The organism is Mycobacterium sp. E2238 (genome assembly GCF_001672665.1).
GTDB lineage: Bacteria > Actinomycetota > Actinomycetes > Mycobacteriales > Mycobacteriaceae > Mycobacterium.
This window is the reverse complement of the sequence record NZ_LZKF01000192.1, coordinates 1-56,632: the sequence shown is the minus strand read 5'-3', so window position 1 is coordinate 56,632 and position 56,632 is coordinate 1. Positions and strand designations below refer to the sequence as shown.

55 protein-coding genes are annotated in these 56,632 nt (G+C 68.9%); 35 read left to right on the top strand and 20 right to left on the bottom strand.

The window, feature by feature from the left end:
* Positions 1–47: 47 nt before the first annotated feature.
* The 3 genes from A5711_RS17830 to A5711_RS17820 form a co-directional block, all read right to left on the bottom strand.
* Complete coding sequence (locus A5711_RS17830) at positions 48–1,172, bottom strand: Vms1/Ankzf1 family peptidyl-tRNA hydrolase (protein ID WP_067948786.1); 1,125 nt, start codon at positions 1,170–1,172, stop codon at positions 48–50.
* A 122-nt stretch (positions 1,173–1,294) separates the two neighbouring features.
* Positions 1,295–3,136, bottom strand: coding sequence for a long-chain fatty acid--CoA ligase (locus A5711_RS17825; RefSeq protein WP_067948784.1), 1,842 nt, complete (start codon positions 3,134–3,136; stop codon positions 1,295–1,297).
* A gap of 146 nt (positions 3,137–3,282) precedes the next feature.
* Positions 3,283–3,546 (bottom strand): hypothetical protein, encoded by a 264-nt coding sequence (locus tag A5711_RS17820; RefSeq protein ID WP_067948781.1) that lies wholly within the window; start codon positions 3,544–3,546, stop codon positions 3,283–3,285.
* A gap of 328 nt (positions 3,547–3,874) precedes the next feature.
* Here A5711_RS17820 and A5711_RS17815 point away from each other — a divergent pair, with 328 nt between their 5' ends.
* Positions 3,875–4,858 (top strand): GNAT family N-acetyltransferase, encoded by a 984-nt coding sequence (locus A5711_RS17815; RefSeq protein WP_067948778.1) that lies wholly within the window; start codon positions 3,875–3,877, stop codon positions 4,856–4,858.
* 112 nt (positions 4,859–4,970) lie between these two features.
* On the top strand, positions 4,971–7,772 hold the full coding sequence (locus tag A5711_RS17810) for an AMP-binding protein (RefSeq protein WP_067948776.1): 2,802 nt from the start codon (positions 4,971–4,973) through the stop codon (positions 7,770–7,772).
* Positions 7,773–7,786: 14 nt separating this feature from the next.
* Here A5711_RS17810 and A5711_RS17805 read toward each other — a convergent pair whose 3' ends face one another.
* Positions 7,787–8,056, bottom strand: coding sequence for a hypothetical protein (locus A5711_RS17805; RefSeq protein ID WP_067948774.1), 270 nt, complete (start codon positions 8,054–8,056; stop codon positions 7,787–7,789).
* 221 nt (positions 8,057–8,277) lie between these two features.
* Here A5711_RS17805 and A5711_RS17800 point away from each other — a divergent pair, with 221 nt between their 5' ends.
* Both A5711_RS17800 and A5711_RS17795 read left to right on the top strand, forming a co-directional pair.
* Positions 8,278–9,531: a S9 family peptidase gene (locus A5711_RS17800; protein WP_067948772.1), complete on the top strand. Its 1,254-nt coding sequence runs from the start codon at positions 8,278–8,280 to the stop codon at positions 9,529–9,531.
* A 15-nt stretch (positions 9,532–9,546) separates the two neighbouring features.
* Positions 9,547–10,944: a wax ester/triacylglycerol synthase family O-acyltransferase gene (locus tag A5711_RS17795; protein ID WP_067948770.1), complete on the top strand. Its 1,398-nt coding sequence runs from the start codon at positions 9,547–9,549 to the stop codon at positions 10,942–10,944.
* 28 nt (positions 10,945–10,972) lie between these two features.
* Here A5711_RS17795 and A5711_RS17790 read toward each other — a convergent pair whose 3' ends face one another.
* Both A5711_RS17790 and A5711_RS17785 read right to left on the bottom strand, forming a co-directional pair.
* The gene (locus A5711_RS17790; protein ID WP_197500882.1) at positions 10,973–11,188 is read right to left on the bottom strand and encodes a hypothetical protein; all 216 of its coding nucleotides are present in this window, start codon (positions 11,186–11,188) and stop codon (positions 10,973–10,975) included.
* Positions 11,189–11,384: 196 nt separating this feature from the next.
* Positions 11,385–11,816: an Hsp20/alpha crystallin family protein gene (locus tag A5711_RS17785; RefSeq protein WP_067948765.1), complete on the bottom strand. Its 432-nt coding sequence runs from the start codon at positions 11,814–11,816 to the stop codon at positions 11,385–11,387.
* 136 nt (positions 11,817–11,952) lie between these two features.
* Here A5711_RS17785 and A5711_RS17780 point away from each other — a divergent pair, with 136 nt between their 5' ends.
* From A5711_RS17780 to A5711_RS17750, 7 genes are all read left to right on the top strand, one after another.
* On the top strand, positions 11,953–14,058 hold the full coding sequence (locus tag A5711_RS17780) for an adenosylcobalamin-dependent ribonucleoside-diphosphate reductase (RefSeq protein WP_197520132.1): 2,106 nt from the start codon (positions 11,953–11,955) through the stop codon (positions 14,056–14,058).
* A gap of 132 nt (positions 14,059–14,190) precedes the next feature.
* Entirely contained in the window at positions 14,191–15,351 is a 1,161-nt protein-coding gene (locus A5711_RS17775; RefSeq protein WP_067948763.1) for a site-2 protease family protein, read from the top strand.
* Positions 15,352–15,393: 42 nt separating this feature from the next.
* Positions 15,394–15,750 carry a ferredoxin gene (gene fdxA / locus A5711_RS17770; RefSeq protein WP_067948761.1) on the top strand — a complete coding sequence of 119 codons (357 nt, stop codon included), beginning with the start codon at positions 15,394–15,396 and terminating at the stop codon, positions 15,748–15,750.
* 7 nt (positions 15,751–15,757) lie between these two features.
* Positions 15,758–16,438 (top strand): metalloregulator ArsR/SmtB family transcription factor, encoded by a 681-nt coding sequence (locus tag A5711_RS17765; RefSeq protein WP_067948759.1) that lies wholly within the window; start codon positions 15,758–15,760, stop codon positions 16,436–16,438.
* Entirely contained in the window at positions 16,435–16,860 is a 426-nt protein-coding gene (locus A5711_RS17760; protein ID WP_067948819.1) for a hypothetical protein, read from the top strand. The genes A5711_RS17765 and A5711_RS17760 overlap by 4 nt, the downstream gene beginning before the upstream one ends.
* Before the next feature lie 31 nt (positions 16,861–16,891).
* Complete coding sequence (locus A5711_RS17755; RefSeq protein ID WP_067948757.1) at positions 16,892–17,236, top strand: cupin domain-containing protein; 345 nt, start codon at positions 16,892–16,894, stop codon at positions 17,234–17,236.
* A gap of 4 nt (positions 17,237–17,240) precedes the next feature.
* Positions 17,241–18,182, top strand: a complete 942-nt coding sequence (locus A5711_RS17750) for a nitronate monooxygenase family protein (RefSeq protein WP_067948755.1) — start codon at positions 17,241–17,243, stop codon at positions 18,180–18,182.
* Positions 18,183–18,189: 7 nt separating this feature from the next.
* Here the strand turns inward: A5711_RS17750 and A5711_RS17745 are convergent, their stop codons facing one another.
* Positions 18,190–18,894: a metalloregulator ArsR/SmtB family transcription factor gene (locus tag A5711_RS17745; protein WP_197520131.1), complete on the bottom strand. Its 705-nt coding sequence runs from the start codon at positions 18,892–18,894 to the stop codon at positions 18,190–18,192.
* A 77-nt stretch (positions 18,895–18,971) separates the two neighbouring features.
* Here A5711_RS17745 and A5711_RS17740 point away from each other — a divergent pair, with 77 nt between their 5' ends.
* Entirely contained in the window at positions 18,972–19,409 is a 438-nt protein-coding gene (locus A5711_RS17740) for a DoxX family membrane protein (protein ID WP_067948753.1), read from the top strand.
* 10 nt (positions 19,410–19,419) lie between these two features.
* Here the strand turns inward: A5711_RS17740 and A5711_RS17735 are convergent, their stop codons facing one another.
* A complete protein-coding gene (locus A5711_RS17735) occupies positions 19,420–19,920 on the bottom strand; it encodes a DUF1990 family protein (RefSeq protein WP_067948751.1) in 501 nt (166 codons plus the stop codon).
* 57 nt (positions 19,921–19,977) lie between these two features.
* Here A5711_RS17735 and A5711_RS17730 point away from each other — a divergent pair, with 57 nt between their 5' ends.
* Complete coding sequence (locus A5711_RS17730; RefSeq protein WP_067948749.1) at positions 19,978–20,862, top strand: aldo/keto reductase; 885 nt, start codon at positions 19,978–19,980, stop codon at positions 20,860–20,862.
* A gap of 31 nt (positions 20,863–20,893) precedes the next feature.
* Positions 20,894–21,520 carry a PaaI family thioesterase gene (locus tag A5711_RS17725; protein ID WP_067948747.1) on the top strand — a complete coding sequence of 209 codons (627 nt, stop codon included), beginning with the start codon at positions 20,894–20,896 and terminating at the stop codon, positions 21,518–21,520.
* Here A5711_RS17725 and A5711_RS17720 read toward each other — a convergent pair.
* The gene (locus tag A5711_RS17720; RefSeq protein ID WP_067948745.1) at positions 21,517–23,091 is read right to left on the bottom strand and encodes an MmgE/PrpD family protein; all 1,575 of its coding nucleotides are present in this window, start codon (positions 23,089–23,091) and stop codon (positions 21,517–21,519) included. The two genes, A5711_RS17725 and A5711_RS17720, sit on opposite strands and share 4 nt — an antisense overlap.
* Before the next feature lie 131 nt (positions 23,092–23,222).
* On the opposite strand from A5711_RS17720, the gene thrS reads away from it, so the two are divergent.
* Genes thrS through A5711_RS17690 form a run of 6 tightly spaced genes read left to right on the top strand, consistent with a single transcriptional unit; the run spans position 23,223 to position 29,569 of the window.
* Entirely contained in the window at positions 23,223–25,277 is a 2,055-nt protein-coding gene (gene thrS / locus A5711_RS17715; protein WP_067948743.1) for a threonine--tRNA ligase, read from the top strand.
* Between the two features lie 3 nt (positions 25,278–25,280).
* Positions 25,281–25,853, top strand: a complete 573-nt coding sequence (locus tag A5711_RS17710) for an HIT domain-containing protein (protein WP_067948741.1) — start codon at positions 25,281–25,283, stop codon at positions 25,851–25,853.
* A complete protein-coding gene (pgsA, locus tag A5711_RS17705) occupies positions 25,850–26,482 on the top strand; it encodes a phosphatidylinositol phosphate synthase (protein WP_067948739.1) in 633 nt (210 codons plus the stop codon). The genes A5711_RS17710 and pgsA overlap by 4 nt, the downstream gene beginning before the upstream one ends.
* Positions 26,446–27,420: a phosphatidylinositol mannoside acyltransferase gene (locus tag A5711_RS17700; protein WP_369829946.1), complete on the top strand. Its 975-nt coding sequence runs from the start codon at positions 26,446–26,448 to the stop codon at positions 27,418–27,420. The genes pgsA and A5711_RS17700 overlap by 37 nt, the downstream gene beginning before the upstream one ends.
* Entirely contained in the window at positions 27,420–28,544 is a 1,125-nt protein-coding gene (locus tag A5711_RS17695) for a glycosyltransferase family 4 protein (protein ID WP_067948737.1), read from the top strand. The genes A5711_RS17700 and A5711_RS17695 overlap by 1 nt, the downstream gene beginning before the upstream one ends.
* Complete coding sequence (locus tag A5711_RS17690; RefSeq protein WP_067948735.1) at positions 28,544–29,569, top strand: NUDIX hydrolase; 1,026 nt, start codon at positions 28,544–28,546, stop codon at positions 29,567–29,569. Before A5711_RS17695 ends, A5711_RS17690 begins: the two co-directional genes overlap by 1 nt.
* Before the next feature lie 5 nt (positions 29,570–29,574).
* On the opposite strand, the gene A5711_RS17685 is transcribed toward A5711_RS17690, so the two are convergent.
* Positions 29,575–30,858: a PE-PPE domain-containing protein gene (locus tag A5711_RS17685; RefSeq protein ID WP_067948733.1), complete on the bottom strand. Its 1,284-nt coding sequence runs from the start codon at positions 30,856–30,858 to the stop codon at positions 29,575–29,577.
* Positions 30,859–30,872: 14 nt separating this feature from the next.
* Positions 30,873–31,991: a PPE family protein gene (locus A5711_RS17680; protein ID WP_067948731.1), complete on the bottom strand. Its 1,119-nt coding sequence runs from the start codon at positions 31,989–31,991 to the stop codon at positions 30,873–30,875.
* A 290-nt stretch (positions 31,992–32,281) separates the two neighbouring features.
* On the opposite strand from A5711_RS17680, the gene pdxS reads away from it, so the two are divergent.
* From pdxS to A5711_RS17660, 4 genes are all read left to right on the top strand, one after another.
* On the top strand, positions 32,282–33,130 hold the full coding sequence (gene pdxS / locus A5711_RS17675) for a pyridoxal 5'-phosphate synthase lyase subunit PdxS (RefSeq protein WP_231972140.1): 849 nt from the start codon (positions 32,282–32,284) through the stop codon (positions 33,128–33,130).
* An 8-nt stretch (positions 33,131–33,138) separates the two neighbouring features.
* Positions 33,139–33,975, top strand: coding sequence for an acyl-CoA thioesterase II (tesB, locus tag A5711_RS17670; RefSeq protein WP_067948727.1), 837 nt, complete (start codon positions 33,139–33,141; stop codon positions 33,973–33,975).
* Positions 33,972–34,568: a pyridoxal 5'-phosphate synthase glutaminase subunit PdxT gene (gene pdxT / locus A5711_RS17665; RefSeq protein WP_067948725.1), complete on the top strand. Its 597-nt coding sequence runs from the start codon at positions 33,972–33,974 to the stop codon at positions 34,566–34,568. Before tesB ends, pdxT begins: the two co-directional genes overlap by 4 nt.
* Before the next feature lie 214 nt (positions 34,569–34,782).
* Positions 34,783–35,538 (top strand): YebC/PmpR family DNA-binding transcriptional regulator, encoded by a 756-nt coding sequence (locus A5711_RS17660; RefSeq protein ID WP_067948723.1) that lies wholly within the window; start codon positions 34,783–34,785, stop codon positions 35,536–35,538.
* A gap of 13 nt (positions 35,539–35,551) precedes the next feature.
* Here A5711_RS17660 and A5711_RS17655 read toward each other — a convergent pair whose 3' ends face one another.
* The 7 genes from A5711_RS17655 to A5711_RS17625 form a co-directional block, all read right to left on the bottom strand.
* On the bottom strand, positions 35,552–36,586 hold the full coding sequence (locus tag A5711_RS17655) for a hypothetical protein (RefSeq protein WP_067948721.1): 1,035 nt from the start codon (positions 36,584–36,586) through the stop codon (positions 35,552–35,554).
* 28 nt (positions 36,587–36,614) lie between these two features.
* Positions 36,615–36,809, bottom strand: a complete 195-nt coding sequence (locus A5711_RS27675; protein ID WP_231972138.1) for a hypothetical protein — start codon at positions 36,807–36,809, stop codon at positions 36,615–36,617.
* A 374-nt stretch (positions 36,810–37,183) separates the two neighbouring features.
* A complete protein-coding gene (locus A5711_RS17645; RefSeq protein WP_067948717.1) occupies positions 37,184–38,770 on the bottom strand; it encodes a polyamine aminopropyltransferase in 1,587 nt (528 codons plus the stop codon).
* Complete coding sequence (locus A5711_RS17640; protein ID WP_067948715.1) at positions 38,767–39,222, bottom strand: DUF350 domain-containing protein; 456 nt, start codon at positions 39,220–39,222, stop codon at positions 38,767–38,769. Before A5711_RS17640 ends, A5711_RS17645 begins: the two co-directional genes overlap by 4 nt.
* Before the next feature lie 27 nt (positions 39,223–39,249).
* Entirely contained in the window at positions 39,250–39,681 is a 432-nt protein-coding gene (locus tag A5711_RS17635) for a DUF4247 domain-containing protein (RefSeq protein WP_067948713.1), read from the bottom strand.
* Positions 39,678–40,190: a DUF2617 family protein gene (locus tag A5711_RS17630; protein WP_067948711.1), complete on the bottom strand. Its 513-nt coding sequence runs from the start codon at positions 40,188–40,190 to the stop codon at positions 39,678–39,680. Before A5711_RS17630 ends, A5711_RS17635 begins: the two co-directional genes overlap by 4 nt.
* 9 nt (positions 40,191–40,199) lie before the next feature.
* Positions 40,200–40,811, bottom strand: a complete 612-nt coding sequence (locus tag A5711_RS17625) for a DUF4178 domain-containing protein (RefSeq protein WP_067948709.1) — start codon at positions 40,809–40,811, stop codon at positions 40,200–40,202.
* Between the two features lie 181 nt (positions 40,812–40,992).
* Here A5711_RS17625 and ruvC point away from each other — a divergent pair, with 181 nt between their 5' ends.
* From ruvC to A5711_RS17595, 6 genes are all read left to right on the top strand, one after another.
* Positions 40,993–41,547 (top strand): crossover junction endodeoxyribonuclease RuvC, encoded by a 555-nt coding sequence (gene ruvC, locus A5711_RS17620; protein ID WP_067948707.1) that lies wholly within the window; start codon positions 40,993–40,995, stop codon positions 41,545–41,547.
* Positions 41,544–42,143, top strand: coding sequence for a Holliday junction branch migration protein RuvA (gene ruvA, locus A5711_RS17615; protein ID WP_067948705.1), 600 nt, complete (start codon positions 41,544–41,546; stop codon positions 42,141–42,143). The genes ruvC and ruvA overlap by 4 nt, the downstream gene beginning before the upstream one ends.
* Entirely contained in the window at positions 42,140–43,183 is a 1,044-nt protein-coding gene (gene ruvB / locus A5711_RS17610) for a Holliday junction branch migration DNA helicase RuvB (protein ID WP_067948703.1), read from the top strand. The genes ruvA and ruvB overlap by 4 nt, the downstream gene beginning before the upstream one ends.
* 235 nt (positions 43,184–43,418) lie before the next feature.
* Positions 43,419–44,099 carry a hypothetical protein gene (locus A5711_RS17605; RefSeq protein ID WP_067948701.1) on the top strand — a complete coding sequence of 227 codons (681 nt, stop codon included), beginning with the start codon at positions 43,419–43,421 and terminating at the stop codon, positions 44,097–44,099.
* Between the two features lie 132 nt (positions 44,100–44,231).
* On the top strand, positions 44,232–44,618 hold the full coding sequence (locus tag A5711_RS17600) for a DUF1304 domain-containing protein (RefSeq protein ID WP_067948699.1): 387 nt from the start codon (positions 44,232–44,234) through the stop codon (positions 44,616–44,618).
* Positions 44,619–44,747: 129 nt separating this feature from the next.
* Positions 44,748–45,434: a hypothetical protein gene (locus tag A5711_RS17595; RefSeq protein WP_067948697.1), complete on the top strand. Its 687-nt coding sequence runs from the start codon at positions 44,748–44,750 to the stop codon at positions 45,432–45,434.
* Positions 45,435–45,495: 61 nt separating this feature from the next.
* Here the strand turns inward: A5711_RS17595 and car are convergent, their stop codons facing one another.
* Both car and gabT read right to left on the bottom strand, forming a co-directional pair.
* Complete coding sequence (car, locus tag A5711_RS17590; RefSeq protein ID WP_067948695.1) at positions 45,496–49,020, bottom strand: carboxylic acid reductase; 3,525 nt, start codon at positions 49,018–49,020, stop codon at positions 45,496–45,498.
* Positions 49,021–49,171: 151 nt separating this feature from the next.
* On the bottom strand, positions 49,172–50,521 hold the full coding sequence (gene gabT / locus A5711_RS17585) for a 4-aminobutyrate--2-oxoglutarate transaminase (protein WP_067948693.1): 1,350 nt from the start codon (positions 50,519–50,521) through the stop codon (positions 49,172–49,174).
* A 196-nt stretch (positions 50,522–50,717) separates the two neighbouring features.
* On the opposite strand from gabT, the gene yajC reads away from it, so the two are divergent.
* The 5 genes from yajC to A5711_RS17560 all read left to right on the top strand — a co-directional run bounded on the left by yajC (position 50,718) and on the right by A5711_RS17560 (position 56,468).
* Entirely contained in the window at positions 50,718–51,059 is a 342-nt protein-coding gene (yajC, locus tag A5711_RS17580) for a preprotein translocase subunit YajC (protein ID WP_067948691.1), read from the top strand.
* 112 nt (positions 51,060–51,171) lie between these two features.
* Positions 51,172–52,989: a protein translocase subunit SecD gene (gene secD, locus A5711_RS17575; RefSeq protein WP_067948689.1), complete on the top strand. Its 1,818-nt coding sequence runs from the start codon at positions 51,172–51,174 to the stop codon at positions 52,987–52,989.
* A 4-nt stretch (positions 52,990–52,993) separates the two neighbouring features.
* Positions 52,994–54,274: a protein translocase subunit SecF gene (secF, locus tag A5711_RS17570; protein ID WP_067948813.1), complete on the top strand. Its 1,281-nt coding sequence runs from the start codon at positions 52,994–52,996 to the stop codon at positions 54,272–54,274.
* Between the two features lie 5 nt (positions 54,275–54,279).
* Positions 54,280–55,929, top strand: a complete 1,650-nt coding sequence (locus A5711_RS17565; protein WP_067948687.1) for an ABC transporter substrate-binding protein — start codon at positions 54,280–54,282, stop codon at positions 55,927–55,929.
* Complete coding sequence (locus tag A5711_RS17560; protein ID WP_067948685.1) at positions 55,911–56,468, top strand: adenine phosphoribosyltransferase; 558 nt, start codon at positions 55,911–55,913, stop codon at positions 56,466–56,468. The genes A5711_RS17565 and A5711_RS17560 overlap by 19 nt, the downstream gene beginning before the upstream one ends.
* Positions 56,469–56,632: the final 164 nt, after the last annotated feature.

Sequence of the window (56,632 nt, the reverse complement as noted above, 5' to 3'; positions counted from 1 at the left end):
ACCGCCGCTCCAAACTTCTCTTGCCTTGCAGCGCAGGCGGTTCGCGCCTACGCGCCGCGGCGGTGGGCCCGCTCGCCTGCGGCGTAGCGCAGCAGGGCGCCCACTCCTTCGGCGGGTGCCATCAGCTGACCGGCCCGGACCAGCGAGGCGCCCACCGCGATCGCGTTGAAAGGCAACGCCTCGTCGGCCCTCGCCACCCGTGCCGCCGGTTCGCCGAGTTCGGACAGCGCGTCGGGGTCGGCCGCGATGGTGGTCAGTGCCGTACCGGTGACCACGGTGGCATCGCCGAGCTCGCCGACGATGAGCGTGTCGACGTTGCCGTCGCGAAGCGCCCGGCAGACATCGGCAAGGCCTTCGGCCGCCCGTCCGGATCCGCGGCCGATCTCCGCTTCGAATCGTTGTGCGAGGGCGGACATCTCGCTGTCACGACGGCGGGTGAACTCCTTGCCGGTCAGCTCGCTCATCTCTTCGTCGTCGCAATGGCTCTTGCGGGTCCCCGCATGCAACTCCGACACCCGTTCGGAGACCCGCTCGGGCAATTCGGCAACCAGATCCGCAAGCGAGCGCACTTCCCCGCACAAGAACACCACCTCGGGATTCGCGTCGTCCACCAGGCGCGTGAGCTCGTCGGCGACCGCGCGGCAGTTCATCCGGATGGCTTCCTCGGTCGTGTGCTGGAAGTCACCGTAGCCGTTCCAGCCGGCAGTCGTCGGCTTGTGCACCGGATAACCGCCGCCCTCAACGCTTTCCGAGCTGACAGCGCCGCCGCGGTACAGGCTGATGTCCGCCCCGGTACGGTCGATCGCGGCGAACACGTAGGTGGGGCGCCGGATTTCCGAATCGATCAGCGGCACGAGGTAGGGATACTCCGACACCCGGATGACCGTGGCCGGCGGCGGGTTGGTCAGGTGCTCGTTGATCAGTACATGTTCGGCGGTCGCGACCACCGCGCGGCCGCGCCGTCCGACGGCGGGCCGATGATGCAACACCGCGTCCTCGAGCATGCCGACGATTTCCCCGGTAGCGCCCATCTCGTGCAGATGCTGCCGGATGCCGTTCCATTTCGCTTCGAGCTGCTCGGCGGCGTCCAGGGTGTCGTGCGAGTCGTCGAAATATACCGAGGCGAAAGGGCCCTTCGCTTTTACCAGCCACCTGAGGCGATCTGATTGCATGCCATCACTCTCCACTGTTGCCTTTGCCGATATCCGCCCACCGTATGGACGGCGGACGCGGCTCCACGAGAGTCGTTAGCCCCCAGCTGGGGGTCTTAGGTCCCGGGCGAAGGGTCGGGCTGTCAACGCTCGTAGAGGGCATCGAGGCGGTCGGCGAACTTGTCGATGACCACCTTCCGGCGCAGTTTCATGCTCGGCGTCAGATCGCCGGACTCGACGGTCAATTCGCGGTCGGCGATCGCGAACTTCTTGATCTGTTCCCAGCGATTCAGTTCGGCGTTCAGGGCGTCGATGTATCCGGCGATCAGCTGGTGTGTCTTGTCGTCACGCGCTATCTCGGCAAAGGACTTGCCGGCCAGGCCATTCTTGTTGGCCCAGTCGGTGATCGCCTCGCCGTCGAGGCTGACCAGGGCGACGCAGTACGGCTTGCCCTCGCCATAGACCACCATCTCGCTCACGTACGGGCATGAGCCTTTGAACCGCGCATCGATCGCCGACGGCGCCACGTATTTGCCCTGAGAGGTCTTGAACATGTCCTTCTTGCGGTCGGTGATCCGCAGAAATCCGTCGGGGTCGACCTCCCCGATGTCGCCCGTGTGGAACCACCCGCCGTCGTCGAGAGCCTCGGCGGTGGCGTCCGGCAGGTCGTGGTAGGCGGTCATGAGACCGGGCCCTTTGAGCAAGACCTCGCCGTCGTCGGCGATCTTCACATCGGTGGCGGGGAACGGCCAGCCGACCGTTCCGAGCCGATAAGCATTGGGGCGGTTGATGAATGATGCCGCCGCGGTCTCCGTCAGCCCATAGCCCTCGAGCACGATGATGCCCACGGCGTCGAACCACTGGGCGACGTCGCGGTCCAGCGCGGCGGCGGCGGAGACGAAGAACCGCAGACGCCCGCCGAACCGCTCGCGGATCTTGCTGAACACGAGCCGGTCGGCCACCTTGTAGGCCAGCGACGTCGCAAGCGAGGGCTTTGTCCCGGTCTGCCGGGCTTCCGACACCTTGACACCGACCTTCATCGCCCAGTCGAACATCCTCTTCGTCAGCCCGCCCTGTTCGGCGATCATGTCCTGGACGCGGGCGTGCGCCTTCTCGAAGATGCGCGGCGCCGCACCCATCAGGGTGGGCCGCAGGGCCGCCAGGTTGTCGACGATCCGCTCGACGCGGCCGTCGATGGCGGTGGGAAAGCCGATCTGCAGGGGCAAGGCGAGCATCACCTTGCCAAACGCGTGCGCCAGGGGCAGCCAAAGGAAGTTCAGGTCGGTGGGGCCGAGGATGTCCAGCGAATCGATGGCCGCGGCGGTGTACGTCCACGCGCCGTGCGTCAGCCGCACGCCCTTGGGCCGCCCGGTGGTGCCGGAGGTGTAGATGAGGCTCGCCAGGTGGTCGGGGCCGACGGCCGCGACCCGCTCGTTGACGGCATCGGGCGCGTCCGCGAGCAGTTGCTTGCCCAACAGATCCAGGTCGGCGAGCGAGATCACCCAGTCGCTGTCGCCGTTGCCGTCGATGACGACGACCTTGCTGACGTCGGGCAGTTCGGCCCGGTGCTCGAGCAGCTTGTCGAGCTGGGCCTGGTTTTCGGCGACCACCACCCGGCTTCCGGAATTGGCGACGATGTAGGCGACATCGGCTGCGTTCGTCGTCGGATACACGGTGGTGGTGGCGGCCCCCGCGCACATGATCGCGAAATCAACGAGCACCCACTCGTAGCGCGTCGCCGAGGCGAGCGCGACCCGGTCCTCGTGCTCGATCCCCAGCGCGATCAGCCCCGCGGCCAGATTGCTGACGCGTTCGCCGACTTGCTCCCAAGTCACGCTCGCCCAGGTGTGGTCTTGCGGGTAGCGGAAGGCCTCCGCGTGCGGGGTGGCGGCGACCCGGTTGACGAACATCTGTGCCACCGAGGGCGCGCGGTTCTCGATCTTGCGGAAATCGGGCCTCTCCATTGAGGCCAGTGGTGCTTTCATGACGCATTGCTCCCGAAACAGATACCGATGACGTGGGCGAACCGGTATACCGTTCGATCCTGCGGAGCGCGGCGGCTACTTGGTAGTGACGAAAGTCATGTGGGGGTCGGCAAACGTCCCCGCGGCAGGGGCCCTTGTGGCGGCCGTCAGTCGGCCAGGGCTATCTCGATGGAGAGGCACTCGCCCAGGGCGTGGGCCGCGGACCAGTCGCCGCCTTCGACCGCGCGCTCCAGGTCGTCGACCAAGGGGCTGTGGGCGCCAAGCTCCGCCAACCAAGCGGACACGGTCGCGGGTATCTGATGGGCGGGCACTCGGGCAACATGTCCCTCGTGGAGGCGATCCGTCAGCTGATAGATGGTGGCCGTCGACCTGCGCTGCGACCAATGCTGCCGCCACTTCGCTGTTTTCATCTTTCCTCCCCGCTAGCCTTAACGATCCATCCGACCAGTCCCGAAGGTCCGGCCGTAGAGGCCAACAGCACGACTACCGAAAGGCTTTGGTCTTGCTTCCGGCCTGCCGAAGTCCCAGTCCGACAGGGTCTTTTGTCACTACGGTCACCTACTTACTTCTCCCGCGATGGCGGTGCAGGTCGCGTACCGTACATCGGGAAGGGTGCATCGCCACGTTACTCGTTTCGGGGGCACCGGATTACGAAATTGGCGAGATGACCGATTTAGCAATGGATTCGCAATCCGGGCGTGATCCGGGCGCCAGGCTCGGGCTGACGGGTGGGCCGGCGTGAGTGCCCTCGACGCCGAGGAGCTGGCGGCGCTGCCCGTGTTCGCCGACATTGCGGCAGAGGATCTTACGGCGTTGGCCGCCCTGCTCGAGCCCCTGCACGCCGCCGCAGGGGAGGTCCTGATGCGGCAGGGGGAACGAGCGGAGTCATTCGCGATCATCGCGTCCGGTCGAGTCGTGGTGCGGCACGTCGGCCCGAAGGGCCGGGTAACGACCACCGAGCTGTCGCCCGCGACGATCGTCGGCGAGATCGCGCTGCTGCGGCACGCGACCCGAACGGCGACGGTGACCGCGCGGGAGGACGTGCGCGGCTACATCGGATACAGCGCGGCCTTCGACCGCATGCTGGCCATGCCGGTGATCGCCGACCGGATGCTGCGTACCGCGCGGCAGCGGCTGGCCGCCTACATCGCCCCCATCCCGGTGTCGTGCGCCGACGGCGCCGCGCTCTTGCTGCGCCCCGTCCTGCCCGGCGATGCCGAGCGGTTCAAGAGCAGCGGCTCCTTCTCCAAGGAGACGCTGTACCGGCGGTACCAGGGTGGCACCCCAACCGATGCGCGCCTGACCTACCTGTTCGAGGTCGACTATGTCGACCACTTCGTCTGGGTCGTCACCGACGGCGCGGCGGGGCCGGTCGTCGCGGATGCCCGCTTCGTCCGGGATCAAGACGACCCCGCCTCGGCAGAGGTTGCGCTGACCGTGGCGGACGGCTACCAGGGGCGCGGAATCGGTACGCTGCTGCTCGGCGCGCTGGCGGTCGCGGCGCGCGTCGACGGCATCAAGCGCTTCCATGGCCGCGTGCTGTCGGAGAATCCGTCCGCGCGCGCGTTGGGTGAGAAGGTGCACGCGCGTTGGGCGCGCGAGGAACCGGGCGTGGTCACCGCGACGGGCGAGATACCGCGCTTTCGCGACCTGCCCCTCGATCGCGGTGTGTACGAGCAGATTCGGCAGGTGGCCCGCCAGGTGATCCAGGCCTTCGACTAGCGGCCGCAAGTGACAAATGCCCCGCCATCTGATGGCTTTGCGCCCTTATCGGAAGGCCGGATTCGGCCGCAGCATGGGACCTGCTTGCTAGTCGAAGGAGTCGCGCCGACCGATGGCACACCAAGACTGCGCTCCTCCCGTCCTCGCGCTGGTGCGTGGCCTCGTCGAAGAGGTCCACTCGCAGGCCGCGTCGCCCTCGGTGACGCTTGACAGCTCCTTTGACAACCTGGGCATCGGCAGCCTGGAACTGGCGGAACTGTTGCTGCGCGTGCAGGACGAATTCGGGGTGGCGCTGCCGCCCCACACCCTGGCCAGCGCGGAGACCCCGCGCGACCTGGTGGCGGCGCTCAACCCGGTCCTGGGTCGTGGTCACGCCGCGGTGCGTGCGGACCGTGGCGTCGTATCCCGCCCGGCCACCGCGTCGTCCGCGCCGGCCCCAGAGTCAGCGCTGACCCTCAACGACGCCCTCAACTGGCATGTCGGTGCGACTCCGGGCCGCACCCACCTGCGGATCCTCGACGACGCGGGTGACCCCCGGAACAGCACCGACATGACCTACGCGGACCTGCACCGCGAGGCGGCCGCTGTGGCGGCCGGACTGATCGCGCACGACGTCATGCCGGGCGACGCTGTCGCCATCATGCTGCCGACCTGCCGGGCGTATTTCGTGACATTCGCCGGCGTGGTCCTCGCCGGCGCGGTGCCCGTCCCGGTCTATCCACCCGCGCGGCCGTCCCAACTGGCGGACCACCTGCGTCGCACCGCCGGCATCCTGGCCAACGCGCGCGCCAAGATGCTGGTAACGGTGCCGGAGGCCGTCGCCCTGGGTCACCTGTTGCGCTCGAACGTCGAAAGCCTGCGTCATGTCGTCATTCCCGAATCGCTCACGCGCACAGGCGAACACGCGCCGTCATCGCTTCCCCGGCCGCGGACCGAAGATCTGGCGCTGGTGCAGTACACCTCCGGCAGCACCGGGCAGCCCAAAGGGGTCGCGCTGAAGCACCGCAACCTGCTCGCCAACATCCGGGCGATGGGTCGGGCCGCGGCGGCGACCGGATCGGACACCTTCGTCAGTTGGCTGCCGCTGTATCACGACATGGGTCTGATCGGTGCGTGGTTGGGCTGCTTGTACTTCGGTGTCCCGCTGGTGGTGATGAGCCCGCAGGCGTTCCTGATCCGCCCGTCGCGATGGCTGTGGGCGATCCACGCCGGCCGCGCCACCATGTCGGCCGGCCCGAACTTCGCCTACGAACTCTGCCTGTCGAAAATCCGTGACGAAGAGATCGAGGGACTCGATCTCAGTTGCTGGCGGCTCGCCTACAACGGCGCCGAACCGGTGAGCGCCACGACCATCGAACGTTTCGGTGATCGCTTCGCCCCGTACGGGTTTCGCCGGGAAGCGATGACGCCGGTTTATGGGCTGGCCGAGTCGTCGGTGGGGCTGGCGTTCCCCCCGTTGAACCGCGGGCCGATCATCGACCGCATTCGCCGAGACACCTTCGTGCGGTCCGGGCAGGTCGAGCCCGCCAAGCCCGGCGAGCGGGACCTTCGATTCGTCGCCTGCGGCCGGCCCCTGCCCGGGCACGAGATCCGGATCGTCGACGCGGCCGGCAACGAATTGGGTGACCGCCGCGAGGGGCGGGTGGAGTTCCGCGGTCCGTCGGCGACCGCGGGCTATTTCAACAACCCGGCGGCGACGCGCGCACTCTTCCACGACGCGTGGCTCGACACGGGCGATCTGGGGTACACGGCCGAGGCCGACTTGTACGTCACCGGCCGGATCAAGGACATGATCATCCGGGCCGGACGCAACCTGCACCCCGCGGAACTGGAAGAGGCGGTGGGCAACATCGAGGGTGTCCGCAAGGGTTGTGTGGCGGTGTTCGCCTCGCCTGATCCTTCCGGCGGGCCCGAGCGACTCGTGGTCATGGCGGAGACCCGAGCCATCCGGGATGAGGCGCGGGCCGCGTTGCGCTCCGAAATCGCGGCCACGACAGTCGATCTGCTCGGGGTGGCGCCCGACGACGTGGTGCTGGCGCCACCGCGCTCCGTACTGAAGACGTCCAGCGGCAAGATCAGGCGGGCGGCCAGCCGGGCCCTCTACCACTCCGGCAAGATCGGCGCGCGACCACGGGCATTGTGGTGGGAATTGGCGCGGCTTCGCCTCCGCGGCGCGGTGCCTTCGCTACGCCGCGTTCGTCGCGCGGCGGGCGACGTGGCCTTCGCCGGCTACGCGTGGGCGGTGTACACGATCCTCGGGCTGGCGGTTGCCGCCTTATTGCTGCTGCTCCCGCGGGCGGCGTGGCGCTGGCGGGTGGCCCGCGCCGGGGTCCGGTTGCTGGCGCGCCTCACGGGGACGGCGATCACCGTGCAAGGCCTCGACCGCTTTCCCGCGGGCCCGTCGATTGCGGTGGCCAACCATCCCAGCTGGATCGATCCGCTGGCACTGGCGTCGGAAATGCCGCAGCGGTTTCACTTTGTCGCCGCCGAAGTCCTTGAGCATCAAGGCATCAACGGATTCGTGCTCAGGCGACTGGGCCACCAGTTCGTGGAACGTCACGAACGTGAACACGGCGTCGCGGACGCCGACCGGCTGACCGACCTGGTGCGGGCCGGCCAGTCGCTCGTAATCTTTCCGGAAGGCCGCCTGGCCCGCGCCCCGGGGTTGCGGCCGTTCCACATGGGCGCCTTCGTAGTGGCCGCCCGAACCGGGGTGCCCGTCACGCCGGTCGGGATTCGCGGGACCCGGACGATTCTGCGTCCGGAACACCATTTCCCGCGTCGCGGAGCAATCGACATCGGGGTGGGGGAGCCGATCATGCCCTCGGGCGACAACTGGGCGGCCGCGGTCGAATTGCAGCACGCTGTGCGGAGCGCCGTGCTGGTGTTATCGGGGGAGTCGGACGTGGAATAACCTGTGGCAGCGGTTTATTCGTCGTGTTTGCTGACGGCGTGACCGGCGCTGCGCACCACGTTGCGGAAGAATTCGATGCGGGCGGTGACCAGGTCGTCCGCCAGGTCCAGTGCGGCGTCGACGACGGTCTTGCGTCGCGACTGCTCGGGGAGCACCGGACTGATCTGGTCGACGAACTTGCGGACGGCCTCGATGGCGTGCTTGCGGCCGGATTCGACGGATTCCAGCACGTCATCGGAGAGCTCGGCCCAACGTGGCTCGGTCTTGTGCGGTGCCTCGGTCATGATCTCACTCCTAATCGACGAGTGGTTTTCGAAAGATGCGTGTGACGGCTCCGAGGTTACGACTGCCCAGACATCGGCGCGAGTGACTAAAGACCCTTCGGCCCCGGTCATATGGCCCAGACCGGCCGCCTGCGCTCGGCATGCCGGCCAAGGACTTTCGCTGCAGTGACCGGGCCGTTAGGCCCTAACCCGCCGATTTCAGCGCCTGCTAATTTGCCACCATGGCGGTACCGACCAACAACGGCGCATCCCGACGCCCGGGCGCTTTGCCGTTGAGCCCACCGGGAGGCGTCGCGTTGGGCAGTGCGGTCAAACCGTTCACCAGCACAGGTCGATACGTCGCCGACTCGTGGCGCGAATATCTCGGACAGCCCCCCGACGAGCTTCCGATCGCGCGACCCACGCTCGCCCTGGCGGCCCAGGCGTTCCGCGACGAAGTCGTTCTGTTGGGCCTGAGGGCGCGGCGCCCGATCAGCCGTCCCGAGGAGTTCGAGCGCATCACGAACGAGGTGGCCGCGGGGCTGAAGTTCTACGGGGACCGGGGATGGCTCACCAATCCGAGACGATTTTTCGGCGCACCGCCGCCACTGTCGGATGTCACGGTGCGAAAGGTGAAAGGGGGCAGGCGTTCCTTCCACCGCATCTTCTTCGACAGCGGATACCTGCCCCGCCCGGGTGAACCCGGCGCGCGGCGGTGGATGAGCTACACCGCGAACGACCGCGAGTACGCCCTGTTGCTCCGCCATCCGCAACCACGCCCCTGGTTGGTGTGCATCCACGGAACCGAAATGGGCCGGGCCGCATTGGATCTCGCCTTGTTCCGGGCCTGGCGGTTACACGAAGACCTCGGGTTGAACGTCGTGATGCCGGTCCTCCCGATGCACGGCCCGCGCGCCCGGGACCTGCCGAAGGGTGCGGTGTTTCCGGGCGAGGACATCCTCGACGACGTGCACGCGACCGCGCAGGCGGTGTGGGACATCCGGCGGTTGCTGTCCTGGATACGCCGGGAAGAGCCGGAATCGCAGATCGGGTTGAACGGTCTGTCGCTGGGTGGCTACATCGCCGCGTTGGTCGCCAGCCTCGAAACCGGGCTCACCTGCGCGATTCTCGGCGTCCCGGTGGCAGACCTGGTCGGGCTGCTGAGTCGGCACTCCGGGCTTGGCCCCGACGACCCGCGCCGTCAGACGATCGAAGCCGCCGAGCCCATCGGGCGGATGATGTCGCCGCTGTCGCTCGCTCCGCTGGTGCCCATGCCCGGCCGCTTCATCTACGCCGGCGTCGCCGATCAGGTGGTGCATCCACGCGAGCAGGTGGTCCGCCTCTGGGAACACTGGGGGAAACCCGAGATCGTTTGGTACCGCGGCGGTCATACCGGCTTCTTCCGCGCGCGGCCGGTACAGCGATTCCTCGAGGCGGCGTTGCAGCAGTCAGGCCTTTTGGATGGTTCGGTGCCCCGGCGCGACCGCCCCGCTTAGTCGCGGGGGTCGAACATGAATCCGCTGGATCCGCTGGACGCGGCGATGATGACCGCGGAGTGGGTGTCCAACCCGATGCACGTGGGCGCCGTGCTGATCCTGTCGCCGCCTGACGACGCCGGGCCAGGCTACGTCGACGAACTGCACCGCAAGACGCTGGGCGGAAACGATTCGATCGATCCGAGGCTTCGCAGATATCCGCATCGCGGTGTGGAGACCGGCGGCATGTGGGTCTGGCGGCAGGTGGATTCCGTTGATGTGAGCCGACATTGCCAGCGCCGCACGGTGTCAGGGGACGGGTTCTGGCGGCTGATCGGCGAGCTGGACGCGATGCGCCTCGACTGGAGCCGGCCGATGTGGATGTCGTACCTGATCGACGGCCTCGACGGGGGCCGCTTCGCGTTCTACATCAAGGTGCATCACAGCGTGACCGACGGGGTGGCCGGCTTTCAGATGATCACCGACGCACTCAGCAGTGATCCCGACCGCCGGTCGATGCCGCCGTTTTACGCCGATTGCCGGCCCGAGCCCTCGCCGCCGGCCTCGGCCGGGTTGCTGTCTCGTCTGGTCGCGCCGCTGCGCTCGCTGACCGATGCCACCGCGTCGAGTGTGGGGCTGATCGGGCGGGTGGCCACCGGCGAGGTGGCAACGGTGCTGGATGCCCTGGTCGGGCACACCACGGTGCTGCCCCTGGGGGCGCCCTACACCCGGTTCAACGGCCGCGTGGGCCCCGAGCGCGCGGTCGCCGCGGGCAGCTGGGCGAAAAGCCGCATCCAAGCCGTGCGGCAGGCCGCCGGCGTGACCGGCAACGACGTGCTCACCGCGATGGCGGCCGGCGTGGTGCGGCGGTGGCTGAGTGATCGCGCCGAACTGCCCGACCGGTCGCTGGTGGCCGCCTGCCCCGTCACGGTGCGCGACCCCGAGCACGAGACGCCAAAAGACCAGCACGGCAACAGGTTCGGGCTGTGGATGTGCCCGTTGGGCACCAACCTGGATGACCCGCTGGCCCGGCTGGACGCGATCCATCGGTCCATGTCGGAGGGCAAGCACTGGGTGGCCAAACGGGGAGCGGCGGCGTCACTGCTGACGAACGCCGGCAGCATCGCCGCGACGGCGATCGGACCGCTGCTGCCGTTCACGCCGAAAATCCGGACCGGATACAACCTGCCGATTTCCCACGTCCGCGGCCCGGTAGCCGAAATGTATTGGAACGGAGCTCGAATCGAGGAGATGTATCCGGTGTCGACGGTGTACGACGGTCACGCACTCAACATCACGACATGCGCGTACGCCGACCGGATCGGGTTCGGCTATGCCGCGGGCCGCGACGTGGTGCCCGATATCGAGACCTTCATACCGGCGACCGAGGAGTGCCTGGCCGAACTCGAAGCGGCAGTAGGCGTTGCCGACTGAGCGTCGGCGCCACGGGTCGGTGTTGCGATCAGCCTCGCGCCCGGTGCGAGGCGCGGCCCACGTGGGCCATGATGCGTTCCAAGACGGTGTTGGACAGGTCGCCGTCATCGGCAACGCGCGACAGGCCGCGGCGCCGCAGGAACGTGTCGAGGCGTCGGTCAGGGGACCAGTCGGCATAAATTGGGCCGAGGTACCGCGATTGCAGGAATTCCGAAGCCAGGGCGTCCACGTCAGAGTCGGTCAACGACAACGTCGGGATACCGCCCATAACCGCCATGCTCCTTCGTTCAGCCGCAACCGCACCAGCCAAGTTACGTCAGACGACGCCATTATTCCGTCACGCGCTGATTGCGGATAGGGCCCAAAGTCATCACTGGAGCCGGCGCCCCCAACGGCCGTGACGGGCCCGGGCGACGCTGCCCGGGCCCCGCTTCAGCCGGCTACTTTGCGGCGACCTTTACGTGCTTCTCCTCGGGCGCGGGCTGTGAGACCGGCACGGAGACAGTGAGGATGCCTTTGTCGTAGCTGGCCTTGATGTCGTCTTCGTTGGCACCGGACGGCAGCGACACGGTGCGGACGAACGAGCCGTAGGAGAACTCCGATCGGCCGTCGAACTCCTTTTTCTCGCTGCGCTCGGCCTTGATGGTGAGCTGACCGTCGCGGACGGTGATATCGACGTCCTTGGCCGGGTCGATGCCCGGGATCTCGGCGCGCAGCTCGTAGCGGCCATCAACCATCTCGTCTTCCAACCGCATGAGCCGGGTGTCGAACATCGGGCGGATTCCGGCGAACGACGGGAACGACGAGAAGAAGTCCGCGAACTCGGGGAACAGCATGTGCGGCTTCTGTGCCGCGGGCAGCGTGCTGGTCATTGTTCTCTCCTGGGATGTCTGTTGTCTTCAAACGGACGTCTTCGATCCGACCACGCAAGCCGCCACCACGGTAGGGACGGAAGTCCTTATCTCGTTTCGGGCGACGACTTTTGGGTGTGACGGGGATACTCGAACGATGGCCGGGACAGCGCGGTCGGCGCGGTGGCCGTCGAGCATCAGGCGCCGGGACGGACGCCTGGTCCCCTTCGACGTGGGCCGCATCGAGACGGCGATCGCTGGGGCCGCGCGCGAGGCCGGACATCGCGACCCGGACTTACCCGGCGGGCTGGCCAGGTCGGTGGCCGATGCGCTGGCGGGTCAGGCCCGCAGCGCAATTCCGCGGGTCGAGGAGATCCAAGACGTGGTCGAGGCGCAGCTGGCGGCGGCCGGCCTGGACGACGTTGCCCGCGCTTATGCCGACTACCGCCGGCACCACGCCGAATTACGCGCGACCAAAGAGCTGACCGGTGTGCGCGACGAACTCAAATTGAGCGTGGCCGCCGTGACGGTGCTGGGCGAGCGCTATCTGCTGCGCGACGACCGCGGCAGGCCGATGGAATCGACCGGCGAAATGATGGACCGCGTCGCGAACCAGGTCGCGGGGGCCGAGGAGAAGTTCCGCTCCGGGTCCTCGGCGGTGTGGGCCCAACGGTTTTCGGCGCTGCTGCGTGGGCTCGAGTTTCTACCCAACTCGCCGACGCTGATGAACGCCGGCACCGAACTGGGGCTGCTTTCCGCGTGTTTCGTTCTGCCAGTGGCTGATTCGCTGCATTCAATCTTCACCGCGCTCGCACAGAGCGCGGACATACACCAGGCCGGCGGAGGGACCGGCTACGCGTTCACCCACCTGAGACCCGCCGGTGATTCGGTGGCCCGCACCGGCGGGACGGCCAGCGGACCGCTGTCGTTTCTCCGGCTGTTCGATTACGCCGCCGCGGTGATCTCGATGGGTGGCCGCCGGCGCGGCGCATCGATGGCGGTGCTCGACGTATCGCACCCCGACATCTACGACTTCGTCACCGCCAAGTCCCGCTCGGCCAGTGAGCTCAACCAGTTCAACCTGTCGGTGGGCGTGACCGACCGATTCCTGCGCGCCGTCGCGCGCGGCGGCAGCCATCGGCTGGTCAACCCGAGGACGGGTGCGGTGGTCGCGACGGTGCCCGCAGCCGATCTGTTCACCGCGATCTGCGAGGCCGCACACCGGTGCGGCGACCCCGGACTGGTGTTCCTCGACACCATCAACCGCGCCAATCCGACGCCGGCGTTGGGCCGGATCGAGGCCACCAACCCGTGCGGGGAGGTCCCGCTGCTGCCCTACGAATCGTGCAACCTGGGTTCGATCAACCTCGCTCGGATGGTCAGCGGCGGCGGCATCGACTGGGATCGGCTCACGGCGGTGACGGAACTGGCCGTGCGCTTCCTGGACGACGTCATCGACGTCAGCCGGTTTCCCTTCCCCGAAGTCGAAGCGGCCACCAAGGCCACCCGCAAGATCGGGCTGGGCGTCATGGGCCTGGCGGAGATGCTGGCCGGGTTGGGAATTCCGTATGACAGCGAGCGCGGCGTTCGCCTGGCCGGCCGGATCGCCCGCACCGTCAACCGGGCCGCACATGCCGCCTCTGAGCGGCTGGCCGAGGAGCGCGGACCGTTTCCGGCCTTCGCGGACAGCCGCTTGGCGGGCTCGGCGCCGCGGCGTAACGCCCAGCTCACCTCGATAGCGCCGACCGGCACCATCTCGTTGATCGCCGGTACCAGCGCGGGGATCGAGCCGATGTTCGCGATCGCCTACGTCCGGGCGGTCATCGGGCGGCGCCTGCTCGAGGTCAACCCGTGTTTCGACCGGCTCGCCCGCGACCGCGGTTTCTACCATCCCGACCTGATCGCCGAAATCGCCCGGCACGGCGGCGTGCGCGAGGACCGACACGTCCCCGCCGAGGTTCGGGCGGCGTTTCCCACCGCAGCCGAGATCACCCCGGATTGGCACCTGCGGATGCAGGCCGCGGTGCAGCGGCACGTCGACGCCGCGGTGTCCAAAACCGTCAACCTGCCGGCCGAATCGACCGTCGACGACGTCCGCGCGATCTATCTGGCCGCGTGGAAGGCGAGGGTCAAGGGCATCACCGTCTACCGCTACGGCACCCGGGCCGGACAGGTGCTCACCTACGTCGGCTCCGAGGAGGCCCTGCTTGCCGCCGACGCCACGTTCAGCGGCGGCTGCCTGGGACGCCGGTGCGAATTCTGACCGCGTCCCAAGCAGGCCGATTGGCCGCTCGCTCGGGGTCATACGGCCCTAGTTGCGGCCGCGGTAGCGCCCTACTTTCGAGCCAGAGGCGGCAGTGGAACCGCCTCTCCTCAACGACTTTGGAGGTTCGAGGTGCGCGACGCGATCCCGATAGGGCGAGTCGCCGGATTCCCGGTGAACGTCCACTGGAGCGTGCTGGTCATCCTGTGGTTGTTCACCTGGAGCCTGGCCAGCACGCTGCCCGGAACGGTCAAAGGATATTCGCACGGCGCCTACTGGTTGGCCGGAGCGTGCGGCGCGCTGGTGCTGTTGGCCTCGCTGGTGGCGCACGAGCTCGCGCATGCCATCGTCGCCCGCCGCGCCGGGGTGTCCGTCGGGAGCGTGACGCTCTGGCTGTTCGGCGGTGTGACCACCCTCGGTGGCGAGGCCAAGACCCCCAAGGCCGCCTTCCGGATCGCGATCGCCGGGCCGGCCACCAGCCTCGCCCTGGCCGCCGCCTTCGGCGGGCTGGTCGCGGCGCTGCATACGGTGCGCGCCGCTCCTATCGTGATCGGGGTCGCGTCCTGGCTGGCCGTCATCAACCTGCTGCTCGGGCTTTTCAACCTGTTGCCCGGCGCACCTCTGGACGGTGGCCGCGTGCTGCGGGCCATCCTGTGGCGCAGCCACGGGGACAGCGTGCGGGCGAGCATCGGCGCGGCGCACGCCGGACGGGTGGTCGCCTTCATCCTGATCGGGCTGGGGCTGGCCGAATTCTTGTTGGGCGGCGTGATCGGCGGAGTCTGGCTGGCGTTCATCGGCTGGTTCATCTTCGCGGCCAGTCGCGAGGAGGAGACGCGGATATCGACCCAGCAGATGTTTTCCGGCGTGCGCGTCGCCGACGCGATGACCGCCGGGCCGCATACCGCGCCCGGTTGGATCACCGTCGACGATTTCGTCCAGCGCTATGTGCTCGGTGACCGGCACTCGGCATACCCAGTCGTCGACCGGAGCGGGGCGATTACCGGTCTGATCACGTTGCGCCGGTTGCGCGAGGTCGCGCCCGCCCAGCGCGCCACCGTCACCGTGGGGGAGGTCGCGCAACCGCTTCACGAGGTCCCGTCCGGTGCGCCGCAGGAGCCGCTGACGGCCCTGCTGGAGCGGATGGCGCCGGCCGGTCCCCGCAGCCGTGCTCTGGTGTTCGAGGGGGCTCAGGTGGTCGGCATCGTCACGCCCACCGATGTGGCGCGCCTCATCGAGGTCTATCGGCTCGCCCATCCCGAAGACGCGAAACCGGCGTCAGCGCAAAGCTTTTAGTGGGCCTCGTTTTTACAAGCAATGTTGTGTAAACTCTTGCCCATGACGTACGTGATCGGGAAGCCATGCATCGACGTGATGGATCGCGCCTGCGTGGACGAGTGTCCCGTCGATTGCATCTACGAGGGCGGCCGCGCGCTCTACATACATCCCGACGAATGCGTGGACTGCGGAGCATGCGAGCCGGTGTGCCCGGTCGATGCCATCTACTACGAAGACGACCTGCCCGAGGAGCTCAGACCGTACCTGGCCGACAACGAGGCGTTCTTCACCGAAACGCTGCCCGGCCGCGACGCCCCCCTGGGATCCCCGGGTGGGGCGGCCAAGCTCGGGCCGCTCGGTGTAGACACGCCTTTGGTGGCCGCTCAGCCGAGGGCCGACCAAGCGGAAGGAGCGTGAGGGTCCTGTGAAGTTGTCGCCGACGTCGATCGGGGAATCCGCCAGCCGCCGCCGCGAGGTTTTGCGGGTGTTGCGGGCGTCGCCCGATCCCATGAGCATCGCCGCGATCGCCGACGTGCTTGGCGTCCATCCGAACACGGTCCGCTTCCACCTCGACAGCCTGGTCGGTGACGGGCAGGTGGAGCACGTCGAGCTGGACCGCAAGGGGCCGGGTCGCCCGCCGCTGATGTTCCGCGCGGTCCGGCAGATGGACCGCGGTGGCACGCGGCACTACCGCCTGCTCGCCGAGATCCTGGCCGTGGCGTTCGCCGGAGAGCGCGATGCCGGCGCCAAGGCCCAGGCCGCGGGCCGGGCCTGGGGGCGAAAGCTGGACGCCAGCCTGGAAGCGGTGCCACCGGAACCCGCCAGCGCCGACGACGCCATCGACCACTTGGTCAACATGCTCGACGAGCTCGGCTTCGCGCCCGAACGGCGGGCGGCCGACGGGGAGCAACAGGTCGGCCTGCGGCACTGCCCGTTCCTGGAGCTGGCCGAAAACCGGACCGCCGTCGTGTGCCCGGTGCATCTGGGTCTCATGCAAGGCGCCATGGAGGCCTGGGGAGCGCCGGTTTCGGTCGATCGGCTCGAAGCGTTCGTCGAACCGGATCTGTGCGTGGCGCACCTGGCGCCGCGGACCGCGGCCAAATGAGCGCCGGGCCGGCGGTCGCCGTTGCGCTCACCTTCGTGTGGCTCGGCATGGTGTTGGCGATCTCGTTCCTGGAAGCCCCGCTGAAATTCCGCGCGCCCAACGTGACGTTGCAGATCGGGCTCGGCATCGGGCGGCTGGTGTTCCGGGCCCTCAACACCGTCGAGGTCTGCTTCGCCCTGGTCCTCGTGGCGATCGTGGCCGGGGGCTTGACGACGACGGGCACCACCGCCGCGGTTTTCGTCGCGGCGGGCGCGCTGGCCGTGCAGTTGATCGCGGTGCGCCCCCGACTGACCCGCCGCTCGGACAGCGTGCTCGCCGGGTCGGACGGGCCGCGCTCCCGCGCCCACTACGTCTACGTCGGCTTCGAGGTGGTCAAGGTAATCGCGTTGGTCGTGGCGGGGATACTGCTACTGACGGCCTGATGGTGTCCGCTCAACCGCAAAGGACTCAGCTATGGAATCAATCTCGTTGACGAGCCTCGCGTCCGAAAAGCTGGCCGAGGCCAAGGAATCGCACAGCGGGCGGGCCGCCCACACCATCCACGGTGGCCACAGCCACGAGCTTCGGCAGACCGTGCTGGCTTTGCTTGGCGGCCATGAGCTTTCCGAACACGACGGCCCCGCCGAGGCAACGCTGCAGGTGCTGCAGGGCCACGTGCGGATGACCACCGGCGACGACGCCTGGGAGGGCAAAACCGGCGACTATGTCGCGATCCCGACCGAACGGCACGCCCTGCACGCGGTCGAGGATTCGGTGGTCATGCTGACCGTGCTCAAGACCCTTCCGTCGGTTCACTAGCCGGATGCTTTCCACGCCCTGGTCAAGGGAATTCGGGTTGCGGGTACCGATCGTCAACGCGCCCATGGGCGGCGTCGCCGGGGGCCGGCTGGCCGCGGCGGTGACCGCGGCCGGTGGCCTGGGCATGGTCGGCATGGGCAGCGTCGCCACGAGGGAACTGCTGCAAAGCCAGCTGCAGCACGTGCAGGGAACGTTCGGCATCGGCCTGGTCGATTGGGTGATGCGCACCGAGGCGGGGCTGCTCGAGGATGCGCTGGCGGCTCGGCCGGCCCTGCTGTCAGTCAGTTTCGGGACCGACTGGTCCTGGGTCGCAAAGGCGCACGACGCCGGGATCCCCACCGCCACACAGGTTTACGACGGCGCCGGGGCGCGCCAGGCGGCCGATGCCGGCGTCGACATCCTGGTCGCCCGGGGGTCCGAGGGTGGCGGTCACGGCGAGACGAAGCTCGCGACGCTGCCGTTGCTCGACACCGTGCTGGACGCCGTCTCGGTGCCGGTCCTCGCGGGCGGCGGTGTCGCTTCGGCGCGCAGCCTGGCCGCCGTGCTGGCCGCCGGTGCGAGCGGGGCGTGGGTGGGAACCCGCCTGGCCGCGTGTCCGGAGGCGCTCTCCGGCGAAGGCAGCCGCCGCGCGCTGATCGCGGCCCGGGCCACCGACACCGCCGTCACCCGGGCCTTCGACGTCGCCCAGGCCCGGCCGTGGCCCGCGCGGTTCCCGTCCCGGGTGCTGACCAACGACTTCGTCGAGCGTTGGACGGGTAAAGAGGACACGCTCAACCCGCAGGCCTGCGACGACCTCGCGGCCTCCATCGCCGCCGACGACCGCCGGGTGGCCCCCGTGGACGCCGGTCAGGGCGTCGGGATGATCCGCGACGACGCGTCGGTGGCAGAGGTGATCGACGAAATGTGTTCGGGCGCAGAGCGTCTGCTGAGCGTCTGGGGCTCCTAGCGTCCGCCTAGCCGCCGGGGGTGAGCACGACGCAACAGCGGTCGGGCCCCGGGCACAGCTGGGCGTCGGGACCGTGCGGCGCCAGGGCATCGGCGACGCCGGTGATCAGGGCGTGGCTCATGTTGCAGGCCAGCTCGGTCTGCTCCTGCGCGAGCGCGTGGAACGGGCAGTTGGCGAGTTCGATCCTGCGGCCGACGGCGCGGGGTTCGTAGCCGTACCTGCTCAAGACCTTGACGGCGAGCTTGAGTCCGGCGGCGGCGCTGGCGGGCCGGCGCGGCGTGGCGGCGATGGTCTGCCCGTAGTCGTGGGCGACGCCGTTGAGGACCTCGGCAACGGGCGCGCCGGTGGAGGACGACTCGGCGATGGCTTTTGCCATCAAGCGTCCCGCCAGTTCGTATTCGCGCTGGGGGAGGCTGACGGCGATGTCGCGGCTCGCCCGGCGGTACAGCTTGGACGTCCGCCCCGCGCCCGGCCCGGATCGGCCCGTGACGCGCGCGTAGTCGCTTTCCAGCAGGCCGTCGGCGGTCAACCGATCCAGGTGAAACTTGGCCTGGTGGTGCGCAATCCCGACGGCGTCGGCCGCCTGGTCGCGGCTCACCGGCGCCGACTGGGCGCACACGAACCGGTAGAGCTCACGTCGCACCGGGTCGGCGAGCGCCCCGATGCCCGCGGCGTCGCGCTTCAGGGAGTCGTCGTCCACGTCGGCAGCCATTTCTAACGGATAAAACTCTTGACGCTACAGTCTACAGCTTCTAACGTTCAAATTATTGTCTGTTAGAGGAGGATTCCATGAGCACCACCAACGCCACCCCGGCGCTCTCCGCTCAGTTGAAGGACCCGGCGCTGTCGGCGTACTACGCCCTGCGCACGGTTTTCACCATCGCGCCCATCGTCTTCGGGCTGGACAAGTTCTTCAACGTGCTGACCCACCCGCATCACTGGAGCATGTACCTGGCCGGCTGGATCAACGACCTGGTGCCCGGGACCGCCGATCAGTGCATGTATCTGGTGGGGGTCATCGAGATCGTGGCCGGCGTGCTGGTCGCCGTCGTGCCGCGGTTCGGCGCATGGGTGGTCGCCGCGTGGCTGGCCGGGATCATCATCGACCTCGTCACCGGGCCGGGCTTCTACGACGTGGCGCTGCGCGACTTCGGTTTGCTGGTCGGCGCCATCGCGCTCGCCCGGCTGGCGCAGGGCGTGCACACCGGCAGCATCGGGCGCCGATAGCCTGCCAGGCTCAGACCCCGCGCAGATAGCGCTTGGCGATGACGCGCTGGGCCACCGCCACCACTGGCCTGGCGGCCTTGCTCCACCAGGTCGCGGGCCGCGAGAACGCCGTCACCTCCGCGAACACCGCGGAGGTGGCGGGGTCACGCCGGACGACGAAGCGCTCCTCGCCGGACTCCGGATGTCCCGGCAATGTCCCGTAGGCGAATCCGCGGATGTCGGGCTCGTCGACGACATACACAACCCGGCATGGCGCGGGCAGAAAACCCATGCGCACCACCACAACTGTGCCGACCTCGGCGACGTCGGAGCTGGCGCGCACCCGCAACCCCGCCCCGTGCTGCATGCCCCAGCGCATGACGGCGTCGGCGGCCCGCTCGAAGCGCTGCTGGCCCGTGCCGATCTGAGTCTCCGTGTGCAGGTGGCCGTATCCCGCGGGCAAGTTGCCGGATGCGGTCGCCCCCACCTCGGGATAGGTCAGCGGGAGTTCCTCGAGCGCTGCTAAGTCCACCCGCCCAGCTTGCCACGCCGAGGTGCGCGGCGACATTTCCGGCGTACGGTCGTAAAAGTGACCGCACAAAACTCGAAAACTGTTGCACAAGCGTCCGGAACCTTCACCCTCGGCGGCGACTTGACCATCAACCGGCTCGGGTTCGGCGCCATGCGCCTGACCGGCAAGGGTGTCTGGGGCCCGCCCGCCGATCGCGACGAATGCGTCCGGGTTTTGCGCCGCGCCGTCGAACTGGGCGTGAACTTCATCGACACCGCGGACTCCTACGGCCCCTACATATCCGAGGACATCATTCGCGAGGCGCTGCACCCCTACGACGGATTGGTCATCGCGACCAAGGCGGGGCTGCTGCGCACCGGGCCGGACGTCTGGATCCCGCTGGGCAACCCGAGCTATCTGCGCCAGGAATGCGAGATGAGCCTGCGCCGCCTGGGCGTCGACACCATCGACCTGTTCCAGCTGCACCGCATCGACCGCGACTTCCCGCTGGCCGACCAGGTGGGCGAGCTGCTGACCCTGAAGAACGAGGGCAAGATCCGCCACATCGGTCTGTCCGAGATCAACGTCGACCAACTCTCGGAGGCCCAGCGGACCACCGAGATCGTGTCGGTGCAGAACATGTACAACCTGTCCGCCCGGGGCGCCGAACCGCTGCTGGACGCCGCCACCCGACAGGGCATCGGTTTCATCCCGTGGTTCCCACTGGCCGCCGGGCCGCTGGCCGCCCCCGACGGCCCGCTGCAGCGCATCGCCGGTGAGCACCACGCGACTCCGTCGCAACTGGCGCTGGCGTGGTTGCTGAAACGGTCGCCGGTGATGCTGCCGATTCCGGGCACCTCGAAGGTGGCTCACCTGGAGGAGAACGTCGCCGCCGCCGAGATCACGCTGTCCGACGACGAGTTCGACACCCTCTCAGCGGCCGGGGCTCAACAGACGGTCTGACCGCGCCGCCCCTTCGGCCGCGCAATACGGTGTGCTGGTGGCGGAACATCAGCAGCACCCCGGCGGCGGGTTCAACCCACCGGAGCCGACGACCAAGGGCGGGCCCGACTACGGCAGGTTCATCGATGCCGTGCGCACCCTGCAGGACCACGCCCGCGCCGTCGACGCCCCCGACGCGGTGATCACCGAGGCCGCCAACCTGCTGGACAAGGTGTCGGCGCTGCTGAGCCCGTTCGACGCCGACGAGTGGGAGTCCCCGTCGGGGCGTCGCATGGACCTGCCGATGCGCGGCAACATCCTGTCGGTGCCCATGAAGGCCCGCAAGACCGACGACGGCCGCATCCAGGGTTCGGCCCGGTTCGCCCGGTTTCACCTGGGCCGCAACGGTGCCGTGCACGGCGGCTGCCTGGGAATGCTGTTCGACAGCGTGCTGGGGCTGACGTCCTCGGTGCTCACCGGGGGCCCCTACCAGCGCACGGCCTACCTGAAGATCGACTACCGCCGCATCGTGCCGATCGAGAAGGAATTGCGGTTCGACGCCGGCATCGACCGGGTGGACGGGCGCAAGATCTTCGTGTCCGGCCGGTTGACCGACGGTGACACGCTGCTGACCGAAGCCGACGCCCTGTTCGTGCGGCTCAAGCCGGGTCAGCCCTAACGGCCCAGCAAGCGCCACAGGTCGGCGGCGTCGGCGTCAATCGCCTCGAAGATGTCGGCAGTCCGCTCTTGGCCCCACACGGCAGGTCCACTCGCCAACAGCTTTTCGCGGCTGACGGCGTCGGGACTGGTTTTCACATTGCCGGCGCCGCCGCGGGGAACACCGCATTCGGCCGCCAACTCCTGTCCGTCGCGCAACCTCACCCGTACCCGGGCCGGGAAGGTCATGGTGAATGCGTCCAGCGCTGCCGGCGCCCACAACTGTCCTGTCGCCGCTCGTCCGGCCGCCCCGATTCCACCATCGCGCAGCGCGCGGAGTAGGGCGACCGAGTCGCCGAGGGCGAAGCGAACGCCCTTGTGTTCCTTGCGAGTTCGCCGGACGGCGGCGAGCAGCCGGCGGGCTGGCGTGCCGACTGTCATAGCGCGAACCGGAAGAAGCGGCGCCATCGCCTCGGCCGTACGCAAGGTGAGCGACCAGTCGTGCCGCAACGACACCCGTGCGGCGACGTCGGCGAGCTCGCGGTGGTGGCCGGCCAGCCATTCCTCGTTGACCTCGTCCGGTGTGAGCCGGCCGGCGACAAGAGTGGCGGCAACGGTCCACGGGATCGAGAAGTTGATGGTCACCGGGGTGGGCGTGCGGCCGGCCGTGTACCCGTGCGACAGGGCGTCCATCCCGCACGTCAGCACGCCCGCATCGACGACCACCGACGCGACGTCCGCGGCCGGCGGCGGCCCGAGTTCGTGCAGCGCGTCGACGGTCGTGTCGACATACGCGCAGCCCGGATACCGCTTGACGCTCAGAGTCCGTGTCGCCCAACCGGAGCCAAGCCCGCCCAGAAGTGCGGGCAGCGGCGCGTAGGAGAACGCATCGAAGAAGCCTTGTGGGTGGTCGAGGGCATCCAGTGGGCCGGTGACGCCGTTGGCGGCCAGGCGGGCGGCCCGGACGCCGGCCAGTGTCGGTTCCGCGGCCGTCAGCAGCTTCGAATCGGGGGCCATGAACCCCGGGACGGTGGCGCGCGGAGCCTGGTAGAGAGCAAGGGCCAGGGCATGTGCCAGCCGGCGCGCATCGAGTCCAAGCAGACGTCCGGCGCTGACGGCGGCTCCGGCGGCATGCACGAACGACCACAGCTGACCGTTGAGCGGCCCCAGCATGCAGGCGCCGCCCAAGCGGGCCTCGAGCTCGTTGGCCGCGACCTGGGCGGCCAATTGCTCGGCCGCCGGGGCGCCGGTCTCGGCCGCGAGGAGGACCGGTACCCATACGGCGGAGTGGCCGGCGTGCGCGAAGCACATGTAGTCGTCGAAGTCGAGCGCGATCGACAACGCGGCCGCGGCGTAGAGGGCGTCGTCGACGGCGACGGATCGGTGTAATCCCGGCACCGCCGCGGGGCCGTCGCCGGCCCAGCTCTCGACGCCGGCGAGCACGCGCCGTGACGCGGCGTCGCGGGCCGACGCGGCCGTGGCCGCGAACACGGATCGGCGCTGGGTGCGGCACAGGTCGACCACGGTGTCGGGGACGTCCTCGAGACGCAGGTCAGCGGCCCACCCGGCCAACCGTTCGATGGTGGTGACCACGCTGGCACGGTAGGCGCAGTTCGATCGAGGGGTCAATCAGTGGTGGCCCGGCGGTGTGGGGTGGTGGTCGGCCACACGGATAGCATGGTCGCGATCGTTCCGAGATGTCCAAAGCCTGGAGAATTGACCCGATGAGTGCCGCCGCACAGCTCACGCCGCAAGCCCCGATCCGGGTTCCTGCCGGCACTACCGCGGCCGCCGCGGTGCGGGAGGCGGGGCTGCCGGGCCGGGGTTCCCCGGACGCGATCGTGGTGGTGCGCGACGCCGACGGCAGGTTGCGCGACCTGAGCTGGGTGCCCGAGGCCGACGTCGAGGTCGTCCCGGTGGCGGCCAACACCGACGAGGGGCGCAGTGTCATCCGGCATTCGGCCGCGCACGTGCTGGCCCAGGCCGTCCAGGGCATGTTCCCGCACGCCAAGTTGGGCATCGGGCCGCCCATCACCGATGGCTTCTACTACGACTTCGACGTGGCGGAGCCGTTCACGCCCGAGGATCTGGCGGCGCTGGAAAAGCGGATGCGCCAGATCGTCAAAGAGGGGCAGCTGTTCGAGCGGCGCGTTTATGAGTCCAAGGACCAGGCGCGCTCGGAGTTGGCCAACGAGCCGTACAAGCTGGAACTCGTCGATGACAAGTCCGGCGACCCCGACATCATGGAGGTGGGTGGCGACGAGCTCACCGCCTACGACAACCTCAATCCCCGCAGCCGGGAAAGGGTTTGGGGCGACCTGTGCCGCGGGCCGCACATCCCGACCACCAAGCACATCCCGGCGTTCAAGCTGACCCGAAGTTCCGCCGCCTACTGGCGGGGCGACCAGAAAAACGCCAGCCTGCAACGCATTTACGGCACCGCGTGGGAATCCCAGGAGGCGCTGGACCGCCACCTCGAGCTGCTCGAGGAAGCGCAGCGCCGCGACCACCGCAAGCTGGGCACCGAGCTGGACCTGTTCAGCTTCCCCGACGAAATCGGTTCCGGGCTGGCGGTTTTCCACCCCAAGGGCGGCGTCGTGCGCAGGGAGCTGGAGGAGTACTCGCGGCGCAAGCACATCGAGGCCGGGTACGAATTCGTCAACACTCCGCACATCACCAAGGCGCAGCTGTACGTCACGTCGGGTCACCTGGAGTGGTACGCCGACGGAATGTACCCGCCGATGCATCTCGACGCCGAGTTCAACGAGGACGGCACGGTGCGCAAGCCCGGCCAGGACTACTACCTCAAGCCGATGAACTGCCCGATGCACCACCTGATCTACCGGTCGCGCGGACGGTCGTATCGCGAACTTCCGTTGCGGCTCTTCGAGTTCGGCAGCGTGTACCGCTACGAGAAATCCGGCGTGGTGCACGGCCTGACCCGGGTGCGCGGCATGACGCAGGACGACGCGCACATCTACTGCACGCGCGAGCAGATGCGCGACGAGCTGGCGTCGGTGCTGCATTTCGTGCTCGACCTGCTGGCCGACTACGGACTCGACGACTTCTACCTGGAGCTGTCCACCAAGGACCCGGAGAAGTACTCCGGTTCCGACGAGCTATGGGACGAGGCCACCGAGGTCCTGCGCGACGTCGGCGTGGCCTCCGGGCTGGAGCTGATCCCCGACCCCGGCGGCGCGGCGTTTTACGGCCCGAAGATCTCGGTGCAGGTCAAGGACGCGCTGGGCCGGAGCTGGCAGATGTCGACCATCCAGCTCGACTTCAACATGCCGGAACGCTTCGAGCTGGAATACACCGCCGCCGACGGCTCGCGTCAGCGGCCGGTGCTGATCCACCGCGCGTTGTTCGGGTCCATCGAGCGGTTCTTCGGCATCCTCACCGAGCACTACGCCGGCGCGTTCCCGGCGTGGCTGGCGCCCGTGCAGGTGGTCGGCATCCCGGTCGCCGACGAACACGTGCCCTACCTGGAAAGCGTTGCCGCGCAGCTCAAATCGCAGGGTGTGCGGGTGGAGGTGGACGCCAGCGACGACCGGATGGCCAAGAAGATCGTCCACCACACCAACCAGCGCGTCCCGTTCATGCTGCTGGCCGGCGACCGCGACGTCGAGGCCGATGCCGTCAGCTTCCGCTTCGGTGACCGCACGCAGATCAACGGCGCGCCACGGGACAGCGCCGTCGACGCCATCGTGGCTTGGGTCGCCGATCGCCAAAATGCCGCTCCCACAGCCGAACTCGTAAAGGTGACCGGCGGTGAGTAGACAATGACCGAAGAGGAACGCGCCGACGACACCATCCTGGACACGGGCGTCGGCCAAAGTGACCACCTGCAGCGCCTGTGGACGCCGTACCGGATGAACTATCTGGCCGAGGCGCCGATGAAGCGCGACCCCAACTCCTCGGGCAAGACCGAGCAGCCGTTCACCGACATCCCGCGACTGTCCGACGAGGAAGGCCTGGTGGTCGCCCGCGGCGAGCTCGTCTACGCCGTCCTCAACCTGTACCCGTACAACCCCGGGCACCTGATGGTGGTGCCGTACCGGCGGGTGTCCGAGCTCGAGGACCTCACCGAGGACGAGAGCGCGGAGTTGATGGCCTTCATCCAGAAGGCAATTCGCGTCATCAAGAACGTGTCGCGGCCGCACGGATTCAACGTCGGGCTCAACCTCGGGACGTCGGCGGGCGGGTCACTGGCCGAACACCTGCACGTGCACGTCGTGCCGCGCTGGGGCGGCGACGCGAACTTCATCACCATCATCGGGGGGTCGAAGGTGATCCCGCAGTTGCTGCGCGAAACCCGGCGGCTGCTGGCCACCGAGTGGGCACGACAGCCATGAGTAAGGTGCCGTTCCTGTCGCGGGCGGCGTTCGCGCGGCTCACCACTCCGACCGCCCGGGCGTGCCTGCGGCTGGGTCTGACCCCCGACGCGGTCACCATCCTGGGCACCATCGTCGCCGTGGCGGGGGCGCTGATCCTTTTCCCGATGGGCAAGCTCTTCATCGGCACGCTGGTGGTGTGGTTCTTCGTGCTGTTCGACATGCTCGACGGGGCGATGGCCCGGGAGCGCGGGGGCGGCACCCGTTTCGGCGCCGTGCTGGACGCCACGTGCGACCGGATCAGCGACGGCGCGGTGTTCTGCGGGCTGCTGTGGTGGATCGCGTTCGGCCTGCACGACAAGCTGCTGACGGTGGCGACGCTGATCTGCCTCGTCACGTCACAGGTCATCTCCTACATTAAGGCGCGCGCCGAAGCCAGCGGACTGCGCGGCGACGGCGGCATCATCGAACGCCCGGAAAGGTTGATCATCGTGCTGGTAGGTGCCGGCGTGTCCGACTTCCCCTTCGTCGCCTGGCCGCCCGCCCTGGCGGTGGCGATGTGGCTGCTGGCGGTGGCCAGCGTGGTCACCTGCGTGCAGCGGTTGCGCACCGTGTGGACCTCGCCCGGCGCGACGGAGCGCATGCCGTGATCCCGGGCCTGAATTTGATCGGCACCCCCCGGCGCCTGGCATCCGGCACCGCGAGCGACTGGGGGTATGCGGCCGGCTGGATGGCCGTGCGGGCGATGCCGGAATTCGCCGCGCGCACCGCATTCGGGGCGGGGGCGCGCTACGCGGCCCGCGGCGGCGGCCCGGACCAATTGCGCAAGAACCTGGCCCGCGTCATCGGCGTGCCGCCCGCCGAGGTGCCCGATGCGCTGATGCGGGCCTCGCTGGCCTCCTACGCCCGCTACTGGCGTGAGGCGTTCCGCCTGCCGGGGATGGATCTTCGCGCGGTCGCCCGCCAGCTCGACGAGACATTCAAGGGTGCGGACAACCTGGACGCGGCGCTGGCGAAGGGCCGCGGGGCGGTCTGCGCGTTGCCGCACAGCGGCAACTGGGACATGGCCGGGGTGTGGCTGGCGCAGACGCGGGGCACCTTCACCACCGTCGCCGAGCGGCTCAAGCCCGAATCGCTGTATCGGCGTTTCATCGACTACCGGGAAAGCCTCGGCTTCGAGGTGCTGCCGCTGTCCGGCGGCGACCGGCCGCCCTTCGAGGTGCTCTGTGACCGGCTGCGGGACAACCGGGTGGTCTGCCTGATGGCCGAACGTGACCTCACCCGCTCCGGCGTCGAGGTCGACTTCTTCGGCGAACCCACCCGGATGCCCGCCGGGCCGGCGAAGCTGGCGATCGAGACCGGGGCGGCGCTGCTGCCCTCGCACTGCTGGTTCGCCGACGACGGTTCGCGGGTCTGGATCCAGCCGCCGCTGGACTGCAGCAGCGGCGATGTGCAGGCCATCACCCAGGCGCTGGCCGACCGGTTCGCCGAGAACATCGCCGCCCACCCCGAGGACTGGCACATGCTGCAACCCCAGTGGCTGGCCGACCTGTCCGACGCCAAACAGGCGCGGCTCAGGGAGACCTGATGCGAATCGGGATGGTCTGCCCATACTCGTTCGACGTGCCGGGCGGGGTGCAGTCGCACGTCCTGCAGCTGGCCGAGGTGATGCGCAGGCGCGGCCACGAGGTGAGCGTCCTGGCGCCGGCCTCGCCCCACGCGGCGTTGCCGGACTACGTGGTGTCCGCCGGCAAGGCCGTCCCCATTCCCTACAACGGCTCGGTGGCCCGGCTGCGGTTCGGCCCGGCCACTCACCGCAAGGTCAAAAAGTGGCTTGCCGAAGGCGATTTCGACGTCCTTCACCTGCACGAGCCGAACGCGCCGAGCCTGTCGATGCTGGCCCTGAACATCGCCGCGGGGCCGATCGTTGCGACGTTTCACACCTCAACCACGAAGTCGCTGACGCTGACGGTGTTTCAGGGCATCCTGCGCCCGATGCACGAGAAGATCGTCGGCCGTATCGCGGTATCCGACCTGGCCCGGCGCTGGCAGATGGAGGCGCTGGGCACCGACGCGGTGGAGATCCCCAACGGGGTGGACGTCGACTCGTTCGCCAAGGCGCCGCGACTCGAGGGCTACCCGCGGCCGGGCAAGACGGTGCTGTTCCTGGGCCGTTACGACGAGCCCCGCAAGGGCATGTCGGTGCTGCTCGACGCCCTGCCCGGGGTGGTCCAGCGCTTGCCGGACGTGCAGCTGCTCGTCGTCGGCCGCGGCGACGAGGACGAATTGCGCGGCCAGGCGGGCGAATTGGTGAAGCACATCCGCTTCTTGGGTCAGGTCGACGACGCCGGGAAGGCCTCGGCGATGCGCAGCGCCGACGTGTACTGCGCGCCGCACCTTGGCGGCGAGAGCTTCGGCATCGTCCTGGTCGAGGCGATGGCCGCCGGCACCGCGGTGGTGGCCAGCGACCTGGACGCCTTCCGGCGCGTGCTGTGTGACGGCGAGGTCGGGTGCCTGGTGCCGGTCGGCGACGGCGTAGCGCTCGCGGATGCCCTGGTTTCGGTGCTAGAAAACGATGTGCTGCGCGAACGCTACGTGGCGGCCGGTTCGGCCGCGGTCCAGCGCTACGACTGGTCGGTGGTGGCCAGCCAGATCATGCGGGTCTACGAGACGGTCGCCGCGTCCGGCGCCAAGGTCGAGGTGGCGAGCTGATGTCGTGGCTGATCGTCCCCATCGCGATCCTCGTGGGGCTCCTCGCGATATTGGGCGCCTGGGCCTATCAGACGGCCAACCGGCTGGACCGGCTGCACGTCCGCTACGACCTGTCGTGGCAGGCGCTCGACGGTGCGCTGGCGCGGCGCGCGGTCGTCGCGCGTGCGGTCGCCATCGACGCGTACGGCGGCGCCTCGGAGGGCAGGCGGCTGGCCGCGCTGGCCGACGCCGCCGAGGCCGCGCCGCGGCAGGCGCGCGAGTCGTGCGAGAACGAGCTCTCGGCCGCGCTGGCGATCGTCGATCCGGCGTCGCTGCCGGCCGGGCTGATCGCCGAGCTGGCCGACGCCGAGGCCCGGGTGGTGCTGGCCCGCCGCTTCCACAACGACGCCGTGCGAGACACCCTGGCACTGCGCGAGCGATTCCTGGTGCGGACGCTCCGTCTGGGCGGGACCGCCGCGCTGCCAAGCTATTTCGAGATCGTCGAGCGGCCGCATGCGCTGGCACACGGCGACCACGGGGTGCTCAGCCACCGCACGTCGGCGCGCGTGGTGCTGCTCGACGAGACCGGCGCGGTGCTGCTGCTGCGCGGTTCGGATCCCGCAATCGCCCGGGAGCACGCGCCGAGCTGGTGGATAACGGTGGGCGGCGAGGTGCGCAAGGGGGAGCGGCTGGCCGAGGCCGCCGCCCGGGAGTTGGCCGAAGAGACCGGGTTACGAGTCGCGCCGGCAGAGATGGTCGGCCCGGTGTGGCGGCGCGACGAGGTGTTCGAGTTCAACGGCGCTTTGATCGACAGCGAAGAGTTCTACTTCGTCCACCGCACCCAGCGGTTCGAGCCATCCGTCGCGGACCGAACGGACCTGGAACGCAGCTACATCCACGGCCACCGCTGGTGTGATGCCGCCGAGATCGTCCGACTGGCCGCGGCCGGCGAGACGGTGTACCCGATGCAGCTGTCCGAACTGCTCACCGACGCGGCCGCGCTCGCCGGCGGCCGGGCGCCGGGACCGCTGCAATCGATCCGCTGACCGCGCTATAGCCGGTCGAATGGGACGCCGAAGTCGGTCGGCGCGCTCAATGCGGCGGCGAGCGATTCCGGAATTGCTTGCGCCGCAACCGGAGTCAGGCCGGAGGCGGTGGCGAACGAGATGGATTGGAAGGGTCCGGGTAGCCCGGTGGCATAACCGAAGTCGATGAACGGCTGAAGGAAGGGCTGGAGCAGGTCGGCGAGCGGATTCCCCAGGATGGGGATCATCCGCAGCGGGTCCAGCAGCGGCAGGTTCTGGGGAATCAGATAGTAGGTGGTCACGCCGATGTGTGTCTGGATGGCGGTGGCAAGCTGCGCGGCGGTGAGCGTCGGATATGTCGAGTGCAGGTAGGGAAAACCCAAGAGGGCGTTGAGGTCCGCCCCGATGTTGAAGATGCTCCGCGGGAAGTACGCGATGGGGTCGTATTGGAGCGTGTAGATGGCGGTCTGGTAGAGGGTGTCCACCGGAGTCACGACGTGAAACGCGCCAAAGCCGGGGATGAAGTGCGTGAGGATGCCGGTGCCGGGAACGTTCGGGTCGGAGAGCAGCACGAACGACAACAGGTCCGAACTCGGCCGGATGGCCGCGGGCAGGGCGTCGAGATAGCGCATTTCGAGGGTGGCAATCGTGGCGCTCTGCGAATAGCCCAATACGACAACGTGATTGCCCGCACCGGTCTCGCTCAGAATGGCGCTGTTGAGTATCGAGACGCCCTGCCGGACCGACTGCCCGAAGGTTTCGCTGGTGAGCCCGGTGACGGGCCAGAAGTCCTCGGGAGTGGTCAGGCCCACCGGCGTGTAGCCGGGGTAATGCGGGGCGATGTAGGTGCCGTAGACGGAACTCACGTAGGACGGGGTGGGTTGCGGGTTTCCGGTGCCGCCCATGATCAACGCGATGTTGCTCGACGACGTCGTCGTCGGCGTGCTTTGCAATTGGCTTGCCAGGCCCAAGCTTCCGCTCACCGTCTGCTGCGAGGGCAGGGTCGGCGCCAGTTGCGTGGCGGCCGCGTTGGAGGCCTCCGCCTGGGCATACGAATCGCTGCTGTCGATCAACGACTGCACGAACCGCTGATGAAACGCCTCCGCCCGCGCGCCGATCTCCTGATAGTGCTGGCCGAACGTCGCGAACAGCGCCGCGGTGCGGACGGACACCGCATCCGCGGCCGGGGGGAACACCATGGTCGTCGGGGTGGCCACCGCCCCGTCCGCGGCCGCTATCGCCGAACCGATGCCCTGCAAATCTCCGGCGGCCGCTGCCAGCGTCTCCGGGGCCGTGATCACGAACGACATCGCATCGCCCCCGACTAGCCGACCACCGGGCGCGCCAGCACACCGGAGCGCGGCGCCTCGGTCGCCGGATTCACCCCGGCAATCCCGCGCCCGGACGGGGTAACCGCCGGCTTGAACGGCACTCTCGGCACGCTCGGCGCCACTTGACTCACGCCGGCGGTCGGCACGCCGGCAACCGGAGCAGTCGACGTGGGCGCCTCCACCTCGGTGGCCCAGCCCGGCGGAACCGACAGCGCCCCAATGGAACCCGCCCTGCCCGCCTGCACCAACACCGCGGGAGCGCCCAGCTGTGACGGGGCCTGCGCCCCAACGGCGGAACCGGCGGAGGCCAAGGCCGACCCCATGGACGGCATGCCGGCGACGGCGCTGCTCATCAACGGATTGGCGCCACCCATGAACTGGCCCAGGACCTGACTGACGAGCATGCTCATGGGTTGCATGGCGAACTCGCCGCCCATCGAGAGCATCTCCAGCGGCGACAGCCCCGAAGTCGACGACGGGGAGAGCCCAAACGACTGAAACAGCGACGACATCAGCTGCGCGTCCGACATGGCCGATTGCGCCTGATCCGCCACCGATGCCGCGGCTTGAGGCGCGGGGCCGAGGCCGTCGGGCGGTTCGGCGAACGACGTCAACTGCGCCCCCACTGCCAGCGTGCTGGCATCGTAGGCGGTCATCGCGGTGGCGTCCTGGGCCCACATCTCGGAGTAGTGCGCCTCGGTGGCCATGATCGCCGGGGTGTTCTGGCCGAAGAAGTTCGTCGAGATCAACGCCATCAGCTGAGCGCGGTTAGCGGCGATCACGGGCGGGGGCACCGTCATCGCGAACGCCGCCTCGTAGGCGGCGGCCGCCGCCGTCGCCTGGGTCGACACCTGCTCGGCCTGCACCGCCGTCGCCGCCAACCAGGTGACGAACGGGCTGGCCGCGGCGGCCATCGCGACGGCCGACGGACCCAGCCACGGCCCGCTCGTCAGTGCCGAGATGACCGCCGCATACGAGGACGCCGCCCACCCCAACTCGGCGGCCAACCCGACCCAGGCGGCCGCGGCGGCCAGCATGGACCCCCCACCCGGACCGGCATACATCAATCCGGAGTTGATCTCGGGCGGCAACAGCCCAAAATCCGGCACCATCCCGACCCCTCCTCAGCCAGGTCGGCGGCCGCCGTACCGCAACTAGGTGGCCACGCTTTTCGTCGCGCCCGTATCCACGGGTGTGAGCAAACTAACGATCAAGTGTGTGTAGCAAGGGGTCGATTTACGGGCCTAGGGCCAATCGGCCCCTCTTGTGAGTCCCACAGTCGGAAAACTCGTTTCGGCCCCCACTAGACTGGGTCGACAACGGTTGAAGGAGATCAGCAGTGGATACCGCCGCGTCACCCAACGGCAGCGGACGAACCGGAACCGCGCGCGTCAAGCGCGGCATGGCCGAAATGCTCAAGGGCGGCGTCATCATGGACGTCGTCACCCCGGAGCAGGCCCGCATCGCGGAGGGCGCCGGCGCCGTCGCGGTGATGGCGCTGGAGCGGGTGCCCGCCGACATCCGCGCCCAGGGCGGCGTGTCGCGGATGAGCGACCCCGACATGATCGAGGGCATCATCGCCGCCGTGACGATCCCGGTGATGGCCAAGGCGCGCATCGGGCACTTCGTCGAGGCGCAGATCCTGCAGAGCCTCGGCGTCGACTACGTCGACGAGTCCGAGGTGCTGACCCCCGCGGACTACGCCCACCACATCGACAAGTGGAAGTTCACCGTGCCGTTCGTGTGCGGGGCGACCAATCTGGGCGAGGCGCTGCGCCGCATCAGCGAAGGCGCGGCGATGATCCGGTCCAAGGGCGAGGCCGGGACCGGAGACGTCTCCAACGCGACCACGCACATGCGGGCGATCGGTGGCGAGATCCGGCGGCTGACCTCGATGTCGGAAGACGAATTGTATGTAGCCGCAAAGGAATTGCGGGCGCCCTACGACCTCGTCGTCGAGGTGGCCCGGGCCGGCAAGCTGCCCGTCACCCTGTTCACCGCGGGCGGCATCGCCACCCCCGCCGACGCGGCGATGATGATGCAGCTCGGAGCCGAGGGCGTCTTCGTCGGGTCGGGGATCTTCAAGTCGGGGGATCCCGCGCAGCGCGCCGCCGCCATCGTCAAGGCCACCACGTTCTACGACGACCCGGATGTGCTGGCCAAGGTGTCGCGCGGCCTCGGCGAGCCGATGGTGGGCATCAACGTCGAGCAGCTCGCTCAGCCCCACCGGCTGGCCGAACGCGGCTGGTAAAACAGTCCGTGGCGATCGAAGAGATCCTCGATCTCGAGCAACTCGAGGTCAACATCTACCGCGGTCGGGTGTTCAGCCCCGAGTCGGGATATTTCCAGCGCACGTTCGGTGGCCACGTGGCCGGGCAGTCGCTGGTCTCGGCGGTGCGCACGGTCGACCCCCGTTACCAGGTGCACTCGCTGCACGGTTACTTCCTGCGGCCCGGGGACGCCAACGAGCCCACGGTCTTCATCGTCGAGCGCACCCGCGACGGCGGCTCCTTCGCCACCCGGCGCGTCAACGCCATCCAGCACGGCGAGATCATCTTCAGCATGGGGGCGTCCTTCCAGACCGACCAGGAGGGCATCCACCACCAGGACGTCATGCCGGCCGCGCCGCCGCCCGACGGGCTGCCCGGCCTGGACTCGATCAAGGTGTTCGACGACGCCGGCTTCAAGCAGTTCGAGGAGTGGGACGTCTGCATCGTGCCGCGCGAGCGCCTGCAGCTGTCGCCCGGCAAGGCCTCCCAGCAGCAGGTGTGGTTCCGCCATCGCGACCCGCTGCCCGACGACCCGGTGCTGCACATCTGCGCGCTGGCCTACATGAGCGACCTCACCTTGTTGGGGTCGGCGCAGGTCAACCACCTCGACGTCCGCGAGCATCTGCAGGTGGCGTCGCTGGACCACGCGATGTGGTTCATGCGCGCGTTCCGGGCCGACGAGTGGCTGCTGTATGACCAGTCGTCGCCGTCGGCCAGCGGTGGTCGCTCGTTGTGCCAGGGCAAGATCTTCAGCCAGTCCGGCGAGATGGTGGCGGCGGTCATGCAGGAGGGGCTGACCCGCTTCCCGCGCGGATTTCAGTCGTGAGCGGTCCCCTGATCGGCGTGCTGGCGCTGCAGGGCGATACTCGCGAGCACCTGGCGGCGCTGCGCGAAGCCGGGGCCGAGTCGATGCCGGTGCGGCGCCGCGCGGAGCTGGGGAAGGTCGACGGGCTGGTCATTCCCGGTGGCGAATCCACCACGATGAGCCACCTACTGCTCGACCTCGACCTGTTGGAGCCGCTGCGCGGGCTGCTGGCCGACGGGCTGCCGGCCTATGGCGCCTGCGCCGGGATGATTCTGCTGGCCAGTGAGATCCTCGACGCCGGCGCGGGCGGCCGGGAGGCGCTGCCCCTGCGTGCGATCGATATGACAGTGCGGCGCAACGCCTTTGGGCGGCAAGTCGACTCGTTCGAGGGTGACATCCCGTTCGCCGGTTTGGACGGCCCGGTGCGCGCGGTGTTCATCCGCGCCCCGTGGGTGGAGCGGGCCGGCGACGACGTGCAGGCGCTGGCCGAAGCGTCGGGACACACGGTCGCGGTGCGGCAGGGCGCGAAGCTGGCGACGGCGTTTCATCCCGAGGTGACCGGCGACCGGCGCGTCCACCAGCTCTTCGTGGACATCGTCAACGGCACCGCCTGACCCATCAGTCACATCAGCACCAGCTTTCGGGTGATGATGTGACCCCGGAAATTGATAGCGCGGGCGATATCAATTTCGGGAAGGCGCATATCCCTGTGTTCTTGTGACTGCTGGGGCGGCCGGGCCGTGAGGGGAGCGGCCGGGCAATCTCCGCCAGCCGTCCACGTAGACTCGTCTGGCGAACTTTCGGAGACAGAAGAGGTAAGAGACACCCATGAGCGGCCATTCCAAGTGGGCCACCACCAAGCACCAAAAGGCCGTCAAAGACGCGCGCCGCGGCAAGGAATTCGCCCGGCTCATCAAGAACATCGAGGTCGCCGCCCGGACCGGCGGTGGGGACCCAGCGGGCAACCCGACGCTCTACGACGCCATCCAGAAGGCGAAGAAGACCTCGGTGCCCAACGACAACATCGAGCGTGCCCGCAAGCGCGGCGCAGGCGAGGAAGCCGGCGGCGCCGACTACCAGACGATCATGTACGAGGGCTACGGGCCCAACGGCGTGGCGGTGCTGATCGAATGCCTGACCGACAACCGCAACCGCGCGGCCGGCGAGGTCCGGGTGGCGGTGACCCGCAACGGCGGCACCATGGCCGATCCCGGCTCGGTCTCGTATCTCTTCACCCGCAAGGGCGTCGTCACCCTGGAGAAGAACGGGCTCACCGAAGACGACGTGCTGACGGCGGTTCTCGACGCCGGCGCCGAGGACGTCAACGACCTCGGCGACAGCTTCGAGGTCATCTCGGAGCCGACCGACCTGGTGGCGGTGCGGACGGCGTTGCAGGACGCCGGTATCGACTACGAGTCCGCCGAGGCCAGCTTCCAGCCTTCGGTCAGCGTGCCGGTGGACGTCGACGGCGCCCGAAAGGTGTTCAAGCTCGTCGACGCCCTAGAGGACAGCGACGACGTGCAGAACGTCTGGACCAACGTCGACCTGTCCGATGAGGTGCTGGCCGCTCTCGACGAGGACTGAGGGGCGGGCCGCATTACGAGGCCAAGTCGAGCCTTCCTGTCAGCGTCATCCAGTCGGCGCCCGAGACCGCATAAGCCGGAGGGTCGTGAATCACGGCCACGTTGTCGCTCCATAGGAATCGCTGCTGAAGCCCGCTGAAGTCGCGGCATCCGATGGTCAGTGGTTGGCTGCCGGGAATGCCTAGGGTCACAGCGGGCATCGTCGAAAAGTACTGGCCGGCAACATCGTCGAGCCGGTAGGTGGCCCTGGTCGCGGTCACCTGCGAAAGCGAGGCCGAGGCGGTGAGCGCGTTGCTGTCCGCGTCGATCACCCGGATCGTGTCGTCATCGACGTCGACGAACAGCTGCGGCTGCGACAGCGATTGCGCCAATCGCTGTTTCTTCATCAGCGCAAACGGCCCCATCTGCTGGATCAACAAGGGGTTCGGAAACAGCACACAGCGAGCCGGATCTCCCGGTGCGGGTTCGCCCACAGCCAAGCCGCGCCAGCGGCCGCTCAGGGACAACATCGCGACGAACTCCGGCTGGGACAACCAGGCATCGACGAGCGGCGCCGGCGGGGCACTGAGAGGTGTCGTCGGGCCAATCCGGCAGTCACGTCCGCCGAGAATGAATTGATGGCGGCCGCGCCGCAGATGAAGCGCCAGTCCCGTACTCGCCCACAGGCCTAGCTCGGCGTCAGCGAATGAGTAGAAATCGCCCCGAGCGCCGTCGATCGTGAGTCCCTCGGATGTGACGTCTAGGTGGTACTTGCGGCGCCATCGCCAAAGGAACAGGGCGCCGAGGGCGAGCCCCAAAACGGCCAACAACGCGAGCCAGCCGTAGGCGATCACCGGGCCGGGAACGTTCGGGAAGGACCGGTGGGAGCCGCGCGAGTTGCCAAAGGTGCGTCCGACCATCATCAGCACAACACTCCAAACGATCGCCCAAAAGCCGATCTGGATGTAGATCGTCGCGCGCTTGCCGGTCAGTTTGGCCCAATTGGGCGAGTAGATCGAGCAGGACGCCACGAACGGGCGCGACGCGGAAGACTCTCCGTTGACACTCATGTCGACTCCTTGCTCGCCCGTCACCGGCTTATCCGTGGAACCCCGGGTCGTAGTGCGGCGGCACGGGGCACCAACCCGGGCCGCAATTCACACCCGAGGGATTGTCGGGCGGCGGATTGTCGCCGTCCCAGGTGTGTGAACTTTGCAGCGTCGGCTGTCCGTTGAGGGCGATCCGCGGAACGTTCCCCCACCCGTCGGCGACGATGTACCACGTGTGGCACACAGACATATCCCAGACGTAGTTCTGTGCGACACCGCGGGACGAATTCGGCCCGCTCGGCCACTCCATTGACTGCCCTGGACACCAAGTGAACGGGCCCTTGTTGGCATGCGCGATGCCCTGGGCCAGTCCGATACCTGCGATTGCAAGGCCGACTGAGAGAACCAGGCCCGCCGCAGCCCGCAACACTTTTCTGGCGATATTCATGTGCGTTCCTTCGGCTTGCGTCCGGCGGGTCGCCTAGGTGGCGTCGCCTTGCAAGTACACCGGTATCGGTGGGCTACCGATCCCAACACCAGAAACCGCGAGATCTCCGGCGCTCGCTGCTCAGTGTGCGCCGCGGGACGCTAAAAGCGCCGTCGAATTTCGAAACGGCCCTAGTCGTAGCCGTGCCGCATGTCCTCGACGATGCGCGGATTGTCCAGCGTCGAGGGCTCGAGCGGGCGGGGGCGAGTGTCGTCGGGAAACACCGTCGCGGCGTCGAGGACGTGCTGGTTCAGGAAGCGCAGCGGGGGCGCGTTGGGCGGCACGGTGGGTGTGGGCGCACTGCCCCCGCGGCGCGCCAGCACGAAACCCCAGTCACCGAACGTCGGCACATACACGTGGTAGGGCGTCACCGCGTAGCCGGCCGCGCGGATCGACGAGGCGGTGCGCCAGAACGCGGTCTGCGTCGAGAACGGGCTGCCCGCCTGCACGACCAGAAGGCCGTTTTCGGCGAGCGCGTGTCCGACGAGTGCGTAGAACTCGGTCGAATACAGCCGGCCCAGGACCGGGGTGTCGGGGTCGGGCAGGTCGACGATGACCGCGTCGAAGCCGCCGGGCGGCACGACATCCGGGTGCGGGGAGCGCAACCAGCGCATCGCGTCGTCGATCACCACCCTGACCCGTGGGCTGTCCAGCGACCCGCCGTTGGCCCTGCGCATCGTGGTGCGCGCCAGCTGAATCACCGCGGGGTCGAGCTCCACCTGCACGATCCTCGTGACGCCCGACTGACGCAGTAGCTCGCGGGCCACCAGTCCGTCCCCGCCCCCGAGGACCAGGACCGATCGCGCGCCCGCCCCGAACGCGGGGTAGACCAGGCTTTCGGTGTAGCGGTACTCGTCCCGGGTGGAGAATTGCAGCCCCCCGTCGAGGTACAGGCGCATGTCGTTACCGCGCTGGGTGACCACGATCTCCTGGTAGGCGGAGTGTTGGTAGGCGATGATCGGGTCGGCGTATAGGCGCTGTCTGCTCGTGGTCTCGATGTCGGCCGAACGGGCCAGCAGCGTGACGAGCAGGGCGAGCGCGGCGGCGAGTGCACACAGCGCCGTCGCCATTTGTCGGGCCGAAACGACCCGGCGCAGTACGAAGATCGCCACGACGGCCGCAGCCAGCAGATTGACGATGCCGGTGGCCGCGGCGCCGCGAATCATGCCGAGCTGCGGCAAGAGCAGGAACGGCCACACCAGCCCGCCCAGCAGCGCGCCGAGGTAATCGGCGGCGTTGAGGTTGGCCAGCGTCCGGCCGGTTTCGGGCGCCTCGCCGCTGCGGCCGCGCTGCAGCATCGTCATCAGCAGCGGCACCTCGGCGCCGACCAGCCCGCCGATCAGGGCGGTGCCCACCGCCAGCATCCACATCGACTCGTCGTCGATGAATGCGAACACCGTGTACAGCGCCGCCGCCGACAGGCCGCCGACGATGCTCAGCAGCACCTCCACCGCGACGAACGCGATGGCCGCGTGCGCCAGCAGCGGCTTGACCACCAGGGCGCCCACGCCGAGCGCGGCGATGTAGCCCGCGACGATCAGTGACGTGGCGACGATGCCGCCGCCGTTGAGGCTCGCCGCCAGCGTGAGCAGCGCGAGTTCGTAGACGATGCCGGACGCCGCACATGCCGCAACGGCGGCCAGCAGCACGGCGCGCCACCGCGCCGAAGGCTCCACGGGCCGGCTCACCTCTGGCACCGGCCGATCAACGGATGTCATGACACCGCGGCGGCCGTGACTCCTCCCACGGCGAGCAATATCAGCGCCACGGCGAACGATCCCGGATGCAACTCCGGCTCGTCGATGTGCTCGTGGAAGCTGCCGGGTATCAGCAGGTGCATCGTGAGCAGCGCCACCCCCAGCAGGATCACGCCCATCAGCCCGTACACCGCCACGCCGACGAGCCCCTGGCCCAGCTGGCTATAGCTGTTCGCGATCGCGGTGATGATGACCACGGTCAGGGAGATGTACATCGCGCCCGCGACGATGACGGCGTTGGGGCGACGGTCGATGAACACCAGCCGGCGCAGATTGCCCGGGGTCAACACGTCGACCGCGTAGAACCCGACAAGCAGCACTGCCATGCCGACCAGGAAGTACAGGATCGTTGCGACCGCGCCCTTCAGGACGGGATTGAGGTCGACGGTGCCGATCTCGACGGCGAGGTACATGGTTTTCTCCTTTGTGGTGGTGAGCCGTCACTTGGTTCCGCCGGGGCCGCCGGGCGTACCGCCGGCGCCGCCCGAGGGCGAGCCGGGCGTGAAGCCGGGGCCCAGGAAGATGAAGGCGCCGTGGCTGTATCCGGCGTTCAGGCCCTCCAGGCGGATGCTGCACGGGCGACTGCCGTCGGGGCCGACGATCACGATGTTGTTGCTGTAGCGCAGGTACTCACTGTCGCCGTTGGCGGCACGCGCCTCGGGGGACTGGTACTCGGCAAGCGTGTCGGCCACGTCGTCGGGAGGCCCGTTGCATTCGTAGCGCTTCCCGTTCGCGTCGTGGGCGTACTCGTGATAGTGGCTCGCGATGTAGGAAGCAATATTCTTCTGCGACAAGATGATTCCGGGCACCAGGCAGGCGACGGCGGCGACGGCCAGCGCACCGGCGATCACGAACAGGCGATTGCGGCTCATGGGTGCCACCGGCTCACCGTATGGACCACGTCACCGCCGGACCCAAAAGGGCTGCGCGGGTAGAGGTGCCAGGTCTGCCAATGCCAGCCGGCGCCGTCGGGTTCGGCGGCCAACGCGGTCAGCGCGGCGTCGTCGCCGGGGAAAGTGCCACCGAGCCAACCCTTTTCCCGCGCGCACCGGTCACGAAGCTCACGCGCCAAGCGGCGGAAGGCCGCCTCGTCGTACGAGTCGGTGCGGGATTGCAGGGAGTAGCCGGGCGCGGCGGTGCGCTCCGGCAGGTCGACGCCCAGGCCGCGTGCCGTGCAGGAGACCTCTTCGGAGAACCGGCCCGCGCCGTGCTCGACGGTGACGACGTGCGATGCACCCAGCACCCCCAGCCGCAGGGCGCCGCCGCCCGGGTGGTGCAGAAGGCAGTCCGCCAGCGGCAGGGGTGCGGGCGCGTTGAGCGCCAGTCCGAGCTTCTGCCCGGAGACGTCCGACGGCGCAACGGCGAGCTGATGAAGGGGCACCGACGCGCCCTAGGGGGTCGACGGCGGGGGCGCCGGATACACGGTGAGCTCGCCCGTCAGCACGGGCTTGCCGGTCGAAACCTCCCACGGCATGCCCGGCGCCCAGCGCTCGAACGAGAGCAGCGCGGACTCGTCGGAGTTGGCGCAGTCGACGAACTCCATCTCGCCACCCGCCGGCAGGCCGGTGGTGCCCTCGGTGGTGAACGACGCGCGACCGCGTTCGGACTCGTGAAACGTCACCCCGTCGACGACGTAGGAGTCGCCCGGCTGCAGCTGGACGTCCTTGCGGCTGACCCACATCGCCAGCTCGAGGCGCCCGTCGTCCTCTTCGACGCTGAACCAGATCGGCTGGTCGCCGCCCTCCAGCAGATGTTCCCACCACACGAACGGGCCCTCGCGATACGTCACCGATCCGCGGACCACGTAGTCGACGCCGCCGTAGCTGACGATCGCGCCGGGGCCGAGTTGCCGGGGCCCGAACTCGGGCATCGCGTTGAACGAGAGGGGATCCTGGCGTCCGCGCGGCGGGGCCGATTGCTTGGGCCGCCGCAAAGCGATGACCAACACCACGATTGACGCGATGAACAGCACGATCGCGATAATGACCAGCAGTGATCCCACGCGAACCCTTCCGTTGCCACATTGCTTGAGCGAACGTGGGGTAAAGCTAACAGCTTTTGCGCGGGTTCGGCGCTGTAACGTCCCGAGCCGGGAATCGGCGGCGAAGCCGCGTGTCCTCCGCGGAGCCGTCGGCCCCGGCCGCTAGGGTATCGAACAGCTGTTCTACAGGTGGGAGCGGGCAATGCGCGTGATGGGCGTCGACCCCGGACTGACCCGATGCGGACTGTCGGTGGTCGAAACCGGGCGCGGGCGAAACGTTGTCGCGCTCGACGTCGACGTGGTGCGGACCCCGTCTGATGCGCCGTTAGCCCATCGGCTGCTGGCCATCAGCGATGCCGTCGAGCACTGGCTGGCCACCCACCAACCGGATGTCGTGGCCATCGAGCGGGTGTTCTCCCAGCTGAACGTCTCGACGGTGATGGGCACCGCGCAGGCCGGCGGGGTGGTCGCGCTCGCGGCCGCCAGACGCGGCATCGACGTGCACTTTCACACCCCGAGCGAGGTGAAGGCCGCGGTGACGGGCAACGGCGCCGCCGACAAGGCCCAGGTCACCGCGATGGTCACCAAAATCCTTGCGCTGCAAGCCAAACCGACGCCGGCCGACGCCGCCGACGCGCTGGCGCTGGCGATCTGTCACTGCTGGAGGGCGCCGATGATGGCCCGGATGGCCGCGGCCGAGGCGCTGGCCGAGCAGCAGCGGCACAAGTATCTAGCGAAGCTGAAGGCCGCACGATGATCGCGTCGGTGCGCGGCGAGGTGCTCGAGGTGGCGCTCGACCATGCGGTGATCGAGGCCGCCGGGGTCGGCTACCGGGTGAACGCGACACCGTCGACGTTGGCGACCCTGCGCACCGGGACCGAGGCCCGGCTGATCACCGCGATGGTGGTGCGCGAGGATTCGATGACGCTGTACGGGTTCACCGACTCCGACACCCGCGACCTGTTCCTCACGCTGCTGACGGTGTCGGGCGTGGGGCCACGGCTGGCCATGGCGACGCTGGCGGTGCACGACGCCGCGGCGCTGCGGCAGGTGCTGCACGACAGCGACGTCACGGCGCTGACCCGGGTGCCCGGGATCGGTAAACGCGGCGCCGAGCGGATGGTGCTCGAGTTGCGGGACAAGGTCGGTGCCGTCGCGGCGGGCGCTCCGGGTGGCGCATCCGGGGTAAACGGGCACGCGGTCCGGGGCCCGGTGGTGGAGGCCCTGGTCGGTCTCGGCTTCGCCGTCAAGCAGGCCGAAGAGGCCACCGACAAGGTGCTGGCCACCGAGCAGGACGCGACGACGTCGGGCGCCCTGCGCGCCGCGCTGTCGCTGCTGGGCAAGTCCCGATGAGCGAATACGACGACCGCGAGCTGTCCCCGGCGCTGGCCGTCGGGGAGGGGGACATCGACGTCAGCCTGCGGCCGCGTTCGCTGCAAGAGTTCATCGGCCAGCCGCGGGTGCGCGAACAGCTCCAACTGGTGATCGAGGGGGCCAAGAACCGCGGTGGGACACCGGATCACATCCTGCTGTCGGGTCCGCCCGGGCTCGGCAAGACGTCGCTGGCCATGATCATCGCGGCCGAACTCGGGACGTCGTTGCGGGTGACGTCGGGCCCCGCGCTGGAACGCGCCGGCGACCTGGCCGCCATGCTGTCCAACCTGGTCGAGCACGACGTGCTGTTCATCGACGAGATCCACCGCATAGCGCGGCCCGCTGAGGAGATGCTGTACCTGGCCATGGAGGACTTTCGGGTCGACGTGGTGGTGGGCAAGGGTCCCGGCGCGACGTCGATCCCCCTGGAGGTCGCGCCCTTCACCCTGGTCGGCGCCACCACCCGGTCCGGCGCGCTGACCGGCCCGCTGCGCGACCGGTTCGGCTTCACCGCACACATGGACTTCTACGAGCCCGCCGAGCTGGAGCGGGTGCTGGCCCGCTCCGCCGGGATTCTGGGTATCGAGCTGGGCGCCGAGGCGGCCGAGGAGATCGCCCGGCGCTCGCGCGGCACGCCGCGCATCGCGAACCGGCTCCTGCGCCGGGTCCGGGACTTCGCCGAGGTCCGCGCCGACGGGGTGATCACCCGCGACGTCGCGAAGTCGGCGCTGGCGGTCTACGACGTCGACGAACTCGGCTTGGACCGGTTGGACCGGGCGGTGCTGTCGGCGCTGACCCGCAGTTTCGGCGGCGGGCCGGTCGGGGTGTCGACGCTGGCGGTGGCCGTCGGCGAGGAGGCCGCCACCGTCGAGGAGGTGTGCGAGCCGTTCCTGGTGCGCGCCGGGATGGTGGCCCGCACCCCCCGAGGCCGGGTGGCCACCGCTCAGGCGTGGACCCACCTGGGCATGAGCCCGCCGGCGGGGGCGGCCGGGTTGGGCCAACCCGGGCTGTTCGACTAATTCGCCGCCCTCACCGACCGCCTGGCGAATTGCAGCCAAATCGTGACCTTTGCGGCTGGCCGGCGCGCGTACGGGCGGCTGCCCGGATCGGGCCTGCTCAGAGCGCCGCCACCGGCGCCGCCGGTACCTCGGCGCAGGGCTGCAGCAAACGGGATGCGCGGCCCGCGGCAGGTTATGCGCGGGCGCCGTCGGGTAACCAGGCTCACAACAGCAATACCTGTTGAAGGAGATTCTGATGAGGAACACGCGCTACGACTATGAACGCCCTCGCGCGCTCTACATGCCGCGCACCCGCGGCGCGCTGACCGGCCTGCTCCTGATCTTGTTGGGCGCCTGGGGCGCATTGGTGCCGTTCTTCGGGCCCAACATCGATTGGGCGTACATGTCCGACCCGGCCTGGACGTGGACGACGACCAAGGGCTGGCTCGAGGTACTCCCCGGGGCCGCCACGGCGGTGGGTGGCCTGCTCGTGCTGTTGTCCGGCAACCGGGCCAGCGCCGTGTTCGGCGGCTGGCTGGCGGTCGCCGGCGGCGCCTGGTTCGTGGTGGGCCGCGCGTTCGCGTCGACCCTGGGCATCGGGGACCTCGGTCAACCGGTGGCGTCGACGGACCTGAAACGAGCCCTGTTGGAGATCACCTACTTCACCGGTCTGGGCGCCCTGATCGTGTTCCTGGGCGGGGCGGCGGTCGCGCGCGTGGCCGTTCGGCACGCGCGCGATGTCGTGGTGAGGGAACCGGCGCCAGTGGCGGCGGACGCCGTGCCCGCGGGTGAGCCCGCCATGTACGACGAGACTCGCGGCCCGACGCGGGCGCGGGCGGATGCACTGACAGCCGAGCCCGAGCCGCGCGGGCGGGGCCTGTTCGGTCGGCGCGCCGGTGGCGGTCTTTTCCACCGCCACCACCACGCCGGCGTGTAGGCGGTAACCGGTAACTCGGGAGGCGCCGGTAGCCGTTGGCTACCGGCGCCCTTTCGTGTCAGGGCAGTCCCGCCGGCCGCGGGTCGGTAAAGTCTGCCGGGACACGCAGGCCTCGACGAGCGAGGAGGAGCGATGATCGCCGCCGGGTTGGTGTTCGCCGCATTGGCGGCGTTACTGCACGTGTACATCTTCGTGATGGAATCGTTGACCTGGACTTCGCCGCGAACCCGTGCCACGTTCGGCACGACGGCCGAGGAGGCCGAGACCACCAAGCTGCTGGCCTTCAACCAAGGTTTCTACAACTTGTTCCTTGCGGTGGTCAGCGGCGTGGGCATTGCCGCAATCGTGTTGCGGCACAACGCCGTTGGTGCGGCGCTGATTTTCGCCGGCGTCGGTTCGATGGCGGCGGCCGCGGTGGTGCTGCTCCTGTCCGCGCCGGAGAAGGCGCGGGCCGCGGTGACGCAGGGCGCCTTTCCGGTGATCGCGATCGTGCTGCTGCTGCTCGGACTTCACCAGTAACAGCAGCCTCACCAGCCCCAATGGCCACAGGGGCGGGGTGGTTTGCGCGCGCCCGATGGGTTACGACTGGAAAACGCCGGGTACCCATCTCCGGCCGGAAATAGGCCCGGTATTTAACGAGGGGATGTCATGAAATACGCAGAAGACGGCCAAACCCGCGGGCTGAGCATGCCGCGTTCGCGTGGCGCGGTCAGCGGATTGCTCCTGGTCATCTTGGGAGCTTGGGGGGCGTTAATACCGTTTGTCGGACCGCGCTTCAATTTCGCCTACACACCCGACCGGGAGTGGGCGTGGAGTACGGCTCGTGGGTGGCTCGAGGTCCTGCCGGGAGCCGCGACCGTGCTGGGCGGTCTGTTGTTGATCGTCGCCGGAAACCGGGTGGCGGCCATGTTGGGCGGTTGGCTGGCGGTGCTGGCCGGCGCCTGGTTCGTCGTCGGTGGTCAGCTCGCGCCGCTGCTGGGAATCGGCTCCGCCGGCGACCCGGTCGCCGCCACCGATCGCAAGCGTGCGGTGCTCGAGGTCAGCTATTTCTCCGGACTGGGCGCGTTGATCGTCTTCGTCGGCGGTGTGGTGCTGGCGCGCACGGCCGTGCGGCTGGCGCGTGACGTGCAGCCCGTGCCGCCGGCGGCGGCCGTGTCGGCGCCGGGCGTCGAGCCCTACCGCGAAGCGGCATACGAGCCCGCCGAGGTGTCCTCGGGCGCGTTGACCAAGCCGCGTTCGGCCGCCGACCCGGAGCCGAAGCGGGGGTGGCGTCGCCAACGCCCGGCGTCGGGTGCCAACGCCGCGTACCTGCGCTGGCCACACCCACAGCAGTAGCCGATTCACGAGAACGGCGATCGCCCAGTCCGTCACGGACTGGGCGATCGCTGTTTTGCGCTTACAGCAGGCCGAGCAACTGCAGGTCGGTGATGTACTTGACGATGATCGGCGCCGAGACATGCGGAATGTCTTTGTCGGGGCCGATTTTCGCCTCCTGCACCGCGGTGCGGAAGCGATCGGTCGGTGCCATCGATCCGTTGATCGGCTCTGAAGGCTGCTGGTAGTTGTGCAGCAGCGGCAGCAGCGAGTACTGGCGTTGCCGCTCGGGCAGGCCCCGCATCGTCTGCTCGAACCGGCGCAGCCATTCGCCGTAGTCGGCGATCCGCTGGATCCCATAGCCGGCGTCGATCAGCCAGTCGACGTACTCGTCGAGCCCGATGCCGTCGTCGTACGGGTTCATCACGTGGTACGTCTGGAAGCCGTCCCCGGTGTCCAGCACCTGCGTCCCCAGCGTGGAGATCGCCGCGGCGATGAATTCGACCGGCAGGCCGTCGTAGTGCGAACGCTGACGGTTGCCCTCGGCGTCCAGCTCGTAGAACGAACCGGGTGCGACACCGGTCGCCACCAGGCTCAGCATCAGCCGGGTGAACATGTCGGGCAGGTTGAGCTGCCCGGCGTAGGTGGTGTCGGCCAGGATCATGTCGCACCGGAAGACCGTGACGGGCAGGCCGCACAGGTCGTGCGCCTCCCGCAGCAGCACCTCGCCGGCCCACTTGCTGTTGCCGTAGCCGTTGGCGTAGTTGTCGTTGATCTCGCGGGTAGCGCTGATCTGCCGGACGTCGGCGTCTTCGACGAACTGGCCCGGCTTGATCTGGTCACCGACGCCGATCGTCGAGACGTAGGCGTACGGCTTCAGCTTGGTGGTCAGCGCGATCCGGATCAGTTCGGCGGTACCCAGCGCGTTGGGACCGAACAGCTCGCTATACGGCAGGACGTGGTTCACCAGAGCGGCCGGATCGACGATCAGATCGACGGTGTCGGCCAGCCGCTGCCAGGTCGGCTGGTCCAGGCCGAGGTTGGCCTCGCCCTTGTCGCCGGCGATGACTTCGAGGTGGTCGGCGGCCAATTGCTGATAGTGCGCCACCAACTTCGGGTCGCCGTGCGGGGAGCCCACCCCGAACGTCTTGTCCAGCCGGGCGCGCGCCTCGTCGTCGGACTTGGCCCGCACCAGCGCGATCACCTTGCCGTCCACCATGTCCATGCGCTCGAGCCACTCCAGCGCCAGGTAGCGGCCCAGGAAGCCGGTCGCGCCGGTCAGCAACACCGTTCGCACCTCGGTGGTGGGCCGGGGCAGGCTCGGTGCCGCGGTCAGGGTCTCCGCCTCGAGGAACTTGTCCAGGGTCAGGTCGCCTGCGTGCACCGTGCCGGCATCGCGTCCGTGGACCGCGGCGAAGGTCGGCCGCTTGGTGCCCTGGCGCTCGCCCTCGATGTAGCTGGCGATGGCCTGCAGGTCGCTGGCCGGGCTGACGATGACGCCCACCGGGACGTCGATGTCGAAGATCTCGCGCAGCAGGTTCCCAAACGTCAACGCCGACAACGAGTCTCCGCCCAGGTCGGTGAAGTGCGCGTCCGGGGTCAGCTCGGTGCTCGCCGTGCCGAGCATGGCCGCGGCGGCCCGGCTCACCGTCTGCAGCACCGGCGCGTTCGCGCCGTTGCGGCGCAATTCGGCAAGCTCGTTGGCCTGCCCCTGGGCCAGCTCGGCGTAGAGCTGCTCGAGGCGCTCGCCGTAATGCTGCTTCAGCTTCGGCCACGCCAGCTTGCGGATCCCGGTCAGCAGACCGTTCTCCAGGCTGAACGGGGTGGTCTCGATGATGAAGTCGCGCGGCACCTCGTAGGACTGCAGGCCCGCCTGACGTGCGACGGTTTGCAGTGAGTCGGCGATCTTTCCCTTGAGCGTCTCGAGGTCCCCCGAGGCCAGCGCTTCTTCGGTGGGCACCACGACGGCCAGCAGGTAGGGCTGGGCGCTGTTGCCGTAGACGTAGATCTGGCGCACCAGCGGGCTGTTGCCGAACTCGGCCTCCAGCTTGGCCAGGGTCACGAACTCGCCCTGCGCCAGCTTCAACACGTTGTTGCGGCGGTCGACGTACACCAGCTTGTCCGGCGCGATCTCGGCGAACACGTCGCCGGTCCGGTAGTAGCCGTCTTCGTCGAACACGTTCGCGGTGGTCTCGGCCCGCTTGTAGTAGCCGGGGAACATGTTCTCGGTGCGCAGCAACAGCTCGCCGCGCGGGTGCGGCCGGTCGGTGCTGAAGTAGCCCAGGTCCGGCACGTCGACGAGCTTGTAGTCGATCACCGGCGGGCGCTGAATCTCGCCGTCGAACAGCACCATCCCTGCTTCGGTCGAGCCGTAGCCGTCCATCAGGTGCATCTCGAGCAGCGACTCGACCCAGGTGCGCAACTCCGGCGAGGTCGGGGCCGAGCCCGTCATCGCGAAGATGAACCGCCCACCCAGCAGGTACTGGCGCTGCTCGGCCAGCACCTGAGCCGCCACAGCCTCGCGGTCGCCGCCCTCGGAAAGCCGCCGGTCAACCTGGCGCTGGAATTCGCCGAACAGGGTCTCCCAGATGCGCGGCACGAAGTTCAGCTCGGTCGGCCGCACCAGCTCGAGGTCCTCCAGCAGCGTGGAGAGGTCGCTCTTGGCGGCGAAGTAGGCGGTGCCGCCGTTGCCCAGCGTGCCGTACAGGATGCCGCGGCCCATGACGTGGCTCATCGGCATGAAGTTCAGGGTGATCGACGCGGCGCTTTCGCCGAACCAGTTCCTGCTGCCCCGACGCCAGATCTTGGCGACGTTGCTCTGCGGGTACATCGCGCCCTTGGGTGCGCCGGTGCTGCCCGAGGTGTAGATCAACAGGGCCAGCGGGTCGGATTCCTCGCTGGCGGGGATGGGCGTTTCCGGCAGCGCCTTGCCGCGCTCGAGCACCTCGGCCAGCGTCTCGACCGGCACGCCGGCCTCCGCCAGCCGCGTGCGCGCGGTCTCCACGGCCTCGCGCTCGTCGTCGACCTCGGCGTGGTAGTCGAACGCCACCAGCCTGGCGGGCCGGTGGCCGCTCAAGATCAACTCCACGGCCTCGGGCAGCTGGTTCACGCTGGCCGCGATCACGGTGGGCTCGGTCTCGGTGACGATCGGCTGCAGCGACGTGAGCGAGGCGCTGGTCTGCAGCGGCACCGACACCGCGCTGATGATGGCCAGCGCCATGTCGATGGTGGCGTAGTCGACGCTGTTGAAGCCCAACACACAGACCCGGTCACCGACGTGCACCCCGTCGTTGGCCCAGGCGCGCCCGAGCGCCTCGACGCGATCGGCCAGCTGGCGATACGTGATGGTCTCGTAGCGGGGGAGCAGCTCCAGCCTGGTGCGCCCGGTCGCCGCGTCCTCGACGTACTCCACCACGCGGTGCGCGAGGGCCGGCCGATCCGCATACCCCTCGAGTGCGGTCCGGATGACTTCTGGAAGTCGCAGTCCGGGCTTCTCGAGCGCCGCTTCGACCGCCGGGTCGGGGCGCGCGGCGGCGAACTGGGGGTCGCTTGCGGTCAGTTCCTCGATGCGGCGCTCGAGCCGCTCGTCGTGATTGATGGTCGACATAAACAAATTCCCTTGCAATGAAAGATAGTGAGTCGTTTCGCGCCGATGCGCTGACGTTTAGAACGTTAGCTAAAGTAACGGTATTCCACCACGGCCGCGCCGCGGCGGGGGTTGTGAGATTGCCCACGCGGGCTCGACGAGTCTCCAGGTCTTAGAGGTCGCCCAGCAGCCCGCCGAGCATGTCGAGCCCCTCGGCGAGCAGCTCGTCGCTGATCGGCAGCGGCGGTAGCAGCCGGATGACGTTGCCGAACATGCCGCAGGTCAACACGACCACCCCGGCGGCGTGGGCCGCGGTGGACAATTTCCGAGTCAGCTCCGCGTCGGGTTCCGAGGTCCCTGACTTCACCAACTCGATGGCGATCATGGCGCCGCGGCCACGCACGTCGCCGATCCGGTCATCGCTGGCCTGCAGACGCAACAACGGTTCGGTGATCAGCCGTTCCAATTGTCGAGCGCGCTCGATCAGTCCGTCGCTTTCGATCGTGGTGATGGTGGCCAGTGCGGCCGCACAGGCAATTGGGTTACCGCCGAAGGTGCCGCCCAAACCGCCGACGTGCGATGCGTCCATGATCGGTGCGCGGCCGGTGACCGCCGACAGCGGCAGCCCGTCGGCGATGCCCTTGGCGGTGCAGATCAGGTCGGGTTCCAGACCGTTCGGCCCTTCGTGTTCGCACGCGAACATCGCGCCGGTGCGCGCGAAGCCGGTCTGCACCTCGTCGGCGATGAACACCACGTCGTTCCTGCGGCACCAGTCGAGCAGGGCGGGCAGGAATCCCTCGGCCGGCACGATGAACCCGCCCTCGCCGGCGATCGGTTCGATGATGACGGCGGCGAGGCTGTCGGCGCCGACCTGGCTCTCGATCACGTCGATCGCCCGTGCCGCGGCCTTCTCGCCGTCGGTTGCCAGCTCCTTGTCGAGCAGGCCGTCCCGGTAGGGGTAGGACACCGGGGCCCGGTAGACCTCCGGCGCGAACGGGCCGAAGCCGCTCTTGTAGGGCTTGGACTTGGCGGTCAGCGCCATCGCCAGGTTGGTGCGGCCGTGATAGGCGTGGTTGAACGCCACGACGGCGGGCTTGCGCGTGTACGCGCGCGCGATCTTCACGGCATTCTCGACCGCCTCGGCGCCGGAATTGAACAACACCGAGCGCTTCTCGCCCGAGCCCGGCGTGATCCGGTTCAGCTCCTCGGCGACGGCGATGTACTGCTCGTACGGCGTGACCATGAAGCAGGTGTGGGTGAACTCGGCGACCTGCGCGCGCACGGCCTCCACCACCCGGGGCGCGGAATTGCCGATGGTGGTCACGGCGATGCCCGAAGCCAGGTCGATGAGCCGGTTGCCGTCGACGTCCTCGATGATGCCGCCGGAGGCGCGCGCCACGAACACCGGCAACGAAACGTTCACCCCGTGCGACACCGCCGCGGCGCGCCGTTTGGTCAGTTCCAGCGAAGCGGGACCGGGGATTTCGGTGACCAGCTGGCGGGTCTGCTCGAGGCCGGCCACGATTTTCTCCTCACCGCGGCGCGCCCGTCACGTCGCCACCCAAGCCTATCCGGCCCGGCCCCGACGGGCCTCCCGCGCACGGCGGCGGTCGGGAGCGACCTGCGGCACTGGCACACTGGCCGGTATGAGGTGCGCGGCCCGCGGGCCGTCCCCGCACTAATGCTCCGAATGCCACTACGAAAAGACAGGCCCGTCCATGGAGAGTTTGATCCTGTTCCTGCCCTTCCTGCTCATCATGGGTGGGTTCATGTACTTCGCGTCGCGGCGCCAGAAGCGCGCGATGCAGGCCACCATCGACCTGCACGAGTCATTGCAGCCGGGGGACCGCGTGCACACGACGTCCGGTCTGGAGGCGACGGTCGTCGCGATCACGGAGGACACCATCGATCTCGAGATCGCCCCCGGCGTGGTGACCACGTGGATGAAGCTCGCCATCCGCGACCGGATCCTTCCCGAAGACGATCAAGACCTGATCGACGGTGACGGCTCCGACGACTTGGCAGAATCCGACGAGGGCCGGGTCACCAAGGATTCCTGACGGCAGATGCCCCCGCGGCGGACCGCTTTCGCAACGGGCGCGTGCGCGGCATTAGGCTCTGTTCCGGGCTCTGTCCGGGGTAAGAACCGCTACTCGAGGAGATAGAAGGAACGTGGCATCGTCTTCGGCGCCGGTGCACCCTGCCCGCTACCTGTCGGTTTTCTTGTTGCTGCTCGTCGGCGTCTACCTGCTGGTGTTCCTGACCGGTGACAAGCGGGCCGCCCCCAAGCTCGGCATCGACCTGCAGGGCGGTACCCGCGTTACCTTGACCGCGCGCACCCCGGACGGGTCGCGCCCGAGCCGCGATGCGCTGGCCCAGGCACAGCAGATCATCAGCGCCCGGGTCAACGGGCTTGGCGTGTCCGGTTCCGAAGTGGTGGTCGACGGCGACAACCTGGTCATCACCGTTCCCGGCAACGACGGCAACGAGGCGCGCAACCTGGGCCAGACCGCCCGCCTCTATATCCGTCCGGTGCTGAACTCGATGCCGGCGCAGGCGCCCCAGCCCAAGCCCGCCCCGAAGGCGCCGCCCCCGGGCCAGCCGGCACCCGGCCAGGCGCCCCCGCCGGGCCAGCCGGCACCCGGCCTCGCGCCCCCACCGGGCCAGGCGCCGCCGCCGTCGGCCCAGCCCGGACCCGCTCAGCCCGCGCCGCCGGGCGGCCGACCGCCGGCCCAGCCGCGGCCCTATCCCCAGGACCCGACGCCGCCCCCGCCGCCGAGCCCCGCCCCGCCGCCGGCGCCCGCAGGCAACGCCCCGCCGGCCGACGTGCCCCCGGCCGAGCAGCCGGCGCCGCCCGACCCGCGCAAGGAGCTCGCCGACCGCATCGCCGATGAGAAGAAGTGGCGCCAGAGCACCCGTCAGGGCGTCCAGTTCCTCGCGCTGCAGTTCCAGGCCACCCGTTGCGACAAAGAGGACATCCTGGCCGGCAACGACGACCCGAACCTGCCGCTGGTGACGTGCTCGACCGACCACAAGGTGGCCTACCTGCTGGCGCCGTCGATCATCAGCGGCGACCAGATCCAGGACGCCACCTCCGGCATGAACCAGCGCGGCATCGGTTACGTCGTGGACGTGCAATTCAAGCCGGCGGCGGCCAACACCTGGGCGGACTTCACCGCCGCCCACATCGGCACCCAGACGGCGTTCACGCTGGACTCCCAGGTGGTCAGCGCCCCGATGATTCAGGAAGCCATCCCGGGCGGCCGGACCCAGATCACCGGCGGCGACCCGCCGTTCACCGCCGCCACCGCCAAGCAGCTGGCGAACGTCCTGAAATACGGTTCGCTGCCGCTGTCCTTCGAGGCTTCGGAGGCTCAAACCGTCTCGGCGACACTGGGATTGACCTCGCTGCGAGCGGGGCTGATCGCGGGTGCGATCGGCTTGGTGCTGGTGTTGCTGTACTCGTTGTTGTATTACCGGGTGCTGGGCCTGCTTACGGCGCTCTCGCTGATCGCTTCCGGCGCAATGATTTTCGCGATCCTGGTGATCCTGGGCCGGCAGATCAACTACACCCTGGACCTGGCCGGGATCGCGGGTCTGATCATCGGTATCGGTACCACCGCGGACTCGTTCGTGGTGTTCTTCGAACGCATCAAAGACGAGATCCGCGAGGGCCGATCGTTCCGGTCGGCGGTGCCCCGTGGCTGGGTGCGGGCCCGCAAGACGATCGTGTCGGGCAACGCCGTCACCTTCCTGGCCGCCGCGGTGCTCTACGCCCTGGCGATCGGCCAGGTGCGGGGCTTCGCCTTCACGCTGGGCCTCACCACGATCCTCGACGTCGTGGTGGTGTTCCTGGTGACCTGGCCGCTGGTCTACCTGGCGTCCAAGTCGCCGACGCTGGCGAAACCCGCATACAACGGCCTGGGCGCGATACAGCAGGTCGCCCGCGAGCGCCGGGCTTCGTCGAACGTCAAGACGGGACGGGGATAGCGTGATGGCCTCCAAAGGCAAGACCCAGACAGACGCGGCCGAAGCGACCGAGATCACCGAAGCCAGCGAAGGCGCGGTGGAGGCAACCTCCGACGGCGGCGCTGCGCTGCCGCGCCACGGCTTCCTGTCCCGCCTCTACACCGGCACCGGCGCCTTCGAGGTCATCGGGCGTCGCCGGCTGTGGTTCGGCATCAGCGGCGCGATCGTCGGCGTCGCCGTACTGAGCATCCTGCTGCGGGGCTTCACCTTCGGGATCGACTTCAACGGCGGCACGACGGTGTCGATGCCCGCCGCGGGCGCGACGGGCCAGGTGCAGACGTCGCAGGTGTCCGACGTCTTCCGCAAGGCCATCGGCCGCGACCCGGAGTCGGTGGTGGTCGTCGGCAACGGCGGTTCGGCGACCGTGCAGATCCGCTCCGAAACGCTGTCCAACGCCCAGACATCCGCGCTGCGCAACGCCCTGTTCGACGCCTTCCAGCCCAAGGGCGCCGACGGCAAGCCGAGTAAGCAGGCCATCAGCGACGCGGCGGTATCGGAGACCTGGGGCGATCAGATCACCAATAAGGCACTGATCGCGCTCGTGGTGTTCCTGGCGCTGGTCAGCCTGTACATCACGGTGCGATACGAGCGGTACATGGCCATCTCCGCGCTGACGACCATGGTCTTCGACCTGACGGTCACGGCGGGGGTGTACTCGCTGGTCGGTTTCGAGGTCACCCCGGCCACCGTCATCGGTCTGCTGACGATTCTCGGTTTCTCCCTGTACGACACCGTCATCGTGTTCGACAAGGTCGAGGAGAACACCCACGGGTTCCAGCACACCACCCGGCGCACCTTCGCCGAACAGGCCAACCTCGCGATCAACCAGACGTTCATGCGCTCCATCAACACCAGCCTCATCGGAGTGTTGCCGGTCCTGGCGCTGATGGTGGTGGCGGTATGGCTGCTGGGCGTCGGAACGCTGAAGGACCTGGCGCTGGTGCAGCTGGTCGGCATCCTGGTCGGCACCTACTCGTCGATCTTCTTCGCGACGCCGCTGCTGGTCACGCTGCGCGAGCGCACCGAACTGGTGCGCACGCACACCGGTCGCGTCACGCGGCGTCGCAAGGCGGGCACCGAGCCCGAGGAGGCGAAGTCCACCGCGGACGAGTCGGCGTCGCCGGAGGCCACCGAAGCCGCCTCGGCTGACAAGCCCGCACCGAGCAAGCCGGCGCCGGGTGCGCGCCCGGTGCGACCCACGGGGACCCGGCGTCCGAGCGGCAAGCGAAACGCCGGCCGGCGGTAGTCGCCGTGGCCGCCAGGTATCGCCTCACCGGGGGCGCTATCGGTCTGGCCGCACTGCTCGTGGCGGCGTTCACGCTGGCGGCGTGCTCCGGCAGCGCCGCCTCCCAGATCGACTACGTGGTCGACGGCCCGCTGGTCACCTACAACACCAACACCGTCGTCGGCGCCGCGTCGGCCGGGGCGCAGGCGTTCGCGCGCACGCTGGCCGGCTTCAGCTACCACGGCCCCGACGGGCAGACCGTCGCCGACCGTGACTTCGGCACGGTGTCGGTGGTGGGCGGTTCGCCGCTGGTGTTGGACTACCAGATCGCCGACAACGCCGTCTATTCCGACGGTAAGCCGGTGACCTGCGACGACCTGGTGCTGGCCTGGGCGGCCCAGTCCGGCCGGTATCCCGAGTTCAACGCCGCCTCCCAGGCCGGTTACCTCGACATCGCCAACGTCGAGTGCCTGCCCGGGCAGAAGAAGGCCCGGGTGTCGTTCATCCCGGACCGCGGCATCGTCGACTACAACCAGCTGTTCACCGCCACGTCGATGATGCCGTCGCACGTCATCGCCGACGAGCTGCACGTAGACGTGACCGCGGCCCTGCTGAGCAACAACGCCCAACTCGTGCAGCAGATCGCCAGGCTGTGGAACACGATGTGGGACCTCAAGCCCGGCCTCGACCTCAAGCACTTCCCGTCGTCCGGCCCGTACAAGATCGAGCGCATCCTGGACGGCGGCGCGGTGGTGCTCGTCGCCAACGACCGGTGGTGGGGTCCCAAGGCGCTCACCAAGCGGATCACCGTCTGGCCCCAGGGGCCCGACATCCAGGACCGGGTCAACAACCGCAGCGTGGACGTGGTCGACGTGGCGGCGGGTTCTTCGGGCACGTTGACGACCCCGGACAACTACGACCGCGCCGATGCGCCGTCGGACGGCATCGAGCAGCTGATCTTCGCACCGCAGGGCCCCCTGTCGCAGCCCAAGGCCCGCCGCGCGCTCGCCCTGTGCACACCGCGCGACACGCTCGCGCGCGATGCCGGGGTGCCGATCGCCAACTCGCGGCTCAACCCGGCCGCCGACGACCCGGTCACCGCCGCCGACGGTGCCGCCGAGGCCGGCCAGTTCGGCAAGGCGGACCCCGCGGCCGCCCGCGACGCGCTCGGGGGTGCCCCGATGACGGTGCGGATCGGCTATCAGGGGCCCAACGCGCGCCTGGCGGTCAACGTCGGGGTGATCGGCAAATCCTGTGCCGCGGCCGGCATCACGGTCGCCAACGTCGCCCTGGACACCTCGGGGCCGCAAGCGCTCAAGGACGGGAAGATCGATGCCCTGCTGGCCAGCACCGGCGGCGCCGCCGGCAGCGGGTCCACCGGGTCGTCGGCGATGGACGCCTACGACCTGCACAGCGGCAACGGCAACAACCTGTCGGGCTACTCGAATCCGCAGATCGACAGCGCGATCGGGGCGCTGGCGGTGTCTTCCGACCCCGCCGAGCGCGTGCGGCTGCTGGGGGAGGCGGCGCCGGTACTGTGGGGCGACATGCCCACTTTGCCCCTCTACCGGCAGCAACGGACGCTGCTGATGTCGAAGAAGATGTATGCGGTGAGCAAGAACCCGACTCGCTGGGGCGCGGGCTGGAACATGGACCGATGGGCGCTGGTCCAGTGACCAGTGTCGGCGGGAACGCCTCGGTGGCCAACGTCATCACCTCGCTGCTGCGCGAGGTGTCCGACTTTCCCAAGCCGGGGGTGCAATTCCGTGACCTCACCCCGCTGTTCGCCGATCCGGCCGGGTTGGCGGCGATCACCGACGCGCTGGCCGAGATCGCGTCGGGCGCCGACCTGGTGGCCGGGATCGACGCCCGTGGGTTCCTGGCCGCGGCGGCCGTCGCCGACCGCCTGCGCACGGGCGTGCTGGCCATCCGCAAGGGCGGCAAGCTGCCGCCGCCGGTGTACGCCGAACATTACGACCTGGAGTACGGCAGCGCGACGCTCGAAATCCCCGCGGACGGCATCGACCTGCGCGGCCGCCACGTCGTCATCATCGACGACGTGCTGGCCACCGGCGGCAGCCTCGCCGCGGCGGCCCGGTTGCTGGAACGCACCGGGGCCACCGTCATGGCGGCGGCGGTGATCGTCGAACTGACCGCGCTGGGCGGTCGTCAGGCGGTCGCGGGGTTGCCGCTGCACAGCCTGAGTCGGCTCTAGGCCGGCGACGATGCGCCGCTATGCGGCGTGAGGAGGCGGGCGATCAAACCGAGCCTGGGCGCACCGCGCGATATCCTCGAAGTCGGAGGTGACCAACGTGGCGGACGACAAGAGCGCGGCGCAGGCGCTTGACGCGCCCACTGACGTCGGCGACGCGCTGCTGG

Coding starts and splice junctions, on each gene's coding strand:
- A5711_RS17710 (WP_067948741.1), top strand. CDS start 25,281: ATGACCGAAGAGGAACGCGCCGACGACACCATCCTGGACACGGGCGTC.
- pgsA (WP_067948739.1), top strand. CDS start 25,850: ATGAGTAAGGTGCCGTTCCTGTCGCGGGCGGCGTTCGCGCGGCTCACC.
- A5711_RS17595 (WP_067948697.1), top strand. CDS start 44,748: ATGAAATACGCAGAAGACGGCCAAACCCGCGGGCTGAGCATGCCGCGT.
- fdxA (WP_067948761.1), top strand. CDS start 15,394: ATGACGTACGTGATCGGGAAGCCATGCATCGACGTGATGGATCGCGCC.
- A5711_RS17795 (WP_067948770.1), top strand. CDS start 9,547: ATGAATCCGCTGGATCCGCTGGACGCGGCGATGATGACCGCGGAGTGG.
- A5711_RS17785 (WP_067948765.1), bottom strand. CDS start 11,816: ATGACCAGCACGCTGCCCGCGGCACAGAAGCCGCACATGCTGTTCCCC.
- A5711_RS17635 (WP_067948713.1), bottom strand. CDS start 39,681: ATGAGCCGCAATCGCCTGTTCGTGATCGCCGGTGCGCTGGCCGTCGCC.
- secF (WP_067948813.1), top strand. CDS start 52,994: ATGGCCTCCAAAGGCAAGACCCAGACAGACGCGGCCGAAGCGACCGAG.
- pdxS (WP_231972140.1), top strand. CDS start 32,282: ATGGCCGAAATGCTCAAGGGCGGCGTCATCATGGACGTCGTCACCCCG.
- thrS (WP_067948743.1), top strand. CDS start 23,223: ATGAGTGCCGCCGCACAGCTCACGCCGCAAGCCCCGATCCGGGTTCCT.
- A5711_RS17600 (WP_067948699.1), top strand. CDS start 44,232: ATGATCGCCGCCGGGTTGGTGTTCGCCGCATTGGCGGCGTTACTGCAC.
- A5711_RS17645 (WP_067948717.1), bottom strand. CDS start 38,770: ATGACATCCGTTGATCGGCCGGTGCCAGAGGTGAGCCGGCCCGTGGAG.
- A5711_RS17800 (WP_067948772.1), top strand. CDS start 8,278: ATGGCGGTACCGACCAACAACGGCGCATCCCGACGCCCGGGCGCTTTG.
- A5711_RS17660 (WP_067948723.1), top strand. CDS start 34,783: ATGAGCGGCCATTCCAAGTGGGCCACCACCAAGCACCAAAAGGCCGTC.
- A5711_RS17680 (WP_067948731.1), bottom strand. CDS start 31,991: ATGGTGCCGGATTTTGGGCTGTTGCCGCCCGAGATCAACTCCGGATTG.
- A5711_RS17605 (WP_067948701.1), top strand. CDS start 43,419: ATGAGGAACACGCGCTACGACTATGAACGCCCTCGCGCGCTCTACATG.
- ruvA (WP_067948705.1), top strand. CDS start 41,544: ATGATCGCGTCGGTGCGCGGCGAGGTGCTCGAGGTGGCGCTCGACCAT.
- A5711_RS17780 (WP_197520132.1), top strand. CDS start 11,953: ATGGCCGGGACAGCGCGGTCGGCGCGGTGGCCGTCGAGCATCAGGCGC.
- car (WP_067948695.1), bottom strand. CDS start 49,020: ATGTCGACCATCAATCACGACGAGCGGCTCGAGCGCCGCATCGAGGAA.
- yajC (WP_067948691.1), top strand. CDS start 50,718: ATGGAGAGTTTGATCCTGTTCCTGCCCTTCCTGCTCATCATGGGTGGG.
- A5711_RS17755 (WP_067948757.1), top strand. CDS start 16,892: ATGGAATCAATCTCGTTGACGAGCCTCGCGTCCGAAAAGCTGGCCGAG.
- A5711_RS17825 (WP_067948784.1), bottom strand. CDS start 3,136: ATGAAAGCACCACTGGCCTCAATGGAGAGGCCCGATTTCCGCAAGATC.
- A5711_RS17830 (WP_067948786.1), bottom strand. CDS start 1,172: ATGCAATCAGATCGCCTCAGGTGGCTGGTAAAAGCGAAGGGCCCTTTC.
- A5711_RS17745 (WP_197520131.1), bottom strand. CDS start 18,894: ATGGCTGCCGACGTGGACGACGACTCCCTGAAGCGCGACGCCGCGGGC.
- A5711_RS17760 (WP_067948819.1), top strand. CDS start 16,435: ATGAGCGCCGGGCCGGCGGTCGCCGTTGCGCTCACCTTCGTGTGGCTC.
- A5711_RS17690 (WP_067948735.1), top strand. CDS start 28,544: ATGTCGTGGCTGATCGTCCCCATCGCGATCCTCGTGGGGCTCCTCGCG.
- A5711_RS17695 (WP_067948737.1), top strand. CDS start 27,420: ATGCGAATCGGGATGGTCTGCCCATACTCGTTCGACGTGCCGGGCGGG.
- A5711_RS17640 (WP_067948715.1), bottom strand. CDS start 39,222: ATGTACCTCGCCGTCGAGATCGGCACCGTCGACCTCAATCCCGTCCTG.
- A5711_RS17655 (WP_067948721.1), bottom strand. CDS start 36,586: ATGAGTGTCAACGGAGAGTCTTCCGCGTCGCGCCCGTTCGTGGCGTCC.
- A5711_RS17685 (WP_067948733.1), bottom strand. CDS start 30,858: ATGTCGTTCGTGATCACGGCCCCGGAGACGCTGGCAGCGGCCGCCGGA.
- A5711_RS17740 (WP_067948753.1), top strand. CDS start 18,972: ATGAGCACCACCAACGCCACCCCGGCGCTCTCCGCTCAGTTGAAGGAC.
- A5711_RS17810 (WP_067948776.1), top strand. CDS start 4,971: ATGGCACACCAAGACTGCGCTCCTCCCGTCCTCGCGCTGGTGCGTGGC.
- A5711_RS17805 (WP_067948774.1), bottom strand. CDS start 8,056: ATGACCGAGGCACCGCACAAGACCGAGCCACGTTGGGCCGAGCTCTCC.
- ruvC (WP_067948707.1), top strand. CDS start 40,993: ATGCGCGTGATGGGCGTCGACCCCGGACTGACCCGATGCGGACTGTCG.
- A5711_RS17750 (WP_067948755.1), top strand. CDS start 17,241: ATGCTTTCCACGCCCTGGTCAAGGGAATTCGGGTTGCGGGTACCGATC.
- A5711_RS17820 (WP_067948781.1), bottom strand. CDS start 3,546: ATGAAAACAGCGAAGTGGCGGCAGCATTGGTCGCAGCGCAGGTCGACG.
- ruvB (WP_067948703.1), top strand. CDS start 42,140: ATGAGCGAATACGACGACCGCGAGCTGTCCCCGGCGCTGGCCGTCGGG.
- A5711_RS17560 (WP_067948685.1), top strand. CDS start 55,911: ATGGGCGCTGGTCCAGTGACCAGTGTCGGCGGGAACGCCTCGGTGGCC.